Origin of the sequence: Rhizobium sp. P40RR-XXII, assembly GCF_012641405.1 — a bacterium.
Lineage (GTDB): Bacteria > Pseudomonadota > Alphaproteobacteria > Rhizobiales > Rhizobiaceae > Rhizobium.
This window is the reverse complement of the sequence record NZ_JABAII010000008.1, coordinates 276,854-333,670: the sequence shown is the minus strand read 5'-3', so window position 1 is coordinate 333,670 and position 56,817 is coordinate 276,854. Positions and strand designations below refer to the sequence as shown.

The window sequence follows — 56,817 nt, the reverse complement described above, 5'->3', positions numbered from 1 at the left end:
CCGGCATGGATGGTGATGCCGAGCCCCGCCTCGCGCGCGATGTCGAAGGCGCGGGCATAATCGGCGACGCGACCCATGCGCTCCTCGCCGGCCATGTTGAAGCCGGTGATCAGCGGATTGTCGCTTTGGGCCGCATATTCCGCCGCCTTCGCCACCCGCTCCGGGCCGAAGTGACGTTCGCCGGTGACGATGAGCCGCGCCTCGATGCCGGTCTTTGCCTTGGCGGCGCGGATGCCGGCCGAAACGCCGGCCATATAGGCATCGGCGCCGAGGCCGATGCGGTCGCCGTGATCGGGCGAGACGATGAGTTCGCTATAGATCGTGCCGATCTCGGCAAGCTCTTCCAGATAGGTTTCCGTCAGCAGCGCATAGTCTTCCTCGGTGCGGTAGACTTCGGAAACCTTGTCGTAGCAGACGAGAAACTCGGCAAAATCCTTCCAGAGATAAACGCCGTCCCTGAGGAAGGCGCTGGTATCGACGCCATATTTTTCTGCCTGTGCCAGCGTCAGCGCCGGCGGGGCAGCACCCTCCAGATGGCAGTGCAGCTCCACTTTCTTCAAATGCGATGTCAAAGGAAACTCCTCCCGTGCGGCCCGGCCGCAATGCCAAGATGACGCGCGACCGTCTCGCCGATATCGGCATAGGTCTGGCGGATGCCGATGGAGCGCGAGCGGATGCCTCGTCCGTAAGCCATGACAGGCACGCGTTCGCGCGTGTGATCGGTGCCGCGCCAGGTCGGGTCGCAACCATGGTCGGCCGTCAGCACGACGAGATCGCCGGCCTTGAGCTTCTCGTGCACCTCAGGCAGCCGTGCATCGAAGGCTTCGAGCGCTGCGGCATAGCCCGGCACGTCGCGGCGATGGCCGTAGACCATGTCGAAATCGACGAAATTGGTGAAGACCAGATCGCCGTCGGCAGCTTCGTCCATGGCCTTCAATGTCGCGTCCATCAGCGCCATGTTGCCATTGGCCTTGATGACCTTTGAAATACCCTGATGCGCGAAGATATCGCCGATCTTGCCGACGGCATGCACCGTGCGCTCGGCCTTGACGAGGCGATCGAGCAGCGTCGGCTCCGGCGGCGGCACGGAGAAGTCGCGGCGATTTCCGGTACGCTCGAATGTGGCCACGGTCTCCCCGACGAAGGGGCGGGCAATGACGCGGCCGATATTGTAGGAATCGAGCAGCGTGCGCACGATCGTGCAGAGGCCAATCAGCCGATCGAGCCCGAAGTGCTGCTCGTGCGCGGCGATCTGGAAGACGGAATCGGACGAGGTATAACAGATGGGTTTACCGCTGCGGATGTGTTCTTCGCCGAGCTTTGCAATGATATCCGTACCCGAGGCATGGCAATTGCCGAGAATGCCGGGCAGATCGGCCGCCTCGCAGATGGCTTTCACCAGTTCCGGCGGGAAGGCATCGCCTTCGGACGGAAAGTAACCCCAATCGAACATGACGGGCGTTCCGGCGATCTCCCAATGGCCCGACGGCGTATCCTTGCCGCGGGAGACTTCGCTCGCGCAGCCATAGAGACCATACAGCTTTTCCGGCAGCGGCATGCCGGCGGGATAGCTGCCCGTTGCCGCCTTGGCGATCTCCATGAGGCCGAGACCGGACATATTGGGCAGCACCAGCGGCCCCTGGCGCAAGCCTTCGCGGTCGGCAGCGCCCGCCGCGCAGAATTCGGCGATATGGCCGAGCGTATCCGCACCCTCGTCACCATAGCTTACCGCATCCGGGCCGCCGCCGACGCCGAAGGAATCCAGAACGAAGAGAAAGGCGCGCGCCATACATCACCCGATAAGAATGTCGTCATCCCAGAGGAGGTCTTCCGGGATATTGGACGTCACCCATATAACGGAGGCATCGAGTTGGCAATTTTCCGTTTTGCAATGGCCTGCATAGGCAGTGTCGCGACGACAGGCGCTCAGCAATCGCTGCAGCTGATCGAATTGCCGACACGCTGACGATAGTAATATTGCCGGCTGATGGTGATTTGGTTCGTACCGCTCGGCAGGAAATTGGCGCCGAAACTGATGAGCTGGTAGGGAAGGGAAAGCTCGCTGCGGACCAGGAAGGTGCTTGCCTGGTTCATATTGGCCGGCAGGGTAATGGTCGTGCCGGAAGAATAGGGGGCCGTCCCGTCCTGTGCCCAGGACCATGCCACCGTTGCCTTGCCTGTCGCGTCGATCGCAATGCCGGTGATCTTCAACGTCATGCCGGTCGTGCCGTAGGGCGCGAAGATCGCGCCCGCTACCGAGGGCATGGTGGCAAGCACCGACTTGGTAACGCTCGACTGCTGCGAAACGATATCGGCGATCGATCCCGCCGAGCGGCTGGCGCGCTTGGAGACATTGAGGCCGACGGTGAGCTCGAAGGCGCCTAGGTAAAGCATCAGCAATACGGGAAAAAGGATGGCGAATTCGATCGCGCCGACGCCGCGTTCATCGCGGGCAAAGCGCCGCAGAATGCTCCGCGACATCATATCCTTTTCGATCATGGTCGCAGGGCCGCTCACGGATAGTTCTCGTTCTGGAAGGCGGCGGTCGCGACGATGAGATAGACTGACGCCGAGCCGTCGGATGGACGTACATTGGTAAGATAGGGGCGCAGCAGATCCGTAATGACCTGCCAGCGGTAATAGGCGCGCACCATGTTGAGCGACTTGGCGCCGCCGGGCGCGAAAGTAAAACTCGAAGTATTGAGATCGGAATAGGGATCGGTCGACGACTTGCGAGGGATCGTCGTCGGCATGGATGCGAAGCTCGAATAGGTCTCCACATCGAGGTAGAGGTTTGCCGGCGTCTGCAGTTCGGATGCGGAGCAGGTGATGAGCACGGCAATCTCGTTGCAGAATGCCTGACGGAACTTCTGCGACGTCGTATAGGAGGTTTTGTTGGGATCGGCCGTGATCTGCCCGGTTCTAATCTGACGCGCCAGGGTGTCGACGGCGTTTGAAACGACCTGCTCGGCAGTGAAGGCAACGAAGGTCTCGATAATGGCAAAGACGATCAGGAAATAGGGAATGGCAAGCATGGCGAATTCGATGGCCGCCGCGCCGTCCCGCGAGCGCAACAATTCGCGCAAGCCGCCTCGGGCACGCGGCCTGGCATGACTTACATTGGCGAGAAGATCACTATCTGGCGTCATGGGAAATCCGCGGCGATTTATACGCGGAGGACACTAGAGTTGTTTTCTTGATAATCCGTTTCTCTTCTCTATTCATATTTAGAGGAAACGGGGATTATTACTTGGCACGTAATATCTTGAATGTATTTTAGAATATCTACATTGTCGAATGTAACTATTGCCCGGTCGCCGAAGCCGTCGTCGCCGTGTTGTTCTGCTGGGCATGCTGTTCGCAATTGGGCGTGCATGACAATACGGCGCGATCCGTCTGCCGGAAAACACGGACCGTATTGCCTTCATCGATCGACACCAGGATCTGCTCATCGACGATGGCATTGCCGTCGGCGTCGAGCAGGATGATATTCGTCGTTCCGAAACTGCGGCCTGTCAGCACGATGGTCTTTGGATCGGCAACGGTGGCGTCGGCGACCTGCGAATTGCCGACGATGACTTTGCTGACGGGGCGATCGAGCTTCAAGACGCGCGCGTGATCCATATAGACGCGCAGCAGGCTTTCTCCGGCGGCGCTGGAGAGCTGCGGCGTCAAGCCGGCCATGGCAACGATGCCGGCGAGGAATGCGATTCTGCCGCCGATTGGCATGGCTTGGCCTCTTGGAAAGCGTATGGCGAAATAGTTTGTCTGACAGAATGGGAAAGAATGGTGAATGAACGATTAAGGGTGATGCTGTCCGTGTATTTATGATGCAGGCGTCCCGTAAATGGCTTTCATCTTCGTCGTTCATGTCTCAAATGCGTTGCTTTGAGACGAATCGTATAAGCTGCTAATATTAATGCATCTAATAATTTTCTTTTGGCTGAAGAAGTTCTTTAAAAATGCATGGCAAGACATGAATTCGATATTTACTATTCTTTTTTCACTTCACTATTCAAAATTCATTAACCCAATTCCTTAAAGCGATAGAAACGGCGGACGATTACCGTGCAACTCATCCGATCAACGGCAACAGTTGGCGGACGTGCTGTCAACAAAGTGGAGTTAAATTCATGTCTAAGCTTTTTTCGCGTTTCCTGAAGGATGAGTCGGGCGCAACCGCAATCGAATACGGTCTGATCGCTGCCCTGATCTCCGTTGCTATCATTGCCGGTGCAACCACCCTGGGCGGTACGCTCAGCTCGACGTTCACGAACATTTCTGACCAGATGAACAAGTCTGGCAAGGATATCGGTACCAAGTAAGACTTTTGTTCTGAAGGCGTAATACTTCACGGAAACCGCTCGATAAAATGGGCGGTTTCCGAATTTCAGATTTCGGGGTGGGGATTTATTGTGCTCGGAACTTTGGCGCTATCCATATTTCCCCTGTGCATGTCGTTAGCGGCGATATCCGACCTGCTGACTATGACAATTCCGAATAGGGTGAGCTTGGCCCTCGCAATCGCGTTTTTTGTGCTCGCTCCCACATATGGCCTGCCATTTACAGAAATCGGCATACATCTGGCTGTCGCCGGTGTCGTTTTTGCTGCGTGTTTTGCGTTGTTTGCGCTCAATGTTATGGGCGGCGGAGATGCGAAATTGTTAGCAGCTGCCGCTCTTTGGTTTGGCTTCGATCTTTCGGTGGTAATATTTCTTGTCTATGTCGCATTTATTGGCGGTGTAGTTACGGTTTTTATCGTTTGGCTCCGATCGCAAGCAAGCATCATTTCAGCTATTGGTCTTCCGATGCCTAGCTCCTTGACGGTTGCCAAGAAAATTCCATACGGAATAGCTATTGCAATCGGGGGAATCCTCGCGTTCCCTTCTTCGCCCCTTTTGATTGCGATGACCAAGAGTGCACTTTAAACTGCGCGACGATTGGTAAAATCCTAAGTACAATATATGTGTAGTCACTAATATAAATCAAGTAATTAGGGTTAAGTAATCATAAATGTAACATACCATTAACCATAATTACACCAATTGCCGGTCATTCTACAGGGCGAAGAATCCTGTTCCTCAAGGAATGACCATGAAACCCGCTCGCATAATGATACTCGCAGTGGCAGCCGCCGCGGCCGGGATGGCCGGCCTGCTGGCGATGCGCCTGGCTGGTTCGCGCGATATCGTGCCCCAGCAGATCGCGGCGATCGTGGAAAAGGAAGCAACGACCAATGTGCTGGTTGCGAGCGCCAATCTGCCCGTCGGCTCCCGTCTGAATGAAAAAACAATTCAATGGATGGCATGGCCGGAAAGCGGCGTCGTCAAAGGTCTCATAACCCAGAGCGAGCGGCCCGATGCCTTGAAGGATCTAAACGGCGCGGTCGTTCGTTTGCCGATATTCGAGGGCGAGCCGATCCGCGAGGAAAAGGTCGCGGACGCCAACAGCCGCATCCTCTCTTCATTGTTGCCAGCCGGCAAACGGGCCGTCGCCACCGAGATTTCCGTCGCCACCGGCGCCGGCGGTTTCATCCTCCCGAATGATCGTGTCGATGTGATCATGGTCCGCAAGGGCTCGCAGCAGCAGCTCGTCACGGAAACGGTGCTGAGCAACGTACGCGTCCTGGCCGTCGACCAGCAGATCGAGGAAAAGCAGGATGGAAGCAAGGCTGCCGTCGGTGCCACCGCGACGCTCGAGCTGACACCGGACCAGACGAAGGTTCTGGCCGTCGCGCACCAGATGGCCGACCGCCTGACGCTGGCATTGCGCTCCGTCGCCGATGCGCAGCAGCCCGATACGACGGCGGCCGACTATCTTCTGGCCGGCGACAATGGCGGCGGCCTTGTCCAGGTCATCAAGTCGGGAGCGATCGTGACCGATGGCCCAACCGGGCCGAAACCACAGTGAGAAGGGCCGACATCATGGTCAAGATAAGCAACAAAGCCAGCCTTCCTCTCGCTGCAATCCTTTCCTTCTCGGTTGCCTTTGCAGGTCTGCCTCTGGCGGATCTTCCGGCCTTTCTGCGCACTCCCGCAGCCCTTGCGGATGGCTCTGACAGCATCGTCACCATCGCCGGCCTTGGCACGAAGCGCACATTGAAGCTCGGCCTCAACAAGGCGCTCGTCGTCGATCTACCGGCCGATGCGCACGATATCCTTGTTTCCGATCCAAAGATGGCGGATGCGGTAACACGCACCTCGCGCCGTATTTATCTCTTCGGTAAGACCGTCGGCCAGACCAACATCTTCGTCTTCGGCGCGGACGGCAAGGAAATCGTCAGCCTCGATCTCCAGATCGAGCGCGACATTGCTGGGCTACAGGCCAATCTCAAGCGCTTCATTCCCGACTCCGACATCAATGTCGAGATCGTTTCCGACAACATCGTCATGACCGGCACGGTGCGCACACCGCAGGATGCGACGCGGGCTGAGCAGCTCGCCCAAGCTTTCCTGAAGGGCGGCGAAGCTACGACTCGAAACCAGACTGCCTCGGGCAGCGGCGACAACAACGCGGTCGCCATTTTCGCCGAAACGCGGCAAACCTCGCAGATCGTCAATATGTTGCAGATCGAAGGCGAGGATCAGGTGACGCTCAAGGTCACGGTCGCCGAAATCAAGCGCAGCGTGCTGAAGCAGATCGGCTTCGACAATCTCATCAGGAATTCTTCCGGCCTGACGGTCGCCCAGCTCGGCAATATTTCGCCTGACGCCACTGCCGCTGCCGGTGGCGGCGGTCTTGCCAGCCTGTTCAAGACCGCGATCGGCAAGTACAATATCAGCACTTATCTCAGTGCTCTTGAGCAGGCTGGCGCCGTCCGTACGCTCGCTGAGCCCACGTTGACGGCGATCTCCGGCCAGGCCGCGACCTTCAATTCAGGCGGTCAGACGCTATACGCCGTTACGAACAAGGACGGGACCGTCACGGTCACACCCTTCACCTATGGTATCAGTTTGGCCTTCACACCTGTCGTGCTGTCTGCCGGACGAATCGCCCTGCATGTGCAGACCCAGGTTTCTAATCCGGTTGGCACGGCAAACGCAGGCACGGCAACCTACAACCAGCGCGCCGCTGATACTTCGGTGGAGTTGCCGTCCGGCGGCTCGATCGCTTTGGCCGGTCTCTTGAGCGATACCATTCAGCAAACCACCAACGGTACGCCGGGCGCCTCGAAGATTCCAATCCTTGGCGCTCTGTTCCGCCAGAAGAGCTTTCAGCGCGACGAAACCGAGCTGGTCATTATCGCGACACCATATCTGGTGCGTCCGGTCGCCCGCAGCCAGCTTGCCCGCCCTGACGACAATTTCTCGCCGAGCAACGATATCAGCGGCTTCTTCATGAATCGTGTCAACAAGATCTACGGCCGCAAGGATGGGCCGCCGGTCGCCGATGCCGATTTCCACGGCACTGTCGGCTTCATCTACAAGTAGGGGACACCGACCATGAAGCGCGCCTTTTCAACCGGATTAACGAGAGATCTAAAAGTGGCCAGCCCCGAACGCCATACGCCTCGCATCGGCCGGCCCCGTTTCTCCCGGCTGGCTCTGATAGCACCGGCGCTGATCCTGACGGCCGCCGCCATCAGCGGCTGCGCCGATTCACGCGATCGTATGACCACCAGCGCCATCAACGACGACTATCGGCAGCGTCATCCGATCGTGTTGGCGGAGAAGGAACACAATCTCGATATCCCGGTCGCTGCCAGCGACCGTCGCCTGACGACGGGAATGCGCGATACCATCCGTGGATTTGTCCAGGATTATCGAGCTCATGCGAGCGGTACGGTCGAAATCCTTGTACCGAGGGGATCGATGAATTCGTTGGCGGCATCTACGCTGCGTCAGCAGATCCGCAGGGAGCTGATTGCGAACGGTATCCCGTCGGCCCGCATCGTCGAAAGCCACTACGGGGCCGGCGACCTGGACGACGCAGCTCCGATGCGTCTGCGCTTCACAGCCACGACGGCTCTCACCAACAGCTGCGGTCAATGGCCGAATGATCTTTCCGACAACGCCTTCGACAATCAGAACTACTACAATTTCGGCTGCGCGACGCAGCACAATCTGGCGGCACAGGTCGCCAATCCGACGGATTTGATATCGCCCAGGGCTGCGTCGCCGATCGATACCGATCAACGCAGCAAGGTGATCGACAACTACCGCAACGGCTCGGTTCCGACGAGTACCGCCACGCTCGGCGGTTTCAGCGGTTCTGGCAGCTCCGGCCAATGATTATGGGACGCACCGGCGGAACAGGATGACATCATGAACGCCATCGACTACGATATTGGCTCGACTGCCGCGGAGGCCGAGGACGTCTCGCGCTCGGGCAATCTCGACAATCTACGGCCGCTGCCGCGCATTTCGGTGCATGCCTTCTGCGAAAGCGAGCAGCTGCAGCGGGTGATGGACCAATGCGCCAACGACCGGCGCATGTCCAAGGTCAGCTGCCGGATTACCAGCGGCAGCATCGCGGCGGCGGCAAACATGTTCGCTTCGGCGCCGACCCCCAATCTGATCATTCTTGAGACGCGGGCCAATCCGCGCAATCTGCTGACTGAACTTGCGCCCCTCGCCGCCGTCTGCGATCCGAGCACCAAGGTCGTCATCGTCGGTTACCATAACGATATCGGCCTCTACCGCGAGCTGATCCGCAACGGCATCTCCGAATATATCGTGCAGCCCACCGATATGGTCGATCTGATGACGGCCATGACGGCGATCTTCATCGATCCCGATGCCGAACCGCTCGGTCGCAGCATCGCTTTCATCGGCGCCAAGGGCGGGGTGGGCGCATCCACCATCGCGCATAATTGCGCCTTCGGCATTTCAAGCCTGTTCTCCACCGAGACTATTCTTGCCGATCTCGATCTGCCCTACGGCACGGCTAATATCGACTTCGATCAGGATCCGGCGCAGGGGATTGCTGAGGCCGTATACGCGCCGGAGCGCCTGGACGAGGTCTTTCTCGATCGATTGCTGACAAAATGCTCGCAGCACCTGTCGCTGCTGGCAGCGCCTTCCATGCTGGATCGCGCCTATGATTTCGAGGGGCAAGCCTTCCTGCCGGTGCTCGATGTTCTCCAGCGCAGCGCGCCGGTGGCGGTCCTGGACGTACCTCATGTCTGGACGGAATGGACGCGCTCGGTGCTGGCCGCTGTCGATGAGGTCGTCATTTGCGCCGCTCCCGATCTCGCCAACCTGCGCAATGCCAAAAACCTGATCGACGCTCTGCGCAAGCTGCGGCCCAACGACAAGGGACCGCACCTTATTCTCAATCAGGTAGGTATGCCGAAGCGCCCGGAAATCAATCCTTCGGAGTTCTGCGTGCCGTTGGAGGCGGATCCGATCGCCGTCATTCCCTTCGATATCCATTTGTTCGGCAATGCCGCCAACAGCGGACGGATGATTTCGGAGACGGATCCCAAATCGCCGATCGCCGAGACCTTTTCGCAGATATCGCACATCGTCACCGGACGCGTCGCTTTGAAGAAGGCGAGAAAGGGCGGTCTGCTTGGCCTCCTGAAGCGGAAATAGTCCTTTGATTTCGCATGACTTCCCGAAGGCGGGCCTTCCTGAACGTCATGCAGCAGCAGTAGAATTGGATCGAAAGCATGTTTGGCAAGCGCGGAAATGAAGGTTCTGCAAAAGGCGGCGGCGCAATGCCTCCGCCGGCGCCGGCGCGTGCGCCGGCCGCAACCGCGCCCGCGGCACCGGCCGTGCTGATAGAGCCGTCGCGCGATCCCGCTCAGCAGCGCCAGCAGGTCGCGCCCCCGCCGATGCAGACGCCTAGTCGCCGCCGGCCGGTCCGCACCGAAGAATATTACGATACCAAGTCGCAGGTCTTCTCAGCGCTCATCGACACGATCGACCTCTCGCAGCTTTCCAAGCTCGGACCGGAAGCGGCGCGCGAGGAAATCCGCGATATCGTCAACGACATCATCACGATCAAGAATTTTGCGATGTCGATTTCCGAGCAGGAGGAACTGCTCGAGGATATCTGCAACGACGTACTCGGCTACGGTCCGCTGGAGCCGCTTTTGGCCCGCGACGACATCGCGGACATCATGGTCAACGGCGCCGGCCAGACCTTTATCGAAGTCGGCGGCAAGACCGTCGAATCGGAAATCCGTTTCCGTGACAATGCGCAGCTTCTGTCCATCTGCCAGCGTATCGTCAGCCAGGTCGGCCGCCGCGTCGATGAATCCAGCCCGATCTGCGACGCGCGCCTGCCGGATGGTTCGCGCGTCAACGTCATTGCGCCGCCTTTGGCGATCGATGGTCCGGCGCTGACCATTCGTAAGTTCAAGAAGGACAAGCTGACGCTCGATCAGCTCGTCCGCTTCGGCGCCATCACGCCGGAGGGCGCGACGCTGCTGCAGATCATCGGTCGCGTGCGCTGCAACGTCGTCATTTCAGGCGGTACGGGCTCGGGCAAGACGACGCTGCTCAACTGCCTGACCAACTATATCGACCGCGACGAGCGCGTCATCACCTGCGAAGACACCGCCGAGCTGCAGCTGCAGCAGCCGCATGTCGTGCGCCTCGAAACCCGCCCGCCGAACATCGAAGGCGAGGGCGAGATCACCATGCGCGATTTGGTCAAGAACTGCCTGCGCATGCGTCCAGAGCGGATCATCGTCGGCGAAGTGCGTGGACCGGAGGTCTTCGACCTGCTGCAGGCGATGAACACGGGCCATGACGGTTCCATGGGTACGATCCACGCCAACACGCCGCGCGAATGCCTGAGCCGTATCGAATCGATGATTGCCATGGGCGGCTTCAGCCTGCCGGCCAAGACCGTGCGTGAGATTGTCTCCACCTCCGTCGATGTGATCATCCAGGCCGCTCGTCTGCGCGACGGTTCGCGCCGCATCACGCAGATCACCGAGGTCATCGGCATGGAAGGCGACGTAATCATCACGCAGGATCTGATGCGCTACGAGATCGAGGGCGAAGACGCGAACGGCCGCATCATCGGCCGGCACGTTTCCACTGGCATCGGCAAGCCGCATTTCTGGGATCGTGCCCGCTACTACAATGAGGAGCGACGCCTCGCGGCTGCGCTCGACGAGATGGAACAGAAGGCGCAATAGGGCTGACGATGTTCGGTGTCGATCCAATAGTGCTGTTGATTGTCCTGCTGACTGCGGTTTCGGCGGCTGCCGTCTGCTATGGCATTCTCTATTCTCGGATCGAGGCCCAGAAGAAGGCCGCAAGCCGCGTCAACCGGATCAGGCAGGCCGAAACTGACCGTGTGAAGGTCAAGGCGGCGCGCGATCGCGTCCAGGAAATGTCCAAGCGGCGCAAATCCGTGCAGGATTCGCTCAAGGATCTGGAGCGGCGCCAGACCGAAAACACCAAGAAAAAGCAGTCGCTGAAGGCGCGCCTGGCGCACGCCGGCTTGTCGCTGACACCGTCGCGCTTCTACGTTTTCAGCGTGCTGTTCGGCCTGTTCGCGGTGCTGGTCTTTTTCATTGCCGGCGCTCCACCCCTGGTCATCCTAGGACTGTTCTTTGCCGTCGCTTTCGGTCTGCCGCGCTGGATTCTCGGTTTCCTCATCAAGCGCCGGCAAAACAAGTTTCTCGAAGAATTTCCGAACGCGCTCGATCTCATCACCCGCTCCCTTCGCTCGGGCCTGCCGCTCAACGATGCGGTGCGGCTGGTGGCCGCCGAGGCGCGCGATCCGGTCAAGTCGGAATTCCGGCGGGTGGTCGAAGCGCAGCAGGTCGGTCTCAGCATGTCTGAAGCGTGCGCGCGCATGACGAACCAAATGCCGCTGCAGGAAGTGAATTTTTTCTCGATCGTCATCACCATTCAGGCCCAGGCCGGCGGCAACCTGTCGGAAGCTTTGGGCAATCTCGCAAAGGTGCTGCGCGACCGCAAGAAAATGAAGGCGAAGGTCCAGGCGCTGTCGATGGAGGCAAAGGCATCCGCCGTCATCATCGGCGCTCTGCCCTTTATCGTGATGCTGCTCGTCTATCTGACGTCGCCGCAATACATGATGATCCTGTTTACCGATCCGCGCGGCCATCTGATCTTGGTCGGAGCCGGCATCTGGATGTCGTTCGGAATCTTCATCATGCGCAACATGGTCAATTTCGAGATCTGAGCGAAGGAGCCGCATAGCCCATGTCCGATCTGGCCGCCAAACTGACCGATCCCGGCACCCTTCTCGCCGTCGTCGTTGCCATTGCCGTCTTTGCCACCTTCTACACGATCGCCATGCCGCTGCTGGAGCGTGGCGATCTCAACAAACGCATGAAGGCCGTCTCCACGGAGCGCGAGCAGATCCGCGCACGCGAGCGGGCGCGGCTGAGCGCCGACGGCGGCAAGGCATCGCTGCGCAGCCATAACAATCGCAACGCCCGGCAGATCGTCGAGCGCTTCAACCTGCGAAACGCGCTGGTTGATGCCAATACCATGAACCGCCTGCGGGCGGCTGGCCTGCGGTCCGAAAACGCGTTGAACATGTTTCTGGTGGCGCGGTTCTTCCTGCCGTTCCTGTTCTTGGCGGCTGCGATCGTGGTGGTGTTCGTTCTCGGCTGGTTTGCCGCAAAGCCCCTTCCGATCCGCCTGCTCGGCGTCATCGGCACGGCCTATCTCGGCTTCTACGCGCCGAACATCTATGTTTCCAACCGGATGGCCAAGCGTCAGAAGTCGATCAAGCGCGCCTGGCCGGATGCTCTCGACCTGATGCTGATATGCGTGGAATCGGGCATATCGATCGAAGCCGGCATGCATCGTGTGTCCGAGGAAATGACCGAGCAATCCCCGCCGCTCGCCGAGGAAATGGTGCTGACTACGGCCGAACTTTCCTTCCTGCAGGATCGCCGCACGGCCTTCGACAATCTTGCCGCCCGCACGCAGATCGAGCTCGTCAAATCGGTGACGCAGGCGCTCATTCAGGCCGAGCGCTACGGCACGCCGCTCTCCCAGGCGCTGCGCGTCATGGCGCAGGAGGGCCGCGACGAGCGCATGAACGAGGCGGAGAAGAAGGCAGCCGCGCTGCCGCCGAAGCTGACCGTGCCGATGATCATCTTCTTCCTGCCGGTCCTGATGGCTGTCATTCTCGGCCCGGCGATCATCCAGGCCATGGACAAGTTCTGATCCGTCGCTTGCCTGCTGCGTGTGGATATGATTAATCTTCCATCCAGGGTCGCGGACAGCCGGAAGCGGAGATCCTTGGCATGCCCTGGAGGCTGCCGCCCACCGCTGACAAGGATGTCCAGCCATATCGGAGGTGTCGCATGTCGTCCATGGCAGTGTTTCTTAGCGTTATTGCCGCAGTCTTCATCGGAGCCGTCAGTCCCGGTCCGAGTTTCGTGCTTGTCTCCCGTATTGCCGTTTCCCGTTCGCGAAAGGCCGGCCTTGCCGCGGCTCTCGGCATGGGGATGGGCAGCGTCATTTTCGCAACCTTGGCCCTGTTCGGCCTGAGCGCCCTGCTGATGAAGGTCGAATGGCTGTATCTGGCGCTGAAAGTCGCCGGCGGTCTCTATCTGATCTATGTCGGCATCCGCATCTGGCGCGGCGCGGCGGATGACCTTCCGATCGATTCACCCGCGACGCCGAAGGCAGCGGGCGCAACGCGCAATTTCCTCTTTGCGCTCGGCACCCAGCTCAGCAATCCGAAGACCGCCATCTTCTATGGCAGTATCTTCGCGGCCCTCCTGCCGGCGGCTCCCGCGCCCTGGCTGCTGGCTGCCGTTCCGCCGGCGGTCTTTTTGGTCGAGGCCGGATGGTACACGGTGGTGACGATCGCCTTCTCGTCGAACCGCCCGCGCGCAATGTATCTTGGTGCCAAGCTCTGGATCGACCGCGTGGCCGGCGTCGTGATGGGCGCGCTCGGAGCGCGGCTGGTGGCCGAGGGCCTGCCGCGCCATCTCTGGCGTTGATCCCTCTATACTTATCGCTTGAAACAGTTTGCCGGAAGCGCTGTCCGCTATTGCGGCAACTGCGCTATTCGACAGTTTTACTCGCGTCGCCGCTGGCTGCAAGTTTCTGCCAGGAATTCCGCTGCGCCAGCATGCCCCTGAGATAGGCGACGTTGGCGTTGGCTTGCTGCGGTGTCAGCTCCTGGCGCGCGATCTGTTCCGCATCGGCAAAGCGGCCCTGCAGGCCGACGACCAGCGCCAGGTTCTGCCGCACGCGGCTGTCGGCGCCCGGCTGCGAGACGGCCGAGCGAAGGTAGTTTTCGGCGTTCTTGAGGTCGCCGGTCAGCACGTAGGACATGCCGAGATTGGAAAGAATGGTCGGCTCGTTCGGGGCCAGCACCAGCGCGTCGCGATATTTGGCGCGCGCATCGGCGGAGCGTCCGAGCTGGTCGAGGATGGCACCTTGCGCGGAAACCAGACGCCAGTCCGGCCGGTCCGGAAGCTGCGCGCGGTCGATGGTCGACAGCGCTTCCTCGAGCTGGCCCGCCGCCGCCTGTGCCTTGCCATAGGCGGCAAGCACGCCGCGATCGGTCGGATTGGCGATTGCCACCTGCTGCATGACGGCGAGCGCCTGGTCGTTGCGGCCGCTCATGCGCAAGGCATTGGCATAGGTGACGCCAGCGTCGCGATCCTTAGGATTGGCGTCATAGGCCTTGCCATAGGTGGCAGTCGCCTGCGCCAGATCGGTGCCGTTCATCGTGTCGAGAGAGTTCGGCGTCTTGGGGATCGAACCGGTCGTCATCCGGTCCTTTCCGGTCGTCGAGCAGCTTGCGAGCGCCAGCGCCAGAAATGCTGCGGAAGCGCCCCGGAAAAGGAAGGTTCTGAATAAAGACGCGGTTGAAACGGCGGGCATTTCGCTTATCCCTGAATTCCATAAGTCTTGCGCGAGGCCTAGAATCGGAACAGGGAAAGGTTCGACGCAATGTTCGCTCCAGCAATAATCTGTTAACCCTAACAGACGGTTAACTCTCGATTCTCCGAAGTATCCAACTCTCTGAAGTCATCGTCAAAGGATAGTCATGGCCCCCTACCAATATATCGAGCGTGCGACACCCTTCAATTCGAAGGGTGGTGCGACGCTGCCGATCTTTGCCGTCACTCCGGCGCATATCGAGACCGGCACCATCGATCCCATCGCGCTCGATTGGGCCAGCAAGGCAGGTTACAAGGCGGAAAGCGGCTCGCTGCTGCTGATCCCGACGGCCGACGGACATCTGGGCGGGGCCTTGTTCGGCCTGGGCTCCAATCCCTCCGAACAGCCCTTCCTGACGGGAAGGCTCGCGCGCAGCCTGCCGGCGGGTGATTGGCACGTCGAGACGGCGCCGCTGACGGCAAACCGGCTTTCGCTCGGTTTCGGCCTCGGCAGCTATCGCTTCGAGCGCTACAAGTCCGAGAAGGCGACGGCGCCGACGTTGATGATCCCGCGCGATGCGGACGCCGCCGACATCAAGCGTCAGCTCGCGGGCGTGTTCCTGGCACGCGATCTCATCAATACGCCAACCAACGACATGGGGCCGGAGCAACTCGAAGCTGCCTTCCGGGCGCTTGCCGAACACTACAAGGCGGAAATGTCCGTCATCATCGGCGACGACCTCCTGAAGGAGAATTTCCCGCTCGTGCATACTGTGGGACGTGCGAGCGCCGACGCGCCGCGCCTTCTGGAACTGCGCTGGGGGAAAAAGGGACATCGCCGCATCACGCTGGTCGGCAAGGGCGTCTGCTTCGACACCGGCGGCCTCGACATCAAGCCGGCATCCTCGATGCTGTTGATGAAGAAGGATATGGGCGGTGCCGCGAATGTCATGGGCCTGGCGCTGATGATCATGGACGCCAAGCTCAAGGTCGATCTGCGCGTCATCATTCCCGTCGTCGAGAACTCGATTTCGTCCAACGCCTTCCGCCCCGGCGATATCTACACGAGCCGCAAGGGCCTCACCGTGCAGATCGACAATACGGATGCGGAGGGACGGCTGATCCTCGCCGATGCGCTTGCCTATGCCGATGAGGACGCGCCGGACCTGATGATCGACATGGCGACGCTGACCGGTGCTGCCCGCGTCGCGCTCGGCCCCGACCTGCCGCCCTTCTTCACCGACGACGACGATCTTGCCCGCGATCTGACCGAAGCGAGCCTGGAGACGGACGATCCGCTGTGGCGGATGCCGCTTTACATGGGCTACGACAAGGATATCCGCACGAAATTCGCCGATATCACCAATGCTCCATCAGGCGGCATGGCAGGCTCCATTACGGCCGCCCTGTTCCTCAAGCGCTTTGTGACGAAAACGCCGAGCTGGGTCCATTTCGATATCTACGGCTGGGCGCAGAGCGAACGGCCGCATTCGCCGGGCGGCGGCGAAGCGCAGGCGATCCGGGCGCTGTATCATCACATCAGGCAGAGGGTGCGGTAGGGGTCGACGCGCCGCCCTTCATCCGCCTTCGTGGTTCGAGGCTACGGTCCTATGGACCTTCGCGCCTCACCATGAAGGCTGATCTTTGTCGTCCAACTGCGAGAGCAGTTCCACCTCATGGTGAGGTGCCTTGTTGCCGCAGCGTTAGCGTAGGCGGCAAGGCCTCGAACCACGAGGCGGCCACAGATCGTTTCGTCGTTAGTCCCCTTGAAACCGCCATGATCTTGGCCGAGACTGAAACGGTAGCGTAACGAATTTCGGGGTTGCTTTTGCCGCTTGATCTCTCTGCCTCGCAGGCTCTTGGCCTCTGGCATGGCGTGACGCTCGCTCAGGTGCGCCGCGAGGATCATGATTTGACCTTGCGGCAGATGGCGATCCTGCTTCAAATCTATCTCGTGCCGCCGCCACATACCGTTCGTGGCCTTGCCGCGACGCTCGGCGTCACCAAGCCGGTCATCACTAGGGCGCTTGACACCATGGGCGCGATGGGTTTGGTCGACCGCGTGCGCGACGATCGCGACCGCCGCAACGTCATCATTAAGCGTACGGTCACCGGCGCGCTCTATCTTGAAAAACTCGGCGATCTCGTCATCGAGCACGGCCGCAAATTGTAACCTCAGGAATTTCGTCATGACGCTCGACCGCCGCCTCAATGCTTTCAGGCCCGATCTCGCCGAGGCCTCTCTTAAAGGTAAAGTTGAGGCCGAGCGCTTCGCTGAAGGCAACAGCGCCCGTGTTGCCGTTCCCGTCGTCGCGCTTCGGCCCAAGCCGGATCTGGCTTCGGGCATCGATACCGAGCTGCTGATGGGCGAGGAAGTCGCGGTTTTCGAGCGCCGCGATGGCTGGTGCTGGGTGAAGGCACTCGCCGACAGCTATGTCGGCTATCTCCCCGAAGGGGCGATCAAGGAAGGCGCGGCGGCGCCCACCCATGTCGTCATTCCGCAGCGCACTTTCCTCTATCCCGAGCCGGAGCTGCGCAAGCCGCATGCCGCGGTCCTCTCCATGGGCAGCCTCGTGCATGTGACCGGCATGGCGGAGGCGCGCGGCAATCACTATGTCGTCCTGGAGGACGGTACCGCGATCTTCGCAAAACATGTGCAGCCAATCGGCGACAACCGCGGCGGTGACTTCGTCGATGTCGCCTTGCGCTTTATCGAGACGCCCTATCTCTGGGGCGGCCGCTCCGGGCTTGGCATCGATTGCTCCGGCCTTGTGCAGCTGGCGCTGTCGATGACCGGCCGCGCAGCACCCCGCGATACCGACATGCAGGCCGCCGGCCTCGGCCAGCCGATTACGCGCGACGAGCTGAAGCGCGGTGATTTCGTCTTCTGGAAGGGCCATGTCGCCATCATGGAAGGTCCGGAAACCATCGTCCACGCCAACGGCCATACCATGACTGTCGCTCGTGAGAATTTTGCCGCCGCCGTCGAGCGCATCGGATGGCTCTACGAACAGCCGACGGGTTATCGCCGTTTCACCGACGACTGATAATCCCTTAAATCGGAATCGATTTAAGGAATTATTCAGCATCTCAAAGTGTTACAGCGCCCCGGAACCGCTCTTTCTTTTGCTCGTTATCTCTTTGATCGAGATATCCTATCGAGAGGAGAAAGCTCATGCCCATCACGGCCATGGAAAAGACGGTCCGGGATATTCTGCTCGACAACCACATGCGCAAGAACGGCAAGATCGACAGGTTGCGCGAGCTGCAGAGCGAGGCTCGGGCCATCCAGCGCGCCGGCAGCGAAAGCTCGATGAGTGCGGATGATGGCCTGCAGGACGATCTGCGCGTGATCGAGAAGGCGTTGCACGATCTTCACGCCGACACCAAGGAAAAGGGTGCCGCAACCTTGTAGGCGACGGTACTCGAACGGTCGTTTTACGGCGTGCGCGGCCGGGCGATCCAGATCCCGGCGATGATGACGAGGCCGCCGAGAGCTTGGATCAGCGTGACGTTTTCGCCGAACAGGAACCAGGCGAAAAGTGCGGCTGCGATCGATTCCAGGAAAATGACGAGCGAGGAGAAAACGGTCGGCAACCGTCCGAGTGCCACCGAAAGCAGGCCTTGTCCGCCGGCATGGCTGATGAGGCCCAGCGCCAGAAGCACGCACCATCCCGAAATCGACTGTGGCAATATCCGCGGTTCGAAGAAGAAGGCGACCAGGAACAGGATCGTGGCGGTGATGACGCTGAGTTCGAAAGTGACGCGTGCCGCATTCGTCGTTGGCCGCGCCCCGCCGACCGCCAGGAAATAGAGGCCGAAGAACGCACCGGTGACGATGGCAAGCGTATCGCCGACGGCGCGGCTTGGATTGAATGCAAGGCTTTGCGCCACCAGCGCCGTGCCGCCCGCAAGGCAGACCAGAAGCCCGATCAGTGTGGTGCGATCGACCCGCTGCCGCAGGAGAAGCCAGCCGAAGATGACGACCCAGAGCGGCGCCATGGTCGCAAAGAATGTCGCATTGGCTATGGTCGTCCGCACGATAGCGAGGTGCCAGAAGAACAGGTCCCCCGTAAAGGCGATGCCGGCGAGAATGGTCGGCAGCGTAAAACTGGCACGGGGTGCCGTGACCTCCGAAGCCTCCGCATATCGCATCCAGATCCAGAGGACAGGCAGCGCAAGGAAGACGCGCCAGAATGCGCTGGCGAAAGGTCCGACATCGGCCAGGCGTACGAGGCTTGGGGAGATACTCATGGCCAGCGCGGCAAGGAGCATTGCCACGACCCCGAAAAGAAACCCTTTCGAGTGGCCGGAGCCTGTCTTGCCGGTAGCATGGCGGCTTGAACCCGTCCTCTCGCCAAGATCCGCGGCGCCTGTATCGTAATCGGTGTCCGGCTGTGACATTCTCGTGCCTTTGCAAGTCAGATGATGTGTGGCGCAAAGCTATTACATGCGGGAAGAGTATTTGGCTCCATTTTGACGGTTTCCATGCAATTTTGTTTCCTCTTTGCGGTAAGGATGTTTTGAAATGCGCAAACCCGCCGATCTCGATGAATTCGACCTGGCGATTCTCGATCTTCTTCAGAAAGACAGCAGCGCTCCGCAGCGCAAGATCGGCGAACTGGTCAATCTCTCGGCGCCCGCCGTGCAGCGGCGCATCAAGCGCATGCAGGCTGATGGCGTTATTGAGACGAATATTGCCGTCATCAATCCGGCAACGATAGGCTTGCCGATCACTATCATCGTCGAGGTCCATATCGCAAACGAGCGTTATGACCTGATCAATGCGATTAAGCGCAGCTTCCTGGAGGCGCCGGAAGTTCAGCAATGCTATCAGGTCACCGGCGAAGCGGATTTCGTGCTTGTCGTCGTCGTGGCCAGCATGTCCGACTATGAGGCGCTGACGAGGCGTCTGTTCTACGACAATCCGAATGTCACGAAATTCAAATCGCTCGTTGCCATGGACCGGGTGAAGGTCGGTCTTTCCTTGCCACTGGCGCGGGATTAGCCGGCTGTCCGCATGGTGCTGTTCATCCCGGCCGTTTCGGCCAGTTGGTCACGCCGCCGCTCCAATCCTCGAAGGCCTTCGAGAGACGAAGTACCAGCATGTCGTCGAAGCGCGGGCCGACGATCTGCAGGCCGATCGGCATGCCGGAGCGGGAGAAGCCGCAATTGATCGACGAGGCCGGCTGCTCCGACATGTTCCACGGAACGGTGAAGCCGATGTGCTCGAAGGGCAGGGCAGGATCGTTGGTGGGGGAGGCCCATTCGGCGGGATAGGACACGATCGGATTGGTCGGCGAAAGCACGGCGTCGACTTCGGTGAAGAGCCTGCCGCAGCTCTTGCGCATCTCGATCGTCTGGTTGAAACCGCGAACGGCATCGACGCCGCTGACATCGGCGCCGCCCTTTGCCCAGCTGTGGATATAGGGCAGGATTGAGTTTCGCCGCTCCTCGCTCAATCCCATGATGTCGCCCCAGAAGCGCGCGCGCCAGAAGACATCGAGCCCGTCGAGCATCCGCCTGGTTAGCACTGGCGCAACGTCGATGATAGTCGCGCCTGCGTCCTCGAAGCGCCTGGCGGCGGCAAGGACTGCGTCACGCACCTCGTCATCGACGGGCAGGCCGCAGCCGGCATCCAGCATCAGGCCGATCTTCATGCCGCTGACGTCGACGCCGAGATCCATCCAGTCGATCCCGTTCGGCGGCAGGCTGGTGCCGTCGCGCCAGTCGGGACGCGACAGCGTCGCCATGGAGAAGGCGGCATCCTCGACCGTGCGGGTCATCGGTCCGGCGCATCGCCCGACATAATAGGGATCGACCGGAATGCGGCCATGGCTTGGCTTGAAGCCGAAAATGCCCGTCCAGCCCGCCGGCAGCCGCACCGAGCCGCCGATATCGGTGCCGATATGCAGCGGTCCGTAGCCGGCTGCTGCGGCGGCCGCCGCGCCGGCGCTGGAGCCGCCCGGATTTTGGCTGGGATCCCAAGGATTGCGGCTGAGCTTGTGAAAACTGGACAGGCCGGAGGAGAGCATGCCGTAGTCGGGACAGGTAGTTTTCGCGAAAATCACCGCGCCGTCCTCGCGCATGCGGGCGGCGATCGGCGCGTCCTCGGCGGCGGGAACAAGCTCGACGGCGGCCGTGCCGAGCGGCACCGGCTGGCCCTTGGTGGCGATCAGCTCTTTCAGCGTCACCGGAATGCCGTCCAGGGCTCCGAGCGGTCTACCCTTTGCCCAGCGCTCCGTGGATGCGGCCGCCTGCCTGCGTGCATCTTCTGGATCATAGGCATAGAGAGCAGCGATTGTCGGCTCCCATGCCTCGATAAGTTCTTCAAGCGCCAGCCAGTATTCGCTGGGAGACAGGCTCTTGTCGGCAAATTTGCGCCTGAGGTCTCGGATGGAAAGATCGGTCGGTTCGGTCATGATCTATACTCTTCATGTCTCAATCAGCGCGTCGCCTCGCGGGGGTCGAGGAGATCGCGCAGCCCGTCGCCGAGCAGGTTGAAGCCGAGGACGGTCAGCGCGATGGCAAGGCCCGGCAGCAGGGCCAGCCACGGCGCGACGTGGAAATAGGTCTGAGCGTCGGCCAGCATCCGTCCCCAGGTCGGCGCCGGCGGCGGCACGCTGAGGCCCAGGAAGGCAAGCCCGGCCTCGGTGAGGATCGCAAGGCCGAGCTGGATCGTCGCCTGGACGATGATGCTGCCCATGATATTAGGCATGATATGGCGCAGCGTGATGGCAAGCTGTGTATTGCCGATGGCGCGCGCCGCTAGCACATAATCCCGGCTCCAGGCCTGCAGTGCCGAGCTGAGCGCGACGCGGGCAAAGACCGGCACCATGAAGACGGCAATGGCGAGAATGGCCGTCGAGCGCCCGGTCCCAAGAAACGCGCCGAGGATCATGGCCGAAAGGATCGGCGGCAACGCGAAGATCACGTCGCAGGCCCGCATGATCAGGGCCTCGAACAAGCCGCGTTGGGCGGCGGCGGAAACACCGATAATCGTTCCGAGCGTACCGCCGATCGCGACGGCCGAAACGGAGATCGACAGCGAATTCCAGCAGCCGGCCATCAGCATCGACAGGACGTCGTGGCCCAGCTGATCGGTGCCGAGAAGCCCGAAGCCGAAGGGCGGCTGCAGCTTATGGGTGATCTGCATCTTTGCCGGCGGCACGGGCGTCCAGAACAGCGAGACGATGGCGACGCAGACGAGGGCAGCAGTGATCAAGGCGCCGGCCATCAGGTTCGCGCGTCGCAACGCCTGAAAACGGCGGCGATAAGGCCGGACGGCGGCTCTGGTTTCGGCGGTGATCATCGTGCGCCTCCCGCTCGCAGTCGGGGATCGATGGCAAGATAGGAGAGATCCACCAGGAAATTCACGACGATGACGAGGGCGGCAAAGAACAGCACGACATCCTGAAGCACGATGATATCGCGCTGGCTGAGGGCCTGGTAGGCAAGGCGGCCAAGGCCGGGCAAGGTGAAGACGTTTTCGATCAGCACGGCGCCGGCAACCAGAAAGGTGAACTGCAGTCCGAGAATGGTCAGCACCGGCACCAGCGCATTCGGTACCACATGCCCCCAGAGGACGCGGCTGCGCGACAGGCCCTTGGCGACCGCCGTGCGGGCAAAATCCTCATGCAGCGTATCGAGCACGGCCGAGCGCGCGACCCTTGTCAGCACCGCCGCCTGCGGCAGCGCAAGGGCGAAGGCGGGCAGCACGAGCGATTTCAGGGCTGGCCACGCTCCGCTGCCCCAGCCGGGAAAGCCGCCGGCCGGCATCCAGCCGAGCGAGGTCGCAAATAGCAGCACCAGCAGCAGCCCCACCCAGAAGCCCGGCACGGCAATCCCCATCTGCGAAAACAGCGTTGCCACGATATCGAAGAAGCCGCCGCGCTTGGCAGCTGCCGCGACACCAAGCGGCACGGCGACGAGGACGGACAGCAGGATGGCAAGGGCAGCAAGCGGCAGGGTGACCGCAAGCCGTTCGGCAATCAGGCCGGCAACCGGCACGCCGTAAGTATAGGAGCTACCGAGATCACCCGTCAGCGCGCCGGCGAGCCATTGTCCGTAGCGGATGATCAAAGGCTGATCGAGGCCCATCTCGTGCCGGAGCGCGGCTAGCGTCTCCGGTGTCGCCGAAGTGCCGAGCGTGATCGCGGCCGGGTCGCCCGGCAGCAGCGCCATGACCACAAAGACCAGCAGCGAGACCGCGATCAGCGTCAGGATCAGTCCGAAAATCCGGCGGGTGAGCAGTGCGATCATAACTTGTCCATGGCCGATCAGCCGGCATCGTCACGCGGATGCGCTCAGTCTTCCCAGGAGACGTTGGTCAACACGTTCGACGGGATGGGCTCGTTCTCCCAGAGACCCTTCAGCTTCTTGTCCCAGACGCCGAGCTTCGGCATGACGAAGAGAAAGAGGGCGGGCACGTCCTCGGCAAGAATAGCCTGCGCCTCGCCGTAGAGCTTGTTCTGCTCGGCCGCATCGGCGGTAAGCTGGATCTTCTTCATCAGCGCGTTGAAATCAGGGTTCTTGTAGTTGAAGTAATAGGGCTCGCGTGAATAGATATCGATATCCAGCGGCTCGGCATGGGCAACGATGGTCATCTCGTAGTTGCGGCCGCTGAAAACGTCCTGCACCCATTTCGCCGGAAATTCCGTCGGCTCGATATTCATCGTCACGCCGATATCGGCAAACATCGCCTGCATCACCTGCGCGCTGCGCGGCGCATAGGCCATCTGCGGCGTCTTGATGGTGAAGGTAAAGCCGTTCGGGTAGCCGGCTTCGGCAAGCAGGGCCTTGGCCTTGGCGGCATCGTAGGGCAGCGTACCGGTCAGGTCCTTGTAGCCGGGGTCGTTCGGCGTGTAGTGGCTGCCGATCGCGGTCCCCAGGCCGGACCATGCACCCTCGATGATCGTCTTACGGTCGAGCGCCATCATCAGGGCCTGGCGCACGCGCTTGTCGTCGAAGGGCTTGCGCGTGTTGTTCATGCCGGCCACAACCTTCAGCTCGGTGTTGCCGATCTTGGTCGTCAGCCTTGGGTCGCCCTCGAAGGAATTCATGAGCTCCGGCGCGGCGAATTCCGGAAAGGCGTCGAGATCGCCGGCCTTCAGCGCCGCGGCTTCAGCCTGTGGGTCGGAAATGAAGCGGAAGGTCACCTTCTCGAGTTTCACATCGACCGACTTGTTCCAGTAGTCCGGGTTCTTGACGAGGTCGACATGATCGCCCTTGGCCCAGGCGGAGAATTTGAACGGGCCGGTGCCAACCGGCGCCGTCTTGTCGTTGGTGGAGGATTTCGGCCCGACCATCACCGAGCTCGGCCAGCCAAGCCAGTAGAGCAGGCTGCCGGTCGGCGAGGAAAGATGCAGGACAAGCGTTTCCGCATCCGGCGTGTCGATCGAGACGATGGTGGCGAAGAAGCGCTTTTGCGGATTGACGGATTGGGCGCCGCGGGCGCGATCGAGCGTGAATTTGGCGGCCGCCGAATCGAAGACTTGGCCGTCATGGAATTTCACCCCGGTCTGCAGCTTGAATGTATATGTCAGGCCGTCAGGCGAAATCTCCCAGCTCTTTGCGAGCTGCGGCACGATCTTGCCGCCGTCGTCGATGGCGACCAACCCCTCGAAGATATTCTGCCACGTAACCTGGCCGATCGCGACGGGGGCGGCGATTGTCGGATCGAGCCCCGTCGGCTCGACGCTCATGCCGAGATTGAGCGTCGTCTTGGCGGCTTGCGCTTGGCTCAGGCCTAGCATCAACAGTCCGGCAGAAAATGCCGCACCATAGGCGAGGCGCCGCGCGAAATCGCCGAGGCTCGGGCATAAAAACGTGGTCATCTCAGTTCCCTTGCTTTTGCCCGCAAGCCGGCTTCCCTCCGGCATGCGGTTTTTTCAGGATAGTGTCATCTCGCAAGCGCACACACAATTCCGAAAGTGTGTGCTCGGTGTAGCCGATATCGCTACACTGGATTTCCTTAATGATGATGGTTCGATCAATCCTGCCTCCCCTTGGCAGTCAGATGCTGGCGCATGAAGCGCTCGATGAAATCAAGCAGTTTGCCGGCGGCAAAGGAAAGCTGACGGTCGGGCGCGACGCAGAGATCGATCGGCGTTCTCACTCCCTTACCATCAGCGAGGGGCAAGGCAACAAGCTGGCCTGCCGCGATCTCCCGCTGCACCGTCAGCGCCGGCAGCATGGTGATCGCAGCGCCACGCAGAACCAGCTCCTTCTGCATTTCCAGCGATCCGGTCTCGAACACGGGATCGAGCGTCAATCCCTCGCGCTCGAACAGCGCGTCGAAGGCTTGTCTTGCGCCGAAAGCGCGGTCGGGAACGGCAAGCGCGTGCATGGCGATTTCAGCAACGGAGACCTCATTGCCGTCCGCCAGCGGATGCAAGGCGGCGGCAATCACGTCATAGACGAGTTCGGCGCGCAGGCGCACCTTGGTTCCGGAAAGCGGCGGCGCAAACAGCGTCACCGCCATGTCGGCTTCGGCATTGCTGACGGCTTCGATGGCGTCGCGTGCACTGGTGATGGTCACCTCGAAGCGAAGCCTCGGATAGCGCAGGCTGAATTCGGCGAGCGCAGGCGCGAGGATGTTGGCGACGGCGGCGCCGCTGGCATAGATGCTGACCCGGCCGCGCTGGAGGCCTTTCAGGTCCTCGATCAGCTGGTGCACATGCTCGAGTTCGCGCAGTGTCCGGCCGGCGCGGGCGGCCAAGAGTTCGCCGGCGGCGGTCAGCTTGACACCGCGTGCACTGCGCTCGACCAGCTGCGTGCCGAAGTGGTGTTCAAGATTCTCGATCTGGCGGCTGATGGCTGTCGGCGCCACATTCAGGTTTTCGGCGGCCTGACGCATCGAGCTGGTGCGCACCAGCTCATCGAAATAGATTAGCGCCCGGATCTGCATGCGCGAAATCTCCGGCTAGGCAACAGCATTGGCGAAAAGATCCCGCCAAGCGGGCTGCGTGCCCTCGATCGGCAGCGCCGTCGCCTCATAGACGCCGCGAGCGATCGCGCGCGCCATGACGATGGTCGCGAGGTGGCAAAGCTCCATGAAGCTTGGCATGTCGTCGCGGGCGTGCCTGCCGGTGGATGCGGCAAAGACGGTATCGCCGTCCAGCGGCAGATGCGTCGGCAAAAGCGCCCGGGCAAAGCCGTCGTGAGCGCAGATGGACAGGCGATGCGCTTCCGCCTTGGTCAGTTGAGCATCGGTGACGACAGCGCCGATGGTCGTGGCGGTGATGTTGGTGCCCTTCAAACGCAGGCGCGAATCGATCACCTGCGGCATGCCGAGACCGCCGAATTCGCCATTCTCCTCGAAGGGGGCCGCCCAGAAATGCGGGCCGTCGCCGATAGTGGCGGAGCCGAGCGCATTGACGGCGACGATGGCGGCGATCCTGTATCCCTTGCTGCTGACGGCGCTCGCCGAACCGAGCCCGCCCTTGGCCGTCGCCGTCGTGGCGCCCGTTCCGGCGCCGATGGTGCCGAGCGCGAAGGAACCTTTGCTGGCCGCCTTGAAGGCCGCATAGCCGAGGTCGCGATAGGGCGAATGCAGCCCCCAATCCTTGTTGCCGCCATTGATGAGGTCGAAGAGGATTGCTTCTGGTACGATCGGCACGAGCACATCGCCGACCTTGAGACCGCGGCCGACTTCCCTCAAGCCCGCCTGCACGCCGCCGGCGGCATCGAGCCCGAAGGCCGAGCCGCCCGAAAGCACGAGCCCATCCACCGCGCCGACCGTCATCGCAGGGTCCAGCAATGCCGTATCCCGCCCGCCCGGAGCGCCGCCGAGAACGGTGCAGGAGGCAACGGCCGGCTCATCGAAGATGATGGCGGTGACGCCGGAGCCAAGCGGGAGATCGGTGGCATGACCGACGGCGACGCCTTCGACATCGGTCAGAAGATTGAGATGAGCAGCCAATGAAAAATCCTTCGCCATTCAATGCGCGAGGTCGTCATGGCGATAGGACCGCAAAGAGGGTGAAAACACAAGATGGGTTTGTCTGAGTGGGGAGGAGGTGTGGGGCCGACCCTCGTGGTTCGAGGCTCCGGCTTTCAGCCTGCGCGCCTCACCATGAGGGCGGGGAGAATGTAGAGATGCGGCGAAAAGCCTATGCGCCGGCTTGGTGCGAAAGACCAGCCCTCACGGTGAAGAGGCCCATAAGGCCGTCTCGAACCACGAGGGCGGGTGATTGGATTGGGTAAAAGCGGAGGCGAGCCGATCCATCAAACATGGATCGGCTTGGCCTGCTGGCGGGAGAGGAGATCGCGGATCGCAAGCTTCACTTCGTCCGCGTTTCTGAAACGCTGCTCGTCCAGATCATGGACATGATATTTGACAGCGATAAACTTGAGCCGATCCTGGTCGGGAACGACGATGCCGACGGGAACGCCGGCGTATTCGATAACTTGCTTCTTCATAAATAGACTCCCACTGCGCACTCACGCGCAGATATGGCGAATTGACTGTTTGATTCCGGTGGGAGGACGAACGTCACATTCGACAGCGCGGGCGGGAGAGTGCGCCCGAGCGGTCATTGCCAAGCACGGACCGCCGAAGGATCGAAGCGATGACTTTAATATTCAGCATGTCACTTCCTCAGTTGGCGTTGTACTTGCTGGAACTCCGATGACGGAGCACCGCGGTTCCGGTGAACTATTATCTACTATATTAGTGGATAATAGTGATTTCATCTTCAGAAACATATTCCGAAAGATGTCAAAATATCGACGATCAGGGAAATAAAATTCCGAGCCTGGCGGGTTGCGGGGAAGGTTGTGTTAAATGCCTTCGCACTGCTACCCGTGTCGGCATGGCTCGCCGATCACCGACAGACAGATAGGAACTGGCGCGAGATTCGACAATGCCCCTGCGGCATTAAAATTCACGCGCCACTAAAACACCTCAATGGTTAACGGCGCCCCAGGGCGCATCAAAATCCGTCTGCGAGCGCCGTTTCGAGGGCTTTCACGAAGAAATGGGCGCTTTCCGGCGCAAGGCAGAGCGGCGGCTTGATCTTCAACACATTCAGGTGATCGCCGGTCGGCTGCATGATGACCCCGAGGTCGAGCAGGCGCTCGCAGATCGCAGCCGTTTCTTCCGTGGCCGGCGTCAGTGCCTCCCTGTCACGGACGAATTCCACGCCGAGATAAAGCCCCGTGCCGTGGACAGCGCCGATCAGCGGGAAACGATCCATCAAAGCGATCAGCCCCGCCTTCAGCCGGTCGCCGACGACGCGGACGTTTTCCTGCAGGTTCTCGTCCTTGAGGACATCGAGAACGGTCAGGCCGACAATGCAGCTGACCGGACTGCCGCCGGCGGAGGAGAAGAAATAGCCTTCCTTCTCCAGCGAATCGGCAATCTCGCGACGGGTAATGACGGCGCCGAGCGGATGGCCGTTGCCCATGCCCTTGGCAATGGTGATGATATCAGGCACGACACCTTGCGTTTCGAAGCCCCAGAAGTGCTCGCCTAGCCGCCCATAGCCAACCTGTACTTCGTCGGCGATGCAAAGGCCGCCGCGCTGCCGGACGGCATCATAAACGCCGGCAAGATAGCCATGCGGCAATGCGATACCGCCGGCATTGCCGTAGACCGATTCCGCGATGAAGCCGGCGAGGCCGTCGCCCTTGTCGTCGATTGCTTTCAGTTTTGCCTCGACGTCGTTGAGGTAGCCTTGCGCGGAATCGGGGCCGCGGAATGGGCCGCGATAGGTATTGGGCGACAGGACGGGATGTACCCAGTCCGGTCGTGTCGTCAGCGCCTGCGGATTGTCGGCAATCGAGGTGGAGACCGCGTCGCTCGCGACAGTCCAGCCGTGATAGGCCTCCAGCAGGCAGAGCATGTTCCTCTTGGCCGTGTGCGCCCAGGCGAGGCGGATCGCGAGATCGTTTGCTTCCGAGCCGCTGTTGACGAGGAAGACACAGTCGAGCCCTTCCGGAGCGAGCATCGCCAGCCGCTCGGAAAATTCGGCGACGGCGGCATAATGGAAGCGGGAGTTGGTGTTGAGCCGCGACCACTGTTGCGCGATCGCCCCCGTCAGCCGCGGATGAGCGTGGCCAAGGATCGTCACGTTGTTGACCATGTCGAGGTAGCAGCGCCCCTGCGTGTCGAACAGGAATTCGCGCCAGCCGCGTTCGATCTGCGGCGGAAGCTCGTAATAGTGCTTCTGCGGCTTGGCGAAGCGGGCATCGCGCAATGACAGCAGTGCGGACGCATCCGGTCGTTGCGCTTCGCTGGCGGCGTTGAGAAGGGCTGCGGGCGAAGGGCAGATTGCCGACCAGCCATCCACCTGATCCGCAGCCGCAAAAAGCGGCGGTACGAGATTGGGCACGCGGCAAAGCTGCACGCGCAATCCTCCGATCGCCGAACCCTCGCTGCCGATCGTGCCGACCGTCGCGCCCTGTTCGATGGCAGCTCCATCCTCGAGAGCGCTTTCGACGCCGTCCAGATGAAGGCTGATGTCTTCGCCGGCGAGCACGAGGTGGTGCCCCTGCCGCTGCAGAAGGCCGGAAAAGGGGGCCGCAACTGTAGCGCCGGCCGGCAGGCAGATATCGCAATGCAGGGCGAAACTCTGCGGCGGCGCTATGTTGAGCGGAGCGGCGAGCGAGAGACGGAATTCGCCGTAGCGCGTTGCCGCCGCGCCTGATGTCATTGCCGTCTGGGCAAGCAGCCGCCAATCCATGTCGGGCTTTTGCCAGTTGCCGTCGGCGAAATCCGGCCCGGTGACGGAAAGATCGATCGCGGCGATCTGCGAGGGATCGATGTCAGGCAACAGCGGCGACCAGCTTTCCGTGGCGATCGGGGCGACGCCGAAGCCGATCGTCCGCAGGATTGCGGCTTCCATCACGTCCGGCTGCGCGCCGGTCGCGACATCGAAGATCTCGCGTTCGAAATCCAGGTTGCCGCGCACATAGTCATTGTCCGGGTCGATGGCGAGCTGCTGTTCGGTGCTGGCGGCGAGGATGACGGCGCGTGCAACGATCAGCGGCCACAGCGCCTTGGCCTCGACCTCTTCCAGCGGATAAATGGCATGATAGGCCTTGATGGCGGGAAGGATATGGAAGGGGTTGCCTTCGGCATGATGCAGCAGGGATGCGCAGGTCACAGCAAGATCGCCCACCAGCCAGCCCTGAATGATATCGCCGAAATCGATGACGCCGTCAGGCACAAGCTGCCCATGCGTGTCGGGATGGCTGACGACATTGTCGTCGGTGACGTCGTGATGCACGGGCTGGACGCGTAGATCGCCGGCAAGCGGCTGGATGCGCTTGACGGCGGCCACCATCGCCTTGGCGATGCGGTCGCGCGCTTCATGGTCGGTGATGGCCGACAGGAGCTGAACCGCCACGGGTCCTGCGCGGCGCAGGTCCCATTGCAGGCTTCGGTGAAGGCCGGGATGATCGAAATCGGCGAGATCGCGGGCAAGCCGGGCCGACAGCGCGCCAAGGCCGGCGGCTGAAGCCGGCGGCAGATGCTTGCGCCGCGTCAGCGTCTGGCCGGGTAGAAAGCCGAGCAGCCGGACGAGATAATCCTGCTCTCGGAGGGTGATGGTCAGGATGTCGCGGCCATTCAGCGCCGGCACGATCTCGGGCACACGCGGAGAATCCGGTTTGGCATGCAGGTGGCGGATAGCGGCATTCTGCGCCTCGAGCTCGACCAGCTCGTATTCGGCCCGGCAAATCTTCAGCACATAGGCATTGTCGCCGGCATCGATGCGGTAGTTGCGGTCCTGCTGGCTGCCGAGTTCTGTCAGTGTCCCGCTCAAGCCGTAATGCGCATACAGGATTTCCGCTGCTTCCTCCGGCGTCACGTCCGGTCTCGGCAGTTGCATACGATTCACAAGCGCGGCGTCGGCCATGGCATCCCCCCGGACGGTTCATTTGCATCGACACTAAACCATTCCATCTTAAAGAAAATTACCCAAAACAGATAGGGTGGTCGCGCAATGAGCGGAAAGATAGGCCGCCGAATGCAGCCGGCCAGGCATGATCGCCTACTCGACCTCGATGGAATAGCTGCAACCGGCCAACGTCTTGCCCGGATGAGCCTCATCGGTCGAGACGTTCAATGAGATGCGGGTGTGCAGCACGGTATCGGAATTTTCCTGCTGGTCCTTACGCGACAGGATTTCCCTTTCTCCGAGGAACTTGTTCGGCCGGTCGACCGCCGCCGTCACGCCGAGCTGTTTCGCCAGGGGATGCGGATCGGCTTCGTCGATCACGGCGAGTGGCCCGGTAGAGGCGAAGGCAACCCTGTTAGTCTGCCGTCCGAAGACGGTCACCGGCGCTGAAAGCTGGAATTCCCGCAGAAAGGGATTGTCTGACGGCAGCTCGCTGGTGCCGAACAGCTTCATCGCCTTGGCGCTTTCCGGCCCGGTCAGCCACATAGCAAATTCGTTGTAGCTCGGTACGTCATAGGTCGTGCATTCGATCAGCTTGGCAAGATCAATCTTGGAAGGGTCCTGTTCCGCCGTTTCGGCATGGGATGCCGGCGCAGATAGCAGAAACGCCGCGAGCAGCAGCGTTCCATGGCGATGGAATGACATGTCCTCTCTTCTCCTTGATCTCCGGAACGATTCGATACCGGCGGTATCAAATCGTGCTTCGGGGTAAAAAGAAAAGGGAGCCAGCTGCGATTGCGCGCTCGCGCCTCATCCCATCCTTTCGGAGGCGTATGATCCCGGGCTTGCCGGGAAGACGACGGTGCGGTTGCCGTTGAGGAAGGTGCGGAAGTGGATATGTGCGTGGATGGCACGGGCCAGCACCTGGCTCTCGACGTCGCGGCCGATCGAGACGTAATCCTCGGCCGACTGCGCATGCGTGATGCGGGCCGTGTCCTGCTCGATGATCGGACCCTCGTCGAGATCGGCGGTGACGTAATGCGCCGTCGCCCCGATCAGCTTCACGCCGCGCTCATAGGCCTGCTTATAAGGATTGGCGCCCTTGAAGGACGGCAGGAAGGAGTGATGGATGTTGATGATGCGGCCCGACATCTTCTGGCACATCGAGTCCGACAGGATCTGCATGTAGCGGGCCAGCACGATCAGCTCGGTGCCGGTCTGCTCGACCACGTCCATGATCCTGGCTTCGGCCTCCGGCTTGTTGGCCTTGGTCACCGGAATATGATGGAAGGGGATGTCGTGGTTGACGACGACTTTCTGGTAGTCGAAATGGTTGGAGACGACGCCGACGATGTCGATCGGCAATGCGCCGATCTTCCAGCGGTAGAGCAGGTCGTTGAGGCAATGGCCGAAGCGCGACACCATCAAGAGCACCTTCATGCGCTTCTTGGCATCGTGGATATCTGAAACCATGGCGAACTTTGCCGCGATCGGCTTGAAGCCTTCCGCCAGGGCGGCTTCGCCCACCCCTTCCTCGGAGATGAAGGAGACGCGCATGAAGAACATGCCGGTATCGAGGTCGTCGAACTGGCTGGAATCGACGATGTTGCAGCCCTGCTCGGCCAGATAATTCGAGATCGCCGCCACAATCCCGCGCGTCGACTTGCACGCTACTGTCAGTACATAGCTCGTCATGTCTCTTCCCTCGTAAAACGGCTTAATCTTCGCCGCTCGCTTATCGCAATCAGCCGGCAGGGAAAAGTGTCCCCGATCCAAACGTGGGCAAAGCTTATGACAGGCGGCGGAAAATTCCGTTCCCATTGCGCCGTCCAGCCGCGTATCCCCGTCGTCCCGAGAGAAGACGACGCGAATCTGATAGGGAACGCGAATTTGATAGGACGACAATCAAGCGGCGACTGCGCGCTTCCTTCTCCATTTTCGCCAGCGGCTGGGTGTCGTCAGCTCGTGGACGATGGCGCCGCCGATCGCCGAGCAGACGATGCAGCCGGTGACGAAGATCGGCGCATTTGCCAGAATGTCGAAATTCAGGTGGACGCAAACGACACGCAGCAATGCGAGCGTGAAGGCGTGGGTGATATAGATGCTGTAGGAGGCATCCCCCAGATAATTCAGCGTGGCAATGACCGGGAGCTTCGAGAAGTCGATAGAGACGGCCGAATACAGGATAACGACGGCCGGGATGCCCCACATGTAGGCGCGCATGCTGGCGTCGCAGAGCGTTTCGTTGATGAGCAGGAACGAGAATCCCATCACCAGCGCCGGCCAGGCAACGGCCTGCGGCAGGAGGATCTTGTCGAGATAGAGCTTGGCGAGAAGCACGCCCGCCAGAAATTCGTAGATGATCGGATCGCTATAGAATTTGGCGGCGGTCATATCGCCAGGGAGAACGCGACAGACGATGATGATCGCGGTCATCGCGGCAAACAGCGCGGCAAAGCGCCATTTTTCGCGCACGAGCAGCAGCAGGCCGAAGACGAGATAGAAGAACATCTCGTAGTTCAGCGTCCATCCCGGCACGACGACGGGAACGGTCAGCGTCGGATCGGCCGGATTGCGCCAGGGAAGGAAGAAGAGGGAAGCAATAAAGTGCGGAAGATCGAAGACTGTCGACTTCAGCAAGGTCGGCGCCACCAGCGCCACGCTTGCCGCAAACAGGGTCGCCAGCCAATAGAGCGGGACGATGCGCTGGATGCGGCGTCGGTAGAAATCCAGCGGGCGGATTTCGCGGCCGGCCGTGGTTAGCCACATGACGAAGCCGCTGAGCACGAAGAATATGTCGACGCCGGTCTCGCCGAAGAGATGGAAAACCGTCTGGAAGCCGGGATCGACCTTCGGCACCTGCAGCACCGAATGAAAATAGACGACCATGAGTGCAGCGATGGCACGCAGATACTGCAGCTGAACAAGCATCCCGATCCTCACGCAGCCGATGCCGACATGATGTCTGGTCAGCCCGGCACTCTGCTTTCGTTTAGGGTCTCCGACTGCGCCCGAACGGCGCGCGGTTTGTCGGAAACACGCATGTAACCGACGAGCAGCCAGAGCAGTCCGGCGATCTTGATGGAAAAGATTGCCGTACCGCCGATCATCATATTCAGAAAAATGAAAAGAGAGAGTGAATGCGCGCAGCGTCTTTGCGCCGCCGTCCTTCCCGCGGGATAGAGGCAGACGAAGAGCCAGAAGACGATCAGGCCGAAAATCGTCGATGCGTAGATGAGATAGACATAGCCGCTGTCGGCGAATTCGCCGATACGCGAGATCGACAGGCCAAGCATGGACTGGATATCGAGCTCCAGCATCTTCTTGATCGTGACCCCGACGCGCCCGGTGAAATTGTCGCCGACCTCCCCCGGTTTCATGAAGTGCACGAAGAAGCCGACCAGGATGATGACCGGCATCAGGATAAGGCTGAAACCCTTCGGGATCTTCGGAAACAGAAAGTATCCAGCGATGCTGACACAGGAGAAGATCAGCATCGTGCGGGTGTCGTTGGTGAGCAGGATCAGCAGCACCGTGGAGATGAACAGGGCTTTTTCGAGCAGGGCGAGCTTCGGCCAGAAGGAGAGCAGGTAGATGACGATGACGCCGCAGAAGTTGGCGAGCGACACCTGCTCCAGGAAGATCGAGGACGAGCGGTGATCGATGAGGCCGAATGAGAAGCGGCCCTGGAAACCGAGTGCGTTGGCAAAGAGGCCGGTCGAATTGAAGCTCGCCTGCTTGATCCCTCGCGTATTCTCGAAATATTCGCCGGGATGGAACAGGCTGACATAAAAGGGCGTGCTGACGACTTCGCAAACGAGGAACAGCAGCACGGCCGCGCAGGCGATCCGGAAGGCAAGCCTGACCGTTCGCTCGCTCGCCCAGCTGCCGATGCCGGCAAAGCAGAAGATGATCAGGATGTTGCGGAACTGGTCGATGAAGGTCAGGCGATTGAAGACGGTGATGTAGATCGTGATGACGAGCGTGAAGACGAGAAAAAGGACGATCGGCAGATCTTCCTCGTAGATTCCCTTCTTCAGAATGAAAGCCACGCTGGAGATCATCATCAGGCCCTCGCAGAGCACGACATGCGAGACCGAAAGCGGCATGATGTTGTGATTGATATAGGCGAGGATGCAATTGTAGAGCACCGAAAACAGCGTGATCGCCAGGATCGGATAATCGACGCGCTGTTTGTCGGTAAGGCTTCTCATCTGTTGTCCGGGCTGCCGAATCCTTTGGCCGGCGCAAAGATAGCAGTCTCATGAGTCGCGGCAAAGCGCCAACCGCTCGCCCCGCTGCAGGCTCTCGACGTCGATCAGCCAGCCGGCTTCACGGCCGCGCAGCTCGGCGCCAGGGGCGCCTTCTTGCCGACTGCGGTCGTGATCGTCTTCATTTGCGGCCGGTCCTTGCCGTTGCGCGGCTGCACGTTCAATGGTTCCTCCGCCGGCCACCATTCGCCCGCGGCCCAATAGCTCCAGCCGAGCCACGCGTCGCTGTTGTCCGCCATGATGCCGAAGACGGCCTTCAGCCCATCGAGGCAGGGTTGGCTGCCGGGCACGCCGAATTCGCCGAGAAAGCCGCGCTTGCCGTTCTTGCGCAGCCACTCCGTGACATCGAGCAATCCCCTTTGCGCGCTGTCGCTGCCCTCGCATGCAGTATGTGTGCCGGAGCTGTCCGCATCGAGATACTGATGGAATTCGAAGGCGTAGAAATCGAGCGGGTCCTTGATGCCGAGCATGACCGTGCCATTGGCACCGCCGCCCAGAACGTCGGCGGACCAGCTATGCGCGCCTGTCCAGTTCGTGCCGGGTACGAGGATGAGGTTGCGCGCGCCGACCGTGCGGATGCTGCGGATAGCCGCATTGGCCGCTTCCAGCCAGTCGGGCGCCTTGATGTCGTGCGGCTCGTTCATCAGGCCGAAGAGGACGCCCTTCCGGTTGGCGAATTCGATGGCGAGCCGCGCCCAGAAGTCGCCGAAGGCAAGGTCTGTCGCTGGTGCCTGCGTCAGCTGGGTCTTGTCGTAGTAGCCGAAATTGTGCGGATCGAGGAGCACGGCCATGCCGTGCTTCTGGACGAGATCGACGGCATCCTTCAGCCGCTGCAGCTCCGCGCCGTCGAAAGGTTGGCCCAGCACCGGCTGCAGGCGCTCCCAGCGGAAAGGCAGGCGCACGATATTCATGCCCTTGTTCGCGAAATAGCGTACGGTCTCTTCCGAAGGATATGTATAGTTGGCGCCGAGCACCCCGTCGCGGTCGCCATACTCGGCACCGGAAAGATTGATGCCGCGATAGCAGAGCTGCGAGGCCGCAAAGCCGTCATCGGCTTGCGCGGCAAAGGAAGCAATGGCCACTGTCGCGGCAAGCGCGCGATGCAGCAGTCTCGTCATCGGTCCCGTCATTGCAGGCTCCTGTTTCAGCGGCGAAGGCGCTGTTTTCATAAGGCTGGTCGCGTTGAACAATGATGAATGAAAAGGCGCTGTCGTTGCCGCTGTCCCGACTTCCTCCGAGTGTCCTTAATGTTCCGTTAGCCAAACATTTCTAAACTCCTCGCATCCGCTGGACGCAATAGGTACGCGGTGCGTTGAAAGCCTGGCATGAGCTCAATGGAACGAAACAAGCGATCGGACCAACTTTCGGGTTGGCGCGGCATCGAGCCGTCTGACGGATACCGTCAGGGGCAGCGCTCGCGCAGCCCGCTGCTGCGTCCGCGCGATTTCGTTTCCGGCGCCGAACAGGCTGCGACGGTTCAGCCGATCGATACGGCGACTTATGCCGTGAGCAAGAGCGAGCCGTCACCTCTCGAATTTCAGCCCGACGCAAGACCGCAGCCTGTGGTCGAGCCGATCGCCGTTGTTGCCTCGATGACGGAAGCTGCCCCGGCTGCGGCGCCTCCGAGTGTTGTCACACCGCCGATGCCGGCAGCGATGGCTGATGCGCCGCTGCTCGATCTTCGCTCGGCCATTCGCTCGATCTGGGCGAGGAAGCTCGTGGTCCTTGCCCTGGCGGGTACCGGCGCCGTGCTGGGCGCGGCCGTCATTCCGCTGATACCGCAGAAATTTACCGCCGAAACCAGCCTCTACTTCGATCCACGCCCGGTCGGAACTTCCGATTCCGCCCAGCAGGCTCCCACGGCGCCGGAATTGATCACGACGATGATCGACAGCCAGACGCAGATCCTGTCTTCGGGCAAGGTGCTCGGCCGGGTCGTCGAAGCGTTGAAGCTCGATCAGGATCCCCAGTTCGATGGCGGCGCCAGCGGCGAGGCGGCGAAATATGTCGCGGCCGCCACGTTGGCGAAAGCCGTGCAGATCGCCCGCGAGGCCAGCACCTATGTCGTAACGGCGAAGGTGACGACCGGCGACCCGCAAAAATCGGCTGGGATTGCCAACCAGCTCGTGACCTCCTTCATGGAAGAGGAGAGCAAGGCGACGGCAAATAGTTACAAGAGCAGCAGTACCGCGCTGGATTCCCGTCTCGATGATCTGCGCCAGCAGGTACTGTCGGCCGAGAAAGCCGTCGAAGCCTATCGTGCCGACAATGACATGGTGGCGGTCGAGGGCAACCTGATTTCCGACAAGCGCCTGACCGCCTTGAACGACATGCTGGTCACCGCCCAGCAAAAGACGATAGAGGCGAAGGCCCGCGCCGACGCAGCCGGCAAGCTGAGCTTCGAGGAGGTGGTCTCAAGCAATCCTTCCTCCGGGGCGACATCGAACGCATTGAGCAGCCTGCGGCAGCAATATGCGGCGCTGGCCGCCAATGTCGGCAGCCTTCAAAGCCAGCTCGGCGCCCGCCATCCGCGCCTGCTCGCTGCCAAATCCTCCCTGGAAAGCCTTGCAGCCGAAATCCGGGCCGAGTTGCAGCGGCAGATGACCTCGGCCCGTTCCGACTACGAACAGGCGCAGAAGGCCGAGCAGGACATCGCCAAGGAACTCGCGGTGCAGAAAGCCTCGCAGGTCAACACCTCAGGCAAACTCGTCGGCCTGAACGAGCTGCAGCGCAAGGCGACCGCCGCCCGCGATCTCTATGAATCGCTTCTGAAGCGGTCCGGCCAGGCCGGTGACGCCCAGGATCTGTCGCAGAGCAATATTCGTGTGATTTCCGAGGCGGAGCCGCCGTTGAAGGCGGATGGACCTAGCCGGAAGGTGATGATGGTCGCGGGCTTGATCGCCGGCGCGATGTTCGGTGCAGGCCTCGGCATGGCTTTTGCCATTCTCCTCGGCCTGTTTCGGCACCCCGTCATCCGTGGCTATTTCGGTAAATGAGTTCTTTTCCACCTTTTTGCACCCGGGCTTCTTCAGGATCGGGGATGCAATTGCGCGCCGGCTGTTCTAAATGTAAATCGGCTCCGGGAATGATTGGATCTTGCTAATGGAAGCGTGATGCAGTCATTAGGAGTCGTATGGTACTTTGTGAGACAATCTATGCGAGAAAAGCGGTGCGCTGCTCCAATGACTGGCGCCGAGGAAAACTGACCGATGGTGCCCGCTGATAAGCTCGTTTTGCCGTTCCTGGCGCTGCCGCGCTCGACCAAGCGTGCGCTGGCGCTGCTGGTCGACGCCAGCCTGTGCGTGCTCACGGTCTGGTTCGCCTATTGTCTGCGTCTCGATGACTGGGTCATTCTCGAAGGCGTCGAATGGCTGCCGGCCATCGTCTCCCTGCTCGTCGCCATACCGATCTTCATCGTCCTTGGCCTTTACCGCGCCATTTTCCGATATGCGGGCCTTTCGGCTTTCGTGACTGTCGTCAAGGCGGTCGCGATCTACGCGCTCGCCTTCATGACGATTTTTACCGCAATCAGCGTGCCGGGCGTGCCGCGCACGGTCGGCATATTGCAGCCGCTGTTGTTGCTGATCGCGATCGGCCTGTCGCGCATGTGGACGCGCTACTGGCTCGGCAATGCCTATCAGCGGCTCCTCAATCGCAATCAGCTTGCCAAGGTTCTGGTCTACGGCGCCGGCGCTTCGGGACGGCAGCTGACGGGCGCGCTTGCCAACAGCGCCGAGCTCAATGTCGTCGGCTATCTCGATGACGACCGCAACCTGCATGGCAGCATCATGGGCGGCCTGCCGATCTACGCTCCGGCCGATCTGCCGGCGCTCGTGGTCTCGGGCGATATCAAGGGCGTGCTGCTGGCCTTGCCGAACGCCACGCGGCAACGGCGCAACGAGATCCTCGAAAGCATGCGCAAGGCCCGCGTGACGGTCAGGACCATGCCCGATCTGACCGCGCTCGCCCAGGGTCGCGTTGCGGTCTCGGACCTGCGCGAACTGGATATCGAGGACCTGCTCGGCCGCAATGTGATTGCCCCCGACCGCGACCTGATCGAGAAGAATATACGTGGTAAGGTGGTCATGGTGACCGGAGCGGGCGGCTCGATCGGCGGCGAGCTCTGCCGTCAGATCCTGAAGAACGAGCCGTCCTCGCTCTTGCTGGTGGAGCAGAGCGAATTCGCTCTCTATGCCATTCACGGCGAGCTGGAGAAATCGGCAGCCTCCGCCGGCTATGCCGATGTACGCATCATCCCCTTTCTCGCCTCCGTCAGGGACGGCCAACGGCTCAGGCAGATCATGGAGGCATGGCGGCCGAAGACCGTCTACCATGCCGCCGCTTACAAGCACGTGCCGCTGGTCGAATACAATCCCGTCGAGGGCATCCGCAACAATGTGCTGGGAACGCTGATAGCGGCTGAAGCCGCCCGCGATCATGGCGTCGAGAGTTTCGTCCTCATCAGCACCGACAAGGCCGTGCGTCCGACCAATATCATGGGCGCGAGCAAGCGCCTGGCGGAAATGGTGCTGCAGGCGATGAATGCCGATCGCAAGCCAGGTACCGACAGCACCAATTTCGCCATGGTGCGCTTCGGCAACGTGCTTGGCTCCTCCGGTTCGGTCGTGCCGCTGTTTCGCCAGCAGATTCGTGATGGCGGGCCGATCACGCTGACCCATCCCGATATCACCCGCTACTTCATGACCATTCCCGAGGCATCGCAGCTGGTGATCCAGGCGGGCGCGATGTCGGCGGGCGGCGACGTCTTCCTGCTCGACATGGGTGAGCCTGTGCGCATTGCCGATCTTGCCCGGCGCATGGTGGAATTGTCCGGTTTGACGGTGCGGGATGCGGACGAACCCGAAGGCGACATCGAGTTGGAAATCACCGGCTTGAGGCCGGGCGAAAAGCTCTATGAGGAATTGCTGATCGGCGACAACCCGCAACCGACGACCCATCCGCGTATCATGCAGGCGAAGGAAGATTTCCTGCCCTGGCCGGAGCTGGCGAAGCGGCTTGCAGCGCTGGAGGCGGCGATGGAGGAAAACGATATCCCCCTCGCCAGAGCGCTGCTGCAGAAGCTCGTCTCCGGTTATGCGCCCAGCAGCGAGGTGGTCGATCTCGTCTATCGCGAACGCGAGACGGACCTGACGGTCGACCAGCCGAATCTCGACAATGTCGCGCAGCTATAGACGCGGTTTGAGCAATTGAACCGTCGCCGTCTCCCAGGGCTCAGCGTTTGCCGAGGTTTACCGCCGCTTCCTTGATGGCGTAGCGCCAGCGGCGCATCTGGTCGCATGTGCGGAACCAATACGCCGTCAGCCGCAACAGGGAATGCTTTTTGACGGCGCGGTAGTGCACGCGTTTGCCGATCGTGGTGGCGGCGCGGTGCGGGCTGAAGTCGACGAGATTTTCAAATGTCGTGAATGTTTCGACGCCGGTCGACCAGCCGCGCTCAAGGGCGACGTCATAGGGAAGAAGCATGGGCTTCAGCGTCGTCAGCAGCTTCTTGGCGGCCTTGCGGTTGACGATATAACAGGCAGCCGACCCCTGCGGGCCATGCATGCAGCGGCCGACAACATCGCTTTCGGTGGTTTCGCAGATCGCTTTGAAGCCGACGAGGCGATGGTTGACCAGCTTGACGAGGCGCGCGCCTTGAACGCTTTCCATGGCCGCGATCGCGCGTGGGATCAGCCGCTCATTGAGCTCGACGTCATCTTCCATGATGATGGCCATCTTGTCGCCGCTGGCGACAAACTGCTCCAAGGCAAGCAGATGGCTGCGATAGCAGCCGTACTCGCCGGGCAGAAGCTTGCGTCCGTTGTGATAGATGAACGATTTCGGGTGGAAATCGATGCGATCGCGCTCGGCGATCGCCCGACCGTCAACAGCCGGAATCCGTGTGATGTCCAGGTCGTATTCCACCGCCTGGCTGCATAGGCGCTCCCAACGCTCGCGCGACCGATCGAGGTTGATCACATAGATGCGAAGCTGCTGAACGGCTTCGTCAGCGATGTCAGGATCGACAAGGCGAGGGATACGATTAATCTGTTCGAGAATGACTGTTACTCCTGCAAACAGAAATCGTGGCGACAGCAACTAAGAAGGCATTTTTACTACTATATAACATGCTTATGACTTGTCGCAAATGGCCACTGCACGCCCATGTTGTATTTGCGGATAAAAGCATTTTATTTGGTGTAACGTAGCGTGAACGAGTTTCCGTCGGTCCCCGAACGATCACTTGAGCGCGATTTCGACGGCCGGCCTGTTGGCGCGAAACAGCGGCGTCAATATATTCAGAGCAAGGAGCGCCGAAGTGTCGTATTCGCATGGGTAAAGGATCGTCCCAAGTCATGTTGACCAAATCGAAAATCGCCGTTGTTGCGTTGTTTCTGGCGGGTCTCACGCCGACGGCAGTCTTTGCCGAAAACCCGCTTCTCCCCAAGCCATATGTCGCTCCCGTCTATCCTTACAAGAACCTGCCGGGCGTAACTGCGCCAAAAATGGCGGCTGACGAGAAATTCCAATGCCGCACGACCACCTTGCATGCGGATTATTTTCGCGAAGGTCTGTTTTATCGCAGCCTTCCGCGGCTCGGTTATGTCTGCGAGCAGGATGGTATGATCTCCAGCAGCACCAGAAAACCGAATTATCAGTACTGGCAATATAACGGCCCGGGCAGATAACGGCGTCTGGCTCTGCCGAAATAAGCAGCAATCCAGTCAAATCGCGCGCAGCCTCATCCTTGAGGGTTGCGCTTTTTTAGGCGATAATCTGAAAATAAATTTCATGTTTTTGAGTAAATGCGCGAACGTCGTTGACGAATGCGAAAATTTGCCCCAAGCTTACGAAAATAAATTACGTAATGGGAACATAAAGCATGCGAGTGGGAATCATTGGGCTGGGATTCCGCCTGGGATATCTGGGCTATGTCTTCAAGGCGATCGACGAAAGCTTTGAGATTGCCGGATATGTCGATCCGGAGCCCGCAGGCCTGCCCGGTCTGATCGAGCAGGGCATATCAGCCGGAAAGGCCTATGCCACGCCTCAGGAGCTGATTGCCAACGAGAAAATCGATCTGCTGATGATCGGTTCGCCCAACCACATGCATCTCGATCATATTCGCATCGGCCTCGAGGCTGGCCTCAAGATTTTCTGCGAAAAGCCGATCGTCACGACAATCAAGGACAGTATAGAGCTTGCGCGCCTGATGGCGAAGTTCGGCCACGAGCGGCTGATGGTCGGTCTCGTTCTGCGCTATTCGCCAATGTACCGCGATCTGCTGGTCGCGCAGGCCGAAGGAAAGCTCGGTCATGTCGTTTCCATCGAGGCCGCCGAGCACATCGAGCCCTATCATGGCGCCTTCTTCATGCGCGACTGGCGCCGCTACGAGCATTATTCCGGCAGCTTCATGCTGGAGAAATGCTGCCACGACCTCGATCTCTATAATGGCGTGGTCGGTGCACGACCGGAGAGGGTCGCAAGCTTCGGCGGCCGCAAGAGCTTCATCCCAGAAAACGACCCGGCAAGGGAAGGCATCAACGACCTTGAGCTTTTCCATCGCAAGCCGAGCGGCTGGATGGGGTCGGACAAGGTTTTCGACAGTGACGGCGACATCATCGACTACCAGGTGGCGATCGTCGAATATGCCAACGGCGTCGGCATGAACTTCCATACCAACCTGAACGTGCCGGACCAGTTCCGCCGCTTTGCCATCATGGGATCGCGCGGCATGGCCGAGGGCGATTTCATTCGCGGTTATTTCAACGTCCATGAGATGCTCACGGGCAAAAAGGTGATCGAGAAAACCTATGCGACGCGCACGGCGCTTTCGCAGCACTATGGCGCCGACGAACAGATGGCCGCCGATATCATCTCGCATGTCAAATCGGGGCAGCATCTGCCGGTCTCGACGCTGAATGCGCTAGAAGCGGGCATTCTGGCGCTTTCGATGGACGAGGCGCGCATGAAGAGGGCCGTCGTGGATCTCCGTCCGATCTGGGACGAGTTCGACGAAGCGCTTTATTCAAGAGCCGCCTGAGGAGGGGCGCAAGATGGGTGTTCAACGCAGCACAGTCATCTTCGCCTGGATCCTGCTTCTTCCGGCTCTCCTCTACGTCACCGTCATCGTCGCCTATCCGCTGGTCGACACCGTTATTCTGTCCTTCACCGATGCGTCGTTGAAGAAGGTGACGAATTGGGTCGGTTTCGAGAACTACGGCAAGATCTTCAACGAAACATTCGCGTCGGTCATCGTCCGCACCTTTATCTGGACGTTCTTCTCCGTGTCGATCAAGATGATCATCGGCACGTTGGGAGCGGCGCTGCTGAATTCCGCCGTCCCGGGCCGCGCGCTTTTCCGCGTGCTAACCATGCCGCCCTGGATCGTGCCGATGGCGATCGGCATCTTCATGTGGGGCTGGATGTATAATGGCCAGTTCGGCATGATTTCAGGCCTGCTGCAGCGGTTCGGCATCGTCGACAGCCCGGTGGCGTTCCTTGCCTATGGCAGCTCGGCCTTCTGGGCGACGATCGTCACCGACGTCTGGATCGGCGTGCCGATGGTGACGCTTTATATGCTGGCGGCGATGCAGGCTGTCCCGCACGATCTCTATGAAGCCGCCTGGACCGACGGTGCCGGCCGCTTCTATCGCTTCCGCCGCATTACCCTGCCGCTGCTGGTGCCGTCTCTGGTTACCATGTCGATGCTGTCGCTGATCTCGACGTTCAATTCGTTCGACATCATCTGGATCCTGACGCACGGCGGCCCGAACGGTGAGACGACGACGATGATCATCGACACCTATCGCACGGCGATTGGATCGTACAAATATGGTGAGGGTGCCGCCCGCGCCGTGTTGATCTGCATCTTCCTGTCGCTCTTCTGCCTTGCCTATTTCCGCCTGACCAGCCGCTTTTCAACGGGAGCCAAGCGATGAGCCAGCCCGCCATGATCAATCGCTACAAATGGTACGAGATCATCGGCATCTATGCCGGAATCCTTCTGTTCCTGACTTTCGTGCTGGCGCCGTTCGTCGAAGGGTTCCTGGTGTCGCTGAAGCCGCTTAGCCAGCTGTTCTCGTCGCCCTACCATTTCATCCCGGAAAACGGTTCGTTCGCGGCCTATCGCACGATGTGGACCAGTGTGCCGGGCTTTGGCTGGTATATCTTCAATTCGTTCCTCATTTCCGGCTCGATCACCATCATCGTGCTGATCCTCGTGGTGCCGGCCGCCTATGCCTTCGCGCGCTTCGAATTCAAGGGGGCCGGCTTGCTGCTCGGCGCCTTCCTCGCCGTCAAGATGTTCTCCGGCGCCGTGCTGCTGATCCCGCTGTTCCGGCTCATGCGCTCCTTCGGCGTGCTGAACACCTATTTCGCCATGATCGTGCCGGGCGTCGCCTTCATCATCCCCACCGGGATCTGGCTGCTGCACACCTATATCAGCCGCATTCCGCGTGAACTCGATGAGGCCGCCTATGTCGACGGTGCAAGCCAGCTCTACACGCTTCGCCGCGTCATCCTGCCGATTGCCATGCCTGGTATCATCGTGGTGGCGATTTCCTCGTTCATCGAGGCCTACGCGCAGCAGTTCATCTATGCGCTTACCTTCAATTCGAAGACGGAATACATGCCGCTGCCGGTAGGGCTATTTGGCTATTTCGGCCGGCAGGAGGTCGCTTGGAACGAGCTCATGGCCGCAAGCTTCGTCGGTATCGCGCCGGCGCTGGTCCTGATCTTCTTCCTGCAAAGGTATCTCGTCAGCGGTCTGACCGCTGGCGCGGTGAAGCAATAAAACCAATCAACAACCAGAGAAACGGGAGCTTAAACGTGACATTCCATTTCAAAACGGGGCTGCTTGCCCTGGCTCTGCTCGGCTCCACCGCGCTTGGCGCTGTGACTGCCCATGCCGCCGACAAGGAAATCAGCTGGATCTATTGCGGCGACAGCATCGACCCGATCCATGTGAAATATATCAAGCAGTGGGAAGAGAAGAATCCGGGCTGGGCAGTCAAGCCAGAACTCGTTGGCTGGGAATTGTGCCAGGATAAGGCAACGACGCTTGCTGCAGCCGGAACGCCGGTCGCCATGGCTTATGTCGGTTCGCGCACGCTCAAGCAGTTTGCAGAGAACGATCTCATTGTTCCCGTTCCGATGACCGATGAGGAAAAGAAGGCCTATTATCCGGGCATCGTCGATACCGTCACTATCGATGGTCAGCAATGGGGCACACCGGTAGCCTTCTCGACCAAGGCGCTCTACTGGAACAAGGACCTCTTCAAGAAGGCGGGCCTCGATCCGGAAAAGCCGCCGACCACCTGGGCCGAGGAAATCGCCGACGCCAAGACGATCAAGGAAAAGACCGGTATTCCGGGCTATGGCCTGTCGGCCAAGACTTTCGACAACACCATGCACCAGTTCCTGCACTGGGTTTATAGCAACAACGGCAAGGTGATCGACGGCGACAAGATCGTCCTCGACAGCCCGGAAGTGCTGGCTGCCCTTCAAGCCTATAAGGATATCACGCCTTATTCCGTCGAGGGCCCCACGGCTTACGAGCAGAACGAAATGCGCGCCATCTTCCTCGACGGCAAGGTCGGCATGCTCCAGGCCGGTTCGGGCGCCGCCTATCGCCTGAAGGAAACGAAGATCAATTGGGGCGTCGCACCGCTGCCGCTCGGCCCATCGGCCAAGGGTCCCGGCACGTTGCTCATCACCGACAGCCTTGCTGTCTTCAAGGGTAGCGGTGTCGAGGACAAGACGATCGAATTCGTCAAGTTCATCACCTCGCCCGGCCCGCAGGGCGAATACGAGCTGCAGGGCGGCGCTGGCCTAACGCCGCTGCGTCCGTCGCCAATGGTCGATGAGTTCGAGAAGAAGGACCCCTTCTGGAAGCCGTTCATCGACGGCATCGCCTATGGTGGTCCGGAGCCGTTGTTCAAGGATTACAAGGGCTTCCAGAACGTGATGATCGAGATGGTCCAGTCGGTCGTCACCGGTAAGGCCCAGCCCGCGGATGCCTTGAAGAAGGCAGCTGCCGATCTCGATCAATACAAGTAAGATGGCAATTCGCCGGGCCGCGCGCATCGCGCGCGGCCTTTCGAGCCCTGCCCGCCTTATAGCGGCGCCGCGCGGAGACAGAGTTTGGGAAAGCTGCACCTTAATCAGGTCAAGAAATTCTATGGTCATTTCGAGGTCATCAAAGGCGTCGAGCTTGACGTTAACGACCGCGAATTCATTGTCTTCGTAGGCCCGTCCGGCTGCGGCAAGTCGACCCTGCTGCGCATGATTGCAGGCCTTGACGAAGTGACCAGCGGCGACATCATGATCGATGGTGCCCGCGTCAACGATCTGCCGCCGGTCAAGCGCGGCATCGCCATGGTCTTCCAGTCCTACGCGCTCTATCCGCATATGTCGGTGTTCGAGAACATCGCCTTCCCCCTGCGCGTCGAGAGGATGCCGGAAGACAAGCTCAAGGCCAAGGTCGAGCATGCGGCGCGTATCCTCCATCTCGATCAGCGCTTGCAGCAGAAGCCGGGTCAGCTGTCCGGCGGCCAGCGCCAGCGCGTTGCCATCGGCCGCGCCATCGTGCGCGAACCGAAGATCTTTCTCTTCGACGAGCCGCTGTCCAACCTCGATGCCGCGCTGCGCGCCGACATGCGCATCGAACTGGCGAAGCTGCACCGTCAGCTGCAGGCGACCATGATCTATGTGACGCACGACCAGGTCGAAGCCATGACCATGGCCGATCGGATCGTCGTCTTGAATGCCGGCGAAATATCGCAGGTCGGCGCGCCGCTGGAGCTTTATCACAAGCCCGCGAATACGTTCGTCGCGCGCTTCATCGGCAATCCGAAGATGAACTTCCTACCGGTCACCTGCACGAATATCGGCGATGCGGGCGTTCAGGTGGATTACAAGGGCCAGAAGGCCATACTGCCCGTGGCGCCGCGCCAGGGCGTCGTCGGCAAGGCGCTGACGCTCGGCATCCGGCCCGAACATGTTCAGCTTGCCGGCGGCGACCTGACGCTGACCATCGTTCCGAACGTGGTCGAGCGTCTTGGCGCGCAGACCGTCGCCTATGCCGCGGCGGAAGGCATCGACGAGAATTTCTGCGCGACCTTGCCGGGCAGCGCCGCCATCCGCATGGATGTGCCGCTCAAGACCGGAATCAGCGTCGGCGACTGCCACCTTTTCGACGAGAGCGGTCAGGCCTTCGAACGACGGGTGGAATTGACCGAAATCGATATGGAAATGCTGAACTCGGCAGCTTCTTGACGAGAGGCGACCCCGGAAGCAGCCATGCGCCCTCGTGGTTCGAGACGGCCCTTTGGGCGTCCTCACCATGAGGACTGATCATCTCGTCCAGCTTATAGCTCTTAGCTCCTCCGCCCTCATGCTGAGCCCGTCGAAGGACGAGGGTGGCTCCGGAAGCGGCCACGATGGGGATGAGGAATCGCCTACCAGACCAAGCCGCGAGCCGCCACATCCTCGACGCGCGTCACCACGCCGTCGCGATGAAACACCATCTGGTCGAAGAGGTTGGAGACGACGCATGTGTGGTTCGGGATGATACGGATCTTGTCGCCGATCTGCGGGCGAGGGCCTGTGCATTTCGACAGGTCGATGACGCCGTGCTCCTCAGAAAGCCCCTTGATGACGGCGTCGGGATAACCGACCACCTGGCCATAATCGGCAAAGCCGAGAAGGTCGGAGGTGAGCGCCTTCGAACCGGCATCGATGACGGCCCGATCTTCCGTCGGTCTCGAGACGATGGTGGCGAGAATATGCATCGCGCAATCCTCTTCGCGGCAATGGCCGGCCCGCACCATGGAGCGGTCGTTATAGATATAAGTGCCGGCACGATGTTCCGTGGCCGCGGTCACGAGATGCGCCTCGAAGAGGCTCGGCGTGCCGCCATTGCTAACGATCGGGCATTCGATGCCCTCGGCCTTCAGGAGCTTTACGGCTCCCGACAGGAATTCCTGTGTCGCGGCGGCATTGTCCGGCTTCGGATAGGTCATCAGTCCAACGAAGGCGAGGCCGGGCTTGCCGGCGATATGCTTGCCGAGAGCGGCAGCCTCTGCAGGCGATTGCACGCCGCAGCGCGCGCCGCCTGTATCGCATTCCACCAGTACGGCGAGCGGCTTGCGGCTGGCGAACCAGCCGGAAAGGGCATCGACCGTGACAGCACTGTCGGCAACGACCTTCAGCCCGCTGATGCGCTCGTTCAAAGCGGCAAGACGTGCGAGCTTTTCCGGGCCGAGAATATTGAAGGTAATGAGGATATCTTCGAAGCCAGCGTCGGCGAAAGCTTCTGCCTCGGTGATCTTCTGGCAGTTGATCCCTTTGGCACCGGCGGCGACCTGCGCCTGCGCGAGCGCGGGGATCTTGTGCGTCTTGATATGCGGACGGAAGTTCAGGCCGTGCGCGTCCATGTAGGATTGCACGCGCGCTATATTGCCCGCCAGCCGGTCTTCATCGATGATCGGGCGCGGCGTCGAGAGCGCTTCGATCCGGTCGCCGGGCTTGGGGCTGATTTCCGAGGCGATGTCACGGGCGATGTCGTGGGCCATGTCAGGCACCTTTCCGTTCTTCTGCAAAGGGATTCGCCACCATCGGCCAGATGTCCTTTCGGGCGCGACGATAGGGTGTGCGCGCCGGATTATTGGGATAAGGCGTCCCCGCCGAACAGTAAAGGATCTGCGAAGCGATCTTGGAGAAGGACGCATAGAAGTGATTGGTCGACTTGATGACCAGGATCTTCTTGGCAGCGGGATTGATGCCCATGACGGAGAACAGGCTCGGGTCGAAGCTTTGGGCGCGCGTCGAATTCAGGATAATGTCGATACCATCGAGCAGAATATGCGCGGCATCGCCGAAGGGGGCGTAGCTCTCGCCGAAGCGCATCTCGGCATTGGTGACGAGGCGGATGATCTTCACGTGGCCGTCGATCGGGTTGCCCGTGCCCGGCGCCGATTTCGCGCCGAAGCGCAGCGGGATTTCCGCGCCTTCACCGGCCGCCATGCAGATTTGTACGGCCATCGGATCCCAGATCGTGCCGAGCGCCGTGTCTGTGGCGCCGCGATCGAGCAATTCCTGCAGGACGACGGTGGCATCCCCCGCGGTGCCCCCGCCGGGATTGTCCCAGAGATCGGCAATGACGACCGGGCCGGAGGTCGCGGCCATGGCCTCGCGCACCGCCTGCTTCTCATCGAGCTGCGGCATGATGAAGGTGCCGCGTTTGGAGAAGAGCTCCAGCCCGAGGTCGCGAGCGATCGCAGTTCCCTTAGTCGGCTTATCATCGGTGACGACAAGCAGCCTCGTGCCCATATCGGGCACGTCGCCGGCCATGAAGCCATGAACGACCGAGATCGACAGAATGTCCGCGTCGCTCTTTTCCATCGCCATGATCTTGTCGACGAAGGAGCGCATCGGTTCGCGCGATGTCGGAAAGACGTCGATCATGCGGCAGTCGAAGACCGACATGACCGGCTTGACGCGGCCTTCCAGCGTATCGATGGCGATGCGCCAGAGGTCCTCGGCGCGATCGACGAAATCCGTATGCGGGAATTCCTTGAAATAGACGAGGAAATTCGCGGCCGTCAGCCGTTTCTCGCTCAGATGGCTGTGCGGATCGAGTTCGGCGCAGACGAGGATATCCGGCCCAACGATCTCGCGGATGTGCGACAGGAAATCGCCCTCCGTGTCCTCGTAACCATCCGCGACCATGGCGCCGTGCAGCCCGAGAATGACGGCATCGACCGGCATGGCTGCCCGCAGCTGATCGAGAATCTCGTCCCGCAGCTCCTCATAGGTCCGGCGGTTTACCAGCCCGGCCGGATCGGCCCAGGTGGCGGTGCCTTCGATCACGTCCCAGCCCTTTTGCGTGGCAATGTGCCGTCCCACGGTGATCGGCGCGGTACACAGCGTCGGCGTTTCCGGATGCATGCCGGGGGGAGCATAGAGAGAGGCTTCGAAAGCGCGTCGGTCGATGCAGATGGGGGAGAAGGTATTCGTCTCGGTCGCGAAGGCCGCCGTGAAAATGCGCAACGCTGTCGCCTCTATTCCATGGGGTTCGGCAGGTAACCGGTAAAGCCGCTGATCTTCCAGCGCCCCTCATGCAGGCGGCAATAGTAAAGCGTCTGCCACTTCATCACGTCGATGCCGCCATCCGATTTCTTCAGGCTGCCGTCGAACTTCTTGCGCACGAGAGCCATGTCGCCTTCGATCTCGATATCTTCGAGCGTCGTCGTGGTGAAAATGGCCGTGCGCGTATCCTCGGCGAAGGATTGGGTGGCGAAATCACGGGCCTGGCGCAGCCATTCGTCGCGATAGGCGGATAGCGTCGGGAAAGCGAGGCGCCACTTGTCGGGGCTGATTTCGTGTTGGCCGTCGATGCCGATGAAACCCTCTTCGACGAAATCGCCCGATACCATCGACCAATCGGCGGCAAGAAAAGCGTCGATATCGCGCGAAACGAGCATTTCCCAGATCGAATGCCTGGCGGCATCGCCGACAGGGAAGGGATTCTTGAAAGGATCACGCATTGTAACCGCCGTCATTTAAATTCTTTTCATAATTTTCGATTTTCACTGGTCAAATTCTGCTTTCTATGGTCATTTGTCAACTTATCAAGAAAATAATTTGCAGGAACCGCAGGGCGGCCATCACACGTCAAGGTTTCCGCTAGGTAGGGACGAACGGCAACACGCGCCCGTCTGCAAGCCTGTCCACAGGCAATGGCGGGAATGGTGAGATTGAGATGGATTGCGTCGCTTACTACGTGCCAGACGTTTGGAAAACAGCGACAAAGGGGGGCTGATGGATATCTTCACGACCATGCAGGACGAGAGGGGCCGGCTTTCGCAATCGGAAATCCGCATCGCCGATATCGTCCTCAACGATTTCGAATTCGCTGTCAATGCTTCCATCATCGAGCTTGCGGGCAAGGCGGACGTCTCGCCGCCCACGGTGACGCGCTTCTGCCGCCGCCTCGGCTGCGAAAGCTTCTCCGATTTCAAGGTCCAGCTGGCGCGCACCGCCTATGTCGGCATGCGCTACCTGAAGCCCGAGCCGAAGAGCATCGCGCCGGCCGACGTTGCCCAGGACATTATTACCAAGGCGCAGAATGCGCTTTTCCTGCTGCATCGCGGCCTGGATGTCGCCGCCATCGAGCAGGCGGCAAACCAGCTTGCCGGCGCCGAGATGATTTACGCCTTCGGCTCCGGCGGTAATTCCTCGATGATTGCCAGCGAGCTGCAGAACAGACTGTTCCGGTTCGGCCTGCGGATTACTTCAAGTTCCGACCACAGCATGCAGCTGATGATGGCCGCCGCCGCCAAGCCGACGGATGTGCTGATCGGTTCGTCCTTCTCCGGCCGCAATGCCGAACTGGTGCGCGCTTTCATGCTGGCGCGCGAAGCCAAGGTGCCGACCATCGCGCTGACGCAAAGCGGGAGCCCGGTGGCGCACGCCGCCGATATCACCCTGCCGGTCGACCTGCCGGAAGGCGACAATATTTATCGGCCGACGTCGACGCGCATTGCCTATCTCGCCGTGGTCGACATTCTCGCCAGCCTGGTCGCCCATCGCATCCAGCCGCAGGCGACGGTGATATTGCGCCGTATCAAGCAACAGCTCGTGACCCATCGCGACGGCGACGACCGCCAGCTTCTCGGGGACTGAAAAGGCTCCGGAAAAATGCAAGGGTCGCCGCCCTAGGCTGGGCAGAAGCAACGACAGGGGGCGGCAGGCTTAGCCGCTCGGGGAACCAATCGAAGGAATATTGCATGAGCAAATCCGTTGCCATCGTCACAGGGGCGGCCGGCGATATAGGCCGTGCCATCGCAAAGCGCCTGGCGGATGACCATGATGTCATCCTGCTGGTCGATATAGACGAGGCCGCAGTGCAGACCGCCGCGCAGGTGCTCGGCCCGGCGGAGCGTTTCGTGCCGTTCAAGGCCGACATCACCAGCGATGCCGATGATGCCGCCATGGCCAAGGCCGCATCGGGATTGGGCGAGCTAAAGACGCTGGTCAACAATGCCGGTGCCGCCCGCGCCGTCAGTCTCCACGATACGACGCCGGCAATCTGGCGCGCTGACATCGCCCTCAATCTCGAGGCGGCGTTCCTATGCTTCCGTGCCGTCGAGGACATGCTGAAGGTGTCGAAGGGGTCGGTGGTCAACATCGCCTCCGTCAATGGCTTGGCCGTTTTCGGCCATCCGGCCTATAGCGCCGCCAAGGCCGGGCTTCTGCACTTTACCCGGCTGGTCGCGGTGGAATACGGCAAGTTCGGTATCCGCTCGAACGCGGTCGCGCCCGGCACCGTGCGCACCCAGGCCTGGGAGGTACGGGCCGCGGCCAACCCGAATGTCTTCGAAGAGGCGAAGCGCTGGTATGCGCTTCAGCGCGTCGTCGACCCCATCGATGTCGCCAATGCCGTCTCCTTCCTCGCAAGCCCGCTTGCCTCGGCCATAACAGGCGTCTGCCTGCCCGTTGATTGCGGGCTGACCGCGGGGCAGGCGGAACTCGCCCGCACTTTCTCTCAATCGGAACATTACTGACGCTCGTTGCCAAAGGGGAACATGATGCAGCCGGCCGCCTATCATCTCGAAAACACCTGGTCTCCCGAGGGTGGAAAGCATGGTCGGCTGACCCTGACGCTTTTCAATTTCGCGGATACGCCGCTTGAGAATTTCCGCCTTGCCTATACGACGCTGACGCGAGTGGTCGATCCGGAAGCCTGTGACAATGCCGTCTTCGTGCGCCGCAACGCCAATTTTCACGAATTCGCGCCGCCGGCCGGCCTATCCATCGCGTCCGGAGGAAGCTGGACGTTCACTGTTTCCGCGCTACACCGGATCGCGCGGCATTGCACCGACGGCGCCAAATCCGCCTATGTGACGCTGGAGGACGGCACCCATGTCACGGTGTTTACCTCAGACCTGTTGCTTGCCGATCGCGCCAGCGAACCGCCGCCGGTGCTGCTGCCGGAAGGCCGGCTGGAGCTTCCCTTCGCCATCCAGCCGTGGCCGGCGAGGATCGATGTCGAGCCGGGCGAAGATTTCCCGGTCGCGCTCTATCCGGCCAAGGGCTCCGACGCTGCAAGCGTGAAGGCGCTTGCCACGGCGCAGGCGCTGTTCCGTCGGCTCTTTCCCTCTAATCACATTCCCTTCAGCCTCATTGCCGCGCCTGGGGGCAGGGCACTGCGTTTCGTCGAGCGGCCGGCACTCGCCCGCGAAGCCTATGAGCTTTCTTTCTTCGCCGATGAAATCGTGCTTTCCTTCTCCGCCGCTTCAGGCCGCCTCTATGGCCTGATGACACTGGCGCAGCTTCTCGATGGCGCGCGGCGCGAGCCCGGCAAGTTCCGCTTTCCGATTTCCGGCATGATTACCGATCAGCCGCGTTACGGCTGGCGCGGCTGCCACCTCGACGTCTCCAGGCAATTCACCCCGAAGGCGGATGTCCTGCGCCTGCTCGACATTCTTGCCTGGCTGAAGCTCAATATCTTCCATTGGCATCTGACCGACGACGAGGCCTGGCGGTTGGAGATCCGCGCCTATCCGCAGTTGACCACGACTGGCGTGCTGCGCGGGCCGGACGAGCCGCTGCTGCCGCAGCTCGGCAATGCCGCCGAGCCGGTGGGCGGCTTTTATGCGCAGGATGATATCAGAGAAATCGTCGCCCGCGCCACGGCGCTCGGTATCGAGGTGATCCCCGAGATTGACATTCCCGGCCACAGCACCGCCACCCTCGTCGCCCTGCCTGATCTGGCCGATGGGCAGGAAGCGCCTGATAGCTACCATTCCGTTCAGGGCTATCCGAACAACGCCCTGAACCCGGCGATCGAGCTTACCTATGAATTCCTCGCCAAGGTCTTCGACGAAATGGTCGAGCTCTTCCCGTCCGAATACATCCATATCGGCGGCGATGAGGTCGCCAACGGGTCCTGGCTCGCTTCGCCTCTGGCGCGCAAGTTGATGGAGCAGGAGGGTATTTCGGGAACATTCGCGCTGCAATCCTATTTCCTGAAGCGCATCAAGGCCATGCTCACCGAGCGCGGCCGCAGGCTGGCCGGCTGGAACGAAGTCGCCCATGGCGGCGGCGTCGATCCGGAAGGCACGTTGCTGATGGCCTGGGAAAAGCCCGAGGTCGGCATCGAGCTTGCGCGCGAGGGCTATGAAGTCGTCATGACGCCGGGCCAGGCCTATTATCTCGACATGGTGCAGGCCGATGCCTGGCAGGAGCCGGGCGCGAGCTGGGCAGGCACGGTGCCGCCGGCCCATACCTACGCCTATGAGGCCGAGGGCGATTTCCCCGATGAGCTGAAGCACCTGATGAAGGGCGTGCAGGCCTGCATCTGGCAGGAGAACTTCGTCTCCGGCGACTATTTCAACCGCCTGGTCTTCCCGCGCCTGCCGGCCATTGCCGAGGCAGCCTGGACACCGAGGGCGAAGAAGGATTGGCTGCGTTTCGCCGCCATCGCTCCGCTGAGCCCAAAGCTTTAGGATCGTCACCGGAGGCAGGGACCAGAGCGTGATGCCGAAAAGTGTAGGAGGTTTTCGGACGGCATCACGCTCTACTTCTTTGATTTTAGAGCGGATTCAGATTTTAGGTCGATTCGACCTAAAGTCATCGGGCTCTGGAGCAACTCCAGGAAAAGCGCATAGCGGTTTTCCGTCTAGCCGCCGCATCAGATCACCCTTGAGGCCGCCGAACGAGAGTTCGGGCGGCTTTCTTAAATACTGGCTTAATACTGGAGTATCTGAGCTAGCCGGCCCGCAGGGTTGCCATGTCGGTCGGGAAGAAGCCCGCCCAGGCCATCACGGTTATGGCTGTAATAACGAGCAGGTACCACATGGCGAGGTAATCCCCGACCAGCCGCCGGTTCAATGCGGTGAAGAGAAGAGCGACGCTGAAGGCAAGCCAGAGCAGATTGCAGACGTGGTCCATTTTGTTGTTCCCCTTATTCGTCTCACCTCCCTGCTTCAAAGGTTAACCAGTCGGGAGCGCGGGAGCTAGTGCTATAGCGGGATGGAGGTTTGCGCATAGTGCGAAGCGCCGATGGATCAAGCAGCACTTGCGGCATGGGAAGGAGGCATCCAGCAGCGGGCCGGCTATCGCGCCGCGTGCTGCATCGAGCCGGAGCCGATGAAGCCCCAGGAAAATCTTAACAGCATCCCCCGCAGCCCAGGAACATCTCGCCACCGCCCCCGTTATCGCCTGATGGCATCAGGCGAGGAGTTAATTTCATGGATTATCATATGACGACGGCCGCATGCGTCGGTACGGGATCGTTTTTTGATCGCAGCGTTGATAGCGCTCTACGGCTGAGGAGGCGTGACGATGGAACACGGTGATTGGAACAACCCCGTCATAGTCGACCTCGGCGGCGCCGGCCGCTATGCGATCATAACCAACGCGCTCGATGCGGCCAACTGCATGAGCGAAGAGTGGCCGGTAAGGGGCGGACCTGTGGTGGACGAGGCCGTATTGGTATGCCTCGATGCCGTTCTCGGCAAGGCCTCGGCCGAGCAATCACGGAGGGCTTTTCTGGACGCAGCAGAAGAGGCCGGGCTTAGCGTCAGGCCGGACGCTGGAAGCCTTCACTAGATCGATATGAAGCCCTGGGGGACGTGGCGTCCGGGCCGGAACCGCTCAGACCATCCAGAAGATCAGGGCAAGGATCACGATAACGGCGAGGATGAAGCCCATCATCCTCCCAAGCCCTTCATTGACATTGCCGTTGCCGACGATGAGATCGTACCAGTCGCTCTTGTGGTCCATTCAAAATCCCTCAAGGTTCGCCCTATTAGGTCGATCTCTTCTTCGCCAGTCAACGATTTAAAGATGGCCTAGAGAACTGGGATGCCGGCCGCGATCAAGCCTTGATCGCTTGGCCGGCGACGATAGCCGTGAACGGTTGGAACGGGACATGCCGAGGGCGGGGATTTTCATCCGCGCAGCTCATTTCAAGGCAAGCTCATGTGAACTTCCGGCGAACCGAAAGCTGAATCACATGTACTGGCTAAGTCTTGAAATCTTTGAGAAATCCACGTTTCTCAAAATGGAATGGTGCCCAGAAGAGGACTCGAACCTCCACACCCTTTCGGGTACCAGCACCTGAAGCTGGCGCGTCTACCAATTCCGCCATCTGGGCGACGGACACGCATGTAAGGGGGTGGCCGTCCGGTGTCAACAGGGTTTTTGAAGTTTTAGTGTCAATCGCGAAAAAAGCGGTTTAAGCCCGGGTTACACCCGGGCCGCAGCCCATGCGCTGATTAGGCCAAGTCCCTGTTCCAGCAAGGCCTTTGCCTCGCTTTCACTCGATGCCTCCACATAGCAGCGCATTTCCGGCGCATTGCCGGAGGGGCGGAAATGGATGATTCGGTTATCCACAAGCGTGACCCTGAGCCCGTCGATGTCGCTCTTGGAGGCGACGGTCGCGATCGGTTTCAGGAAATCCGCAAGATTGGCATCGGAGGCACGCAGATAGGCCATCAGCGCCGCGCTGGTGTCCACCGGAAAGTTCTCCAGCCGGTCGGCGGCGGCAAAGGGCAGGCGGTAGCCGCCGGCAACGGCGGAAAGCGGCTTGCCCACCTTTGCGGCGGCATAAAGCGTCGCCAGGATCGGCAGGAAGCTGTCGCGCGTCGGCAGCGGATCGAAGGGTTTGCCCTCGACGGTGAAGCGGCTGGCCGTCAGCGTGCCGCCATTGGCCTCGAAGCCCATGATATTGGCCTTATCCGCGGCAACGGCCTCGTCCATGCCGGCGATCACATAGGGCGAGCCGACACGGGTGCGGGTGACGGCATAGGAGCCGGCCGATTCGATGCCGGAATTGGAGGTGACCGGGGTGACCACCACTTCGGCACCGAGGAAGTTGGCGGCGATGAGGCCGAGCAGATCGCCG

54 protein-coding genes and 1 tRNA gene (2 of these 55 only partly in view) are annotated in these 56,817 nt (G+C 60.7%); 27 read left to right on the top strand and 28 right to left on the bottom strand.

From position 1 onward, the window contains the following. From HGP16_RS18210 to HGP16_RS18190, 5 genes are all read right to left on the bottom strand, one after another. Positions 1–572, bottom strand: the 5' portion of a protein-coding gene (locus HGP16_RS18210; RefSeq protein WP_168841406.1) for an adenosine deaminase. 400 nt of this gene lie to the left of the window's left edge; only the first 572 of its 972 coding nucleotides appear in the window; its start codon is at positions 570–572; the stop codon falls past the left edge of the window. Beyond that, the gene (locus tag HGP16_RS18205) at positions 569–1,789 is read right to left on the bottom strand and encodes a phosphopentomutase (protein WP_168841405.1); all 1,221 of its coding nucleotides are present in this window, start codon (positions 1,787–1,789) and stop codon (positions 569–571) included. Before HGP16_RS18205 ends, HGP16_RS18210 begins: the two co-directional genes overlap by 4 nt. Before the next feature lie 137 nt (positions 1,790–1,926). After that, complete coding sequence (locus HGP16_RS18200) at positions 1,927–2,499, bottom strand: TadE/TadG family type IV pilus assembly protein (protein ID WP_168841454.1); 573 nt, start codon at positions 2,497–2,499, stop codon at positions 1,927–1,929. Between the two features lie 14 nt (positions 2,500–2,513). Then, complete coding sequence (locus tag HGP16_RS18195) at positions 2,514–3,149, bottom strand: TadE/TadG family type IV pilus assembly protein (protein ID WP_168841404.1); 636 nt, start codon at positions 3,147–3,149, stop codon at positions 2,514–2,516. Between the two features lie 154 nt (positions 3,150–3,303). Beyond that, positions 3,304–3,729 (bottom strand): pilus assembly protein N-terminal domain-containing protein, encoded by a 426-nt coding sequence (locus HGP16_RS18190; protein ID WP_168841403.1) that lies wholly within the window; start codon positions 3,727–3,729, stop codon positions 3,304–3,306. Positions 3,730–4,133: 404 nt separating this feature from the next. On the opposite strand from HGP16_RS18190, the gene HGP16_RS18185 reads away from it, so the two are divergent. The 10 genes from HGP16_RS18185 to HGP16_RS18140 all read left to right on the top strand — a co-directional run bounded on the left by HGP16_RS18185 (position 4,134) and on the right by HGP16_RS18140 (position 13,894). Continuing rightward, positions 4,134–4,325: a Flp family type IVb pilin gene (locus HGP16_RS18185; protein WP_168841402.1), complete on the top strand. Its 192-nt coding sequence runs from the start codon at positions 4,134–4,136 to the stop codon at positions 4,323–4,325. Positions 4,326–4,415: 90 nt separating this feature from the next. Further along, positions 4,416–4,928: a prepilin peptidase gene (locus HGP16_RS18180; protein WP_409526849.1), complete on the top strand. Its 513-nt coding sequence runs from the start codon at positions 4,416–4,418 to the stop codon at positions 4,926–4,928. 166 nt (positions 4,929–5,094) lie between these two features. Further along, the gene (gene cpaB / locus HGP16_RS18175) at positions 5,095–5,910 is read left to right on the top strand and encodes a Flp pilus assembly protein CpaB (protein ID WP_168841401.1); all 816 of its coding nucleotides are present in this window, start codon (positions 5,095–5,097) and stop codon (positions 5,908–5,910) included. A gap of 14 nt (positions 5,911–5,924) precedes the next feature. Beyond that, on the top strand, positions 5,925–7,430 hold the full coding sequence (locus HGP16_RS18170; RefSeq protein ID WP_168841400.1) for a type II and III secretion system protein family protein: 1,506 nt from the start codon (positions 5,925–5,927) through the stop codon (positions 7,428–7,430). Between the two features lie 54 nt (positions 7,431–7,484). Then, positions 7,485–8,231 (top strand): CpaD family pilus assembly lipoprotein, encoded by a 747-nt coding sequence (locus tag HGP16_RS18165; RefSeq protein ID WP_168841399.1) that lies wholly within the window; start codon positions 7,485–7,487, stop codon positions 8,229–8,231. A gap of 33 nt (positions 8,232–8,264) precedes the next feature. Further along, positions 8,265–9,536: a CpaE family protein gene (locus tag HGP16_RS18160; RefSeq protein ID WP_168841398.1), complete on the top strand. Its 1,272-nt coding sequence runs from the start codon at positions 8,265–8,267 to the stop codon at positions 9,534–9,536. A gap of 77 nt (positions 9,537–9,613) precedes the next feature. Continuing rightward, positions 9,614–11,095, top strand: a complete 1,482-nt coding sequence (locus HGP16_RS18155; RefSeq protein ID WP_168841397.1) for a CpaF family protein — start codon at positions 9,614–9,616, stop codon at positions 11,093–11,095. A gap of 8 nt (positions 11,096–11,103) precedes the next feature. Next, positions 11,104–12,111 (top strand): type II secretion system F family protein, encoded by a 1,008-nt coding sequence (locus HGP16_RS18150; protein WP_168841396.1) that lies wholly within the window; start codon positions 11,104–11,106, stop codon positions 12,109–12,111. A gap of 20 nt (positions 12,112–12,131) precedes the next feature. After that, a complete protein-coding gene (locus tag HGP16_RS18145) occupies positions 12,132–13,109 on the top strand; it encodes a type II secretion system F family protein (RefSeq protein ID WP_168841395.1) in 978 nt (325 codons plus the stop codon). A gap of 140 nt (positions 13,110–13,249) precedes the next feature. Continuing rightward, a complete protein-coding gene (locus HGP16_RS18140; protein WP_168841394.1) occupies positions 13,250–13,894 on the top strand; it encodes a LysE family translocator in 645 nt (214 codons plus the stop codon). A gap of 64 nt (positions 13,895–13,958) precedes the next feature. Here the strand turns inward: HGP16_RS18140 and HGP16_RS18135 are convergent, their stop codons facing one another. Then, positions 13,959–14,786: a tetratricopeptide repeat protein gene (locus HGP16_RS18135; protein WP_168841393.1), complete on the bottom strand. Its 828-nt coding sequence runs from the start codon at positions 14,784–14,786 to the stop codon at positions 13,959–13,961. Between the two features lie 166 nt (positions 14,787–14,952). Here HGP16_RS18135 and HGP16_RS18130 point away from each other — a divergent pair, with 166 nt between their 5' ends. From HGP16_RS18130 to HGP16_RS18115, 4 genes are all read left to right on the top strand, one after another. After that, positions 14,953–16,344 carry a M17 family metallopeptidase gene (locus HGP16_RS18130; RefSeq protein ID WP_168841392.1) on the top strand — a complete coding sequence of 464 codons (1,392 nt, stop codon included), beginning with the start codon at positions 14,953–14,955 and terminating at the stop codon, positions 16,342–16,344. A gap of 269 nt (positions 16,345–16,613) precedes the next feature. Beyond that, positions 16,614–16,958, top strand: coding sequence for a helix-turn-helix domain-containing protein (locus HGP16_RS18125; protein WP_168841452.1), 345 nt, complete (start codon positions 16,614–16,616; stop codon positions 16,956–16,958). A 16-nt stretch (positions 16,959–16,974) separates the two neighbouring features. Further along, positions 16,975–17,832 carry an NlpC/P60 family protein gene (locus HGP16_RS18120; RefSeq protein WP_168841391.1) on the top strand — a complete coding sequence of 286 codons (858 nt, stop codon included), beginning with the start codon at positions 16,975–16,977 and terminating at the stop codon, positions 17,830–17,832. 128 nt (positions 17,833–17,960) lie between these two features. Next, positions 17,961–18,200, top strand: a complete 240-nt coding sequence (locus HGP16_RS18115; RefSeq protein WP_168841390.1) for a hypothetical protein — start codon at positions 17,961–17,963, stop codon at positions 18,198–18,200. 23 nt (positions 18,201–18,223) lie between these two features. Here the strand turns inward: HGP16_RS18115 and HGP16_RS18110 are convergent, their stop codons facing one another. Then, positions 18,224–19,189, bottom strand: coding sequence for a DMT family transporter (locus HGP16_RS18110; RefSeq protein ID WP_168841389.1), 966 nt, complete (start codon positions 19,187–19,189; stop codon positions 18,224–18,226). A 124-nt stretch (positions 19,190–19,313) separates the two neighbouring features. Here HGP16_RS18110 and HGP16_RS18105 point away from each other — a divergent pair, with 124 nt between their 5' ends. After that, complete coding sequence (locus HGP16_RS18105) at positions 19,314–19,793, top strand: Lrp/AsnC family transcriptional regulator (protein WP_168841388.1); 480 nt, start codon at positions 19,314–19,316, stop codon at positions 19,791–19,793. Positions 19,794–19,815: 22 nt separating this feature from the next. On the opposite strand, the gene HGP16_RS18100 is transcribed toward HGP16_RS18105, so the two are convergent. From HGP16_RS18100 to HGP16_RS18040, 13 genes are all read right to left on the bottom strand, one after another. Beyond that, positions 19,816–21,207 (bottom strand): amidase, encoded by a 1,392-nt coding sequence (locus tag HGP16_RS18100; protein WP_168841387.1) that lies wholly within the window; start codon positions 21,205–21,207, stop codon positions 19,816–19,818. Positions 21,208–21,230: 23 nt separating this feature from the next. After that, positions 21,231–22,097 carry an ABC transporter permease gene (locus HGP16_RS18095; RefSeq protein ID WP_168841386.1) on the bottom strand — a complete coding sequence of 289 codons (867 nt, stop codon included), beginning with the start codon at positions 22,095–22,097 and terminating at the stop codon, positions 21,231–21,233. Continuing rightward, the gene (locus HGP16_RS18090) at positions 22,094–23,047 is read right to left on the bottom strand and encodes an ABC transporter permease (protein ID WP_168841385.1); all 954 of its coding nucleotides are present in this window, start codon (positions 23,045–23,047) and stop codon (positions 22,094–22,096) included. The genes HGP16_RS18095 and HGP16_RS18090 overlap by 4 nt, the downstream gene beginning before the upstream one ends. Before the next feature lie 44 nt (positions 23,048–23,091). Beyond that, positions 23,092–24,621, bottom strand: coding sequence for an ABC transporter substrate-binding protein (locus HGP16_RS18085; protein ID WP_168841384.1), 1,530 nt, complete (start codon positions 24,619–24,621; stop codon positions 23,092–23,094). Positions 24,622–24,776: 155 nt separating this feature from the next. After that, positions 24,777–25,694 (bottom strand): LysR substrate-binding domain-containing protein, encoded by a 918-nt coding sequence (locus HGP16_RS18080; protein ID WP_168841383.1) that lies wholly within the window; start codon positions 25,692–25,694, stop codon positions 24,777–24,779. A 15-nt stretch (positions 25,695–25,709) separates the two neighbouring features. Continuing rightward, positions 25,710–26,726: a P1 family peptidase gene (locus tag HGP16_RS18075; protein ID WP_409526848.1), complete on the bottom strand. Its 1,017-nt coding sequence runs from the start codon at positions 26,724–26,726 to the stop codon at positions 25,710–25,712. A 287-nt stretch (positions 26,727–27,013) separates the two neighbouring features. After that, entirely contained in the window at positions 27,014–27,208 is a 195-nt protein-coding gene (locus tag HGP16_RS18070) for a hypothetical protein (RefSeq protein WP_112511403.1), read from the bottom strand. Between the two features lie 512 nt (positions 27,209–27,720). Continuing rightward, complete coding sequence (locus HGP16_RS18065; RefSeq protein ID WP_168841381.1) at positions 27,721–30,648, bottom strand: aminotransferase; 2,928 nt, start codon at positions 30,646–30,648, stop codon at positions 27,721–27,723. A 135-nt stretch (positions 30,649–30,783) separates the two neighbouring features. Beyond that, the gene (locus tag HGP16_RS18060; protein ID WP_168841380.1) at positions 30,784–31,335 is read right to left on the bottom strand and encodes a hypothetical protein; all 552 of its coding nucleotides are present in this window, start codon (positions 31,333–31,335) and stop codon (positions 30,784–30,786) included. Between the two features lie 105 nt (positions 31,336–31,440). Then, positions 31,441–32,325, bottom strand: a complete 885-nt coding sequence (purU, locus tag HGP16_RS18055; RefSeq protein WP_168841379.1) for a formyltetrahydrofolate deformylase — start codon at positions 32,323–32,325, stop codon at positions 31,441–31,443. 210 nt (positions 32,326–32,535) lie between these two features. Beyond that, complete coding sequence (locus HGP16_RS18050) at positions 32,536–33,561, bottom strand: acyltransferase (RefSeq protein ID WP_168841378.1); 1,026 nt, start codon at positions 33,559–33,561, stop codon at positions 32,536–32,538. A 38-nt stretch (positions 33,562–33,599) separates the two neighbouring features. Further along, on the bottom strand, positions 33,600–34,844 hold the full coding sequence (locus HGP16_RS18045) for a hypothetical protein (RefSeq protein WP_168841377.1): 1,245 nt from the start codon (positions 34,842–34,844) through the stop codon (positions 33,600–33,602). 104 nt (positions 34,845–34,948) lie between these two features. Then, entirely contained in the window at positions 34,949–36,031 is a 1,083-nt protein-coding gene (locus tag HGP16_RS18040; RefSeq protein ID WP_168841376.1) for a glycoside hydrolase family 5 protein, read from the bottom strand. A 195-nt stretch (positions 36,032–36,226) separates the two neighbouring features. On the opposite strand from HGP16_RS18040, the gene HGP16_RS18035 reads away from it, so the two are divergent. Continuing rightward, on the top strand, positions 36,227–37,897 hold the full coding sequence (locus HGP16_RS18035) for a GumC family protein (RefSeq protein ID WP_168841375.1): 1,671 nt from the start codon (positions 36,227–36,229) through the stop codon (positions 37,895–37,897). A gap of 213 nt (positions 37,898–38,110) precedes the next feature. Then, complete coding sequence (locus tag HGP16_RS18030) at positions 38,111–40,093, top strand: polysaccharide biosynthesis protein (RefSeq protein ID WP_168841374.1); 1,983 nt, start codon at positions 38,111–38,113, stop codon at positions 40,091–40,093. 40 nt (positions 40,094–40,133) lie between these two features. Here HGP16_RS18030 and HGP16_RS18025 read toward each other — a convergent pair whose 3' ends face one another. Further along, entirely contained in the window at positions 40,134–41,000 is an 867-nt protein-coding gene (locus tag HGP16_RS18025) for a glycosyltransferase family 25 protein (RefSeq protein WP_205926608.1), read from the bottom strand. A gap of 257 nt (positions 41,001–41,257) precedes the next feature. Between HGP16_RS18025 and HGP16_RS18020 the strand changes: the two genes are divergently transcribed. The 6 genes from HGP16_RS18020 (at position 41,258) to HGP16_RS17995 (ending at position 47,180) form a co-directional block, all read left to right on the top strand. Continuing rightward, complete coding sequence (locus HGP16_RS18020) at positions 41,258–41,590, top strand: hypothetical protein (RefSeq protein ID WP_168841373.1); 333 nt, start codon at positions 41,258–41,260, stop codon at positions 41,588–41,590. A 194-nt stretch (positions 41,591–41,784) separates the two neighbouring features. Next, positions 41,785–42,945 carry a Gfo/Idh/MocA family protein gene (locus HGP16_RS18015; RefSeq protein ID WP_168841372.1) on the top strand — a complete coding sequence of 387 codons (1,161 nt, stop codon included), beginning with the start codon at positions 41,785–41,787 and terminating at the stop codon, positions 42,943–42,945. A 13-nt stretch (positions 42,946–42,958) separates the two neighbouring features. After that, positions 42,959–43,843 carry a carbohydrate ABC transporter permease gene (locus tag HGP16_RS18010; RefSeq protein ID WP_168841371.1) on the top strand — a complete coding sequence of 295 codons (885 nt, stop codon included), beginning with the start codon at positions 42,959–42,961 and terminating at the stop codon, positions 43,841–43,843. After that, positions 43,840–44,697 carry a carbohydrate ABC transporter permease gene (locus HGP16_RS18005; RefSeq protein ID WP_168841370.1) on the top strand — a complete coding sequence of 286 codons (858 nt, stop codon included), beginning with the start codon at positions 43,840–43,842 and terminating at the stop codon, positions 44,695–44,697. Before HGP16_RS18010 ends, HGP16_RS18005 begins: the two co-directional genes overlap by 4 nt. 35 nt (positions 44,698–44,732) lie before the next feature. Then, complete coding sequence (locus tag HGP16_RS18000; RefSeq protein ID WP_168841369.1) at positions 44,733–45,962, top strand: extracellular solute-binding protein; 1,230 nt, start codon at positions 44,733–44,735, stop codon at positions 45,960–45,962. Between the two features lie 84 nt (positions 45,963–46,046). Beyond that, the gene (locus tag HGP16_RS17995; RefSeq protein ID WP_168841368.1) at positions 46,047–47,180 is read left to right on the top strand and encodes an ABC transporter ATP-binding protein; all 1,134 of its coding nucleotides are present in this window, start codon (positions 46,047–46,049) and stop codon (positions 47,178–47,180) included. A gap of 182 nt (positions 47,181–47,362) precedes the next feature. Here the strand turns inward: HGP16_RS17995 and HGP16_RS17990 are convergent, their stop codons facing one another. The 3 genes from HGP16_RS17990 to HGP16_RS17980 are packed head-to-tail and all read right to left on the bottom strand — an operon-like array spanning position 47,363 to position 50,452. Then, on the bottom strand, positions 47,363–48,478 hold the full coding sequence (locus HGP16_RS17990; RefSeq protein ID WP_168841367.1) for a D-TA family PLP-dependent enzyme: 1,116 nt from the start codon (positions 48,476–48,478) through the stop codon (positions 47,363–47,365). Position 48,479: 1 nt separating this feature from the next. Further along, complete coding sequence (locus HGP16_RS17985; RefSeq protein WP_168841366.1) at positions 48,480–49,955, bottom strand: M81 family metallopeptidase; 1,476 nt, start codon at positions 49,953–49,955, stop codon at positions 48,480–48,482. Positions 49,956–49,966: 11 nt separating this feature from the next. After that, on the bottom strand, positions 49,967–50,452 hold the full coding sequence (locus tag HGP16_RS17980; protein WP_168841365.1) for a hypothetical protein: 486 nt from the start codon (positions 50,450–50,452) through the stop codon (positions 49,967–49,969). 274 nt (positions 50,453–50,726) lie between these two features. Here HGP16_RS17980 and HGP16_RS17975 point away from each other — a divergent pair, with 274 nt between their 5' ends. The 3 genes from HGP16_RS17975 to HGP16_RS17965 all read left to right on the top strand — a co-directional run bounded on the left by HGP16_RS17975 (position 50,727) and on the right by HGP16_RS17965 (position 54,415). Further along, positions 50,727–51,590 carry a MurR/RpiR family transcriptional regulator gene (locus HGP16_RS17975; RefSeq protein WP_168841364.1) on the top strand — a complete coding sequence of 288 codons (864 nt, stop codon included), beginning with the start codon at positions 50,727–50,729 and terminating at the stop codon, positions 51,588–51,590. A 104-nt stretch (positions 51,591–51,694) separates the two neighbouring features. After that, positions 51,695–52,471 (top strand): SDR family oxidoreductase, encoded by a 777-nt coding sequence (locus HGP16_RS17970; RefSeq protein ID WP_168841363.1) that lies wholly within the window; start codon positions 51,695–51,697, stop codon positions 52,469–52,471. A gap of 24 nt (positions 52,472–52,495) precedes the next feature. Next, positions 52,496–54,415, top strand: coding sequence for a beta-N-acetylhexosaminidase (locus HGP16_RS17965; RefSeq protein ID WP_168841450.1), 1,920 nt, complete (start codon positions 52,496–52,498; stop codon positions 54,413–54,415). 262 nt (positions 54,416–54,677) lie between these two features. Here the strand turns inward: HGP16_RS17965 and HGP16_RS17960 are convergent, their stop codons facing one another. Beyond that, entirely contained in the window at positions 54,678–54,860 is a 183-nt protein-coding gene (locus HGP16_RS17960; protein WP_168841362.1) for a hypothetical protein, read from the bottom strand. 393 nt (positions 54,861–55,253) lie between these two features. Between HGP16_RS17960 and HGP16_RS17955 the strand changes: the two genes are divergently transcribed. Then, positions 55,254–55,520 carry a DUF982 domain-containing protein gene (locus HGP16_RS17955; protein ID WP_168841361.1) on the top strand — a complete coding sequence of 89 codons (267 nt, stop codon included), beginning with the start codon at positions 55,254–55,256 and terminating at the stop codon, positions 55,518–55,520. A gap of 45 nt (positions 55,521–55,565) precedes the next feature. Here the strand turns inward: HGP16_RS17955 and HGP16_RS34425 are convergent, their stop codons facing one another. The 3 genes from HGP16_RS34425 to HGP16_RS17945 form a co-directional block, all read right to left on the bottom strand. Then, entirely contained in the window at positions 55,566–55,694 is a 129-nt protein-coding gene (locus HGP16_RS34425) for a hypothetical protein (RefSeq protein ID WP_281408228.1), read from the bottom strand. 286 nt (positions 55,695–55,980) lie between these two features. Then, positions 55,981–56,067: transfer RNA gene (locus HGP16_RS17950), tRNA-Leu, on the bottom strand. A 92-nt stretch (positions 56,068–56,159) separates the two neighbouring features. Continuing rightward, positions 56,160–56,817 carry the 3' end of a phosphomannomutase gene (locus HGP16_RS17945; RefSeq protein WP_168841360.1) on the bottom strand. It continues 773 nt past the right edge of the window, so 658 of the gene's 1,431 nt are visible here — the last part of the coding sequence; its start codon lies off the right edge, out of view; it ends in the stop codon at positions 56,160–56,162.

Coding starts and splice junctions, on each gene's coding strand:
- HGP16_RS18070 (WP_112511403.1), bottom strand. CDS start 27,208: ATGAAGAAGCAAGTTATCGAATACGCCGGCGTTCCCGTCGGCATCGTC.
- HGP16_RS18090 (WP_168841385.1), bottom strand. CDS start 23,047: ATGATCGCACTGCTCACCCGCCGGATTTTCGGACTGATCCTGACGCTG.
- HGP16_RS17965 (WP_168841450.1), top strand. CDS start 52,496: ATGCAGCCGGCCGCCTATCATCTCGAAAACACCTGGTCTCCCGAGGGT.
- HGP16_RS18050 (WP_168841378.1), bottom strand. CDS start 33,561: ATGCTTGTTCAGCTGCAGTATCTGCGTGCCATCGCTGCACTCATGGTC.
- HGP16_RS18115 (WP_168841390.1), top strand. CDS start 17,961: ATGCCCATCACGGCCATGGAAAAGACGGTCCGGGATATTCTGCTCGAC.
- purU (WP_168841379.1), bottom strand. CDS start 32,325: ATGACGAGCTATGTACTGACAGTAGCGTGCAAGTCGACGCGCGGGATT.
- HGP16_RS17990 (WP_168841367.1), bottom strand. CDS start 48,478: ATGGCCCACGACATCGCCCGTGACATCGCCTCGGAAATCAGCCCCAAG.
- HGP16_RS18170 (WP_168841400.1), top strand. CDS start 5,925: ATGGTCAAGATAAGCAACAAAGCCAGCCTTCCTCTCGCTGCAATCCTT.
- HGP16_RS18200 (WP_168841454.1), bottom strand. CDS start 2,499: ATGATCGAAAAGGATATGATGTCGCGGAGCATTCTGCGGCGCTTTGCC.
- HGP16_RS18080 (WP_168841383.1), bottom strand. CDS start 25,694: ATGCAGATCCGGGCGCTAATCTATTTCGATGAGCTGGTGCGCACCAGC.
- HGP16_RS18150 (WP_168841396.1), top strand. CDS start 11,104: ATGTTCGGTGTCGATCCAATAGTGCTGTTGATTGTCCTGCTGACTGCG.
- HGP16_RS17960 (WP_168841362.1), bottom strand. CDS start 54,860: ATGGACCACGTCTGCAATCTGCTCTGGCTTGCCTTCAGCGTCGCTCTT.
- HGP16_RS17980 (WP_168841365.1), bottom strand. CDS start 50,452: ATGCGTGATCCTTTCAAGAATCCCTTCCCTGTCGGCGATGCCGCCAGG.
- HGP16_RS18135 (WP_168841393.1), bottom strand. CDS start 14,786: ATGCCCGCCGTTTCAACCGCGTCTTTATTCAGAACCTTCCTTTTCCGG.
- HGP16_RS18120 (WP_168841391.1), top strand. CDS start 16,975: ATGACGCTCGACCGCCGCCTCAATGCTTTCAGGCCCGATCTCGCCGAG.
- HGP16_RS18040 (WP_168841376.1), bottom strand. CDS start 36,031: ATGACGGGACCGATGACGAGACTGCTGCATCGCGCGCTTGCCGCGACA.
- HGP16_RS18010 (WP_168841371.1), top strand. CDS start 42,959: ATGGGTGTTCAACGCAGCACAGTCATCTTCGCCTGGATCCTGCTTCTT.
- HGP16_RS18045 (WP_168841377.1), bottom strand. CDS start 34,844: ATGAGAAGCCTTACCGACAAACAGCGCGTCGATTATCCGATCCTGGCG.
- HGP16_RS18195 (WP_168841404.1), bottom strand. CDS start 3,149: ATGACGCCAGATAGTGATCTTCTCGCCAATGTAAGTCATGCCAGGCCG.
- HGP16_RS18110 (WP_168841389.1), bottom strand. CDS start 19,189: ATGTCACAGCCGGACACCGATTACGATACAGGCGCCGCGGATCTTGGC.
- HGP16_RS18030 (WP_168841374.1), top strand. CDS start 38,111: ATGGTGCCCGCTGATAAGCTCGTTTTGCCGTTCCTGGCGCTGCCGCGC.
- HGP16_RS18130 (WP_168841392.1), top strand. CDS start 14,953: ATGGCCCCCTACCAATATATCGAGCGTGCGACACCCTTCAATTCGAAG.
- HGP16_RS18145 (WP_168841395.1), top strand. CDS start 12,132: ATGTCCGATCTGGCCGCCAAACTGACCGATCCCGGCACCCTTCTCGCC.
- HGP16_RS18035 (WP_168841375.1), top strand. CDS start 36,227: ATGAGCTCAATGGAACGAAACAAGCGATCGGACCAACTTTCGGGTTGG.
- HGP16_RS17970 (WP_168841363.1), top strand. CDS start 51,695: ATGAGCAAATCCGTTGCCATCGTCACAGGGGCGGCCGGCGATATAGGC.
- HGP16_RS34425 (WP_281408228.1), bottom strand. CDS start 55,694: ATGGACCACAAGAGCGACTGGTACGATCTCATCGTCGGCAACGGCAAT.
- HGP16_RS18190 (WP_168841403.1), bottom strand. CDS start 3,729: ATGCCAATCGGCGGCAGAATCGCATTCCTCGCCGGCATCGTTGCCATG.
- HGP16_RS18060 (WP_168841380.1), bottom strand. CDS start 31,335: ATGTCATTCCATCGCCATGGAACGCTGCTGCTCGCGGCGTTTCTGCTA.
- HGP16_RS18015 (WP_168841372.1), top strand. CDS start 41,785: ATGCGAGTGGGAATCATTGGGCTGGGATTCCGCCTGGGATATCTGGGC.
- HGP16_RS18205 (WP_168841405.1), bottom strand. CDS start 1,789: ATGGCGCGCGCCTTTCTCTTCGTTCTGGATTCCTTCGGCGTCGGCGGC.
- HGP16_RS18185 (WP_168841402.1), top strand. CDS start 4,134: ATGTCTAAGCTTTTTTCGCGTTTCCTGAAGGATGAGTCGGGCGCAACC.
- HGP16_RS18005 (WP_168841370.1), top strand. CDS start 43,840: ATGAGCCAGCCCGCCATGATCAATCGCTACAAATGGTACGAGATCATC.
- HGP16_RS18160 (WP_168841398.1), top strand. CDS start 8,265: ATGAACGCCATCGACTACGATATTGGCTCGACTGCCGCGGAGGCCGAG.
- HGP16_RS17975 (WP_168841364.1), top strand. CDS start 50,727: ATGGATATCTTCACGACCATGCAGGACGAGAGGGGCCGGCTTTCGCAA.
- HGP16_RS18075 (WP_409526848.1), bottom strand. CDS start 26,726: ATGGCGAAGGATTTTTCATTGGCTGCTCATCTCAATCTTCTGACCGAT.
- HGP16_RS18100 (WP_168841387.1), bottom strand. CDS start 21,207: ATGACCGAACCGACCGATCTTTCCATCCGAGACCTCAGGCGCAAATTT.
- HGP16_RS18105 (WP_168841388.1), top strand. CDS start 19,314: ATGCGCAAACCCGCCGATCTCGATGAATTCGACCTGGCGATTCTCGAT.
- HGP16_RS18085 (WP_168841384.1), bottom strand. CDS start 24,621: ATGACCACGTTTTTATGCCCGAGCCTCGGCGATTTCGCGCGGCGCCTC.
- HGP16_RS18095 (WP_168841386.1), bottom strand. CDS start 22,097: ATGATCACCGCCGAAACCAGAGCCGCCGTCCGGCCTTATCGCCGCCGT.
- HGP16_RS18155 (WP_168841397.1), top strand. CDS start 9,614: ATGTTTGGCAAGCGCGGAAATGAAGGTTCTGCAAAAGGCGGCGGCGCA.
- HGP16_RS18140 (WP_168841394.1), top strand. CDS start 13,250: ATGTCGTCCATGGCAGTGTTTCTTAGCGTTATTGCCGCAGTCTTCATC.
- HGP16_RS18020 (WP_168841373.1), top strand. CDS start 41,258: ATGTTGACCAAATCGAAAATCGCCGTTGTTGCGTTGTTTCTGGCGGGT.
- HGP16_RS18065 (WP_168841381.1), bottom strand. CDS start 30,648: ATGGCCGACGCCGCGCTTGTGAATCGTATGCAACTGCCGAGACCGGAC.
- HGP16_RS17955 (WP_168841361.1), top strand. CDS start 55,254: ATGGAACACGGTGATTGGAACAACCCCGTCATAGTCGACCTCGGCGGC.
- cpaB (WP_168841401.1), top strand. CDS start 5,095: ATGAAACCCGCTCGCATAATGATACTCGCAGTGGCAGCCGCCGCGGCC.